The sequence below is a fragment of the Massilia sp. BSC265 genome (assembly GCF_000740675.1).
GTDB lineage: Bacteria > Pseudomonadota > Gammaproteobacteria > Burkholderiales > Burkholderiaceae_D > Telluria.
In genome coordinates this window covers 1-57005 of record NZ_JPXI01000008.1, presented here as the reverse complement: position 1 = coordinate 57005, position 57005 = coordinate 1, and the positions used below count along the sequence as shown (strand labels likewise).

49 protein-coding genes, 3 tRNA genes and 1 pseudogene (1 of these 53 running past the window's edge) are annotated in these 57005 nt (G+C 64.0%); 27 read left to right on the top strand and 26 right to left on the bottom strand.

The window, feature by feature from the left end:
• The 4 genes from galK to MA09_RS00760 all read right to left on the bottom strand — a co-directional run.
• Positions 1-812, bottom strand: the 5' portion of a protein-coding gene (gene galK, locus MA09_RS00775) for a galactokinase (protein WP_036244411.1). Its footprint begins 277 nt before the window's first position; only the first 812 of its 1089 coding nucleotides appear in the window; the start codon lies at positions 810-812; the stop codon falls past the left edge of the window.
• Positions 809-1969, bottom strand: coding sequence for a Xaa-Pro peptidase family protein (locus tag MA09_RS00770; RefSeq protein ID WP_229440508.1), 1161 nt, complete (start codon positions 1967-1969; stop codon positions 809-811). Before MA09_RS00770 ends, galK begins: the two co-directional genes overlap by 4 nt.
• Positions 1966-3066 (bottom strand): galactose-1-phosphate uridylyltransferase, encoded by a 1101-nt coding sequence (gene galT, locus MA09_RS00765; RefSeq protein ID WP_036244410.1) that lies wholly within the window; start codon positions 3064-3066, stop codon positions 1966-1968. Before galT ends, MA09_RS00770 begins: the two co-directional genes overlap by 4 nt.
• A gap of 403 nt (positions 3067-3469) precedes the next feature.
• A complete protein-coding gene (locus MA09_RS00760; protein ID WP_036244430.1) occupies positions 3470-5014 on the bottom strand; it encodes a dipeptidase in 1545 nt (514 codons plus the stop codon).
• A gap of 122 nt (positions 5015-5136) precedes the next feature.
• Here MA09_RS00760 and MA09_RS00755 point away from each other — a divergent pair, with 122 nt between their 5' ends.
• Positions 5137-6018, top strand: a complete 882-nt coding sequence (locus MA09_RS00755) for a pirin family protein (protein WP_036244408.1) — start codon at positions 5137-5139, stop codon at positions 6016-6018.
• Here MA09_RS00755 and MA09_RS00750 read toward each other — a convergent pair.
• Positions 6004-6402, bottom strand: coding sequence for a hypothetical protein (locus tag MA09_RS00750; protein ID WP_036244407.1), 399 nt, complete (start codon positions 6400-6402; stop codon positions 6004-6006). The genes MA09_RS00755 and MA09_RS00750 overlap by 15 nt on opposite strands.
• 395 nt (positions 6403-6797) lie before the next feature.
• On the opposite strand from MA09_RS00750, the gene MA09_RS00745 reads away from it, so the two are divergent.
• Positions 6798-7826, top strand: a complete 1029-nt coding sequence (locus tag MA09_RS00745; RefSeq protein WP_036244406.1) for an asparaginase — start codon at positions 6798-6800, stop codon at positions 7824-7826.
• Between the two features lie 73 nt (positions 7827-7899).
• Positions 7900-8949: an SDR family oxidoreductase gene (locus MA09_RS00740; RefSeq protein ID WP_051933060.1), complete on the top strand. Its 1050-nt coding sequence runs from the start codon at positions 7900-7902 to the stop codon at positions 8947-8949.
• Positions 8950-8955: 6 nt separating this feature from the next.
• On the opposite strand, the gene MA09_RS00735 is transcribed toward MA09_RS00740, so the two are convergent.
• Positions 8956-9813 carry a hypothetical protein gene (locus MA09_RS00735; RefSeq protein ID WP_036244405.1) on the bottom strand — a complete coding sequence of 286 codons (858 nt, stop codon included), beginning with the start codon at positions 9811-9813 and terminating at the stop codon, positions 8956-8958.
• Between the two features lie 148 nt (positions 9814-9961).
• On the opposite strand from MA09_RS00735, the gene MA09_RS00730 reads away from it, so the two are divergent.
• Entirely contained in the window at positions 9962-10756 is a 795-nt protein-coding gene (locus MA09_RS00730) for a hypothetical protein (protein ID WP_036244404.1), read from the top strand.
• 119 nt (positions 10757-10875) lie between these two features.
• On the opposite strand, the gene MA09_RS00725 is transcribed toward MA09_RS00730, so the two are convergent.
• Both MA09_RS00725 and MA09_RS00720 read right to left on the bottom strand, forming a co-directional pair.
• Entirely contained in the window at positions 10876-11565 is a 690-nt protein-coding gene (locus MA09_RS00725; RefSeq protein WP_036244403.1) for a fumarylacetoacetate hydrolase family protein, read from the bottom strand.
• 67 nt (positions 11566-11632) lie between these two features.
• Positions 11633-14350 (bottom strand): GAF domain-containing protein, encoded by a 2718-nt coding sequence (locus MA09_RS00720; RefSeq protein WP_036244402.1) that lies wholly within the window; start codon positions 14348-14350, stop codon positions 11633-11635.
• A gap of 294 nt (positions 14351-14644) precedes the next feature.
• Between MA09_RS00720 and MA09_RS00715 the strand changes: the two genes are divergently transcribed.
• Positions 14645-16027 (top strand): serine hydrolase, encoded by a 1383-nt coding sequence (locus MA09_RS00715; protein WP_036244400.1) that lies wholly within the window; start codon positions 14645-14647, stop codon positions 16025-16027.
• On the opposite strand, the gene MA09_RS00710 is transcribed toward MA09_RS00715, so the two are convergent.
• Positions 16028-17095, bottom strand: a complete 1068-nt coding sequence (locus MA09_RS00710; RefSeq protein ID WP_036244399.1) for an aldose epimerase family protein — start codon at positions 17093-17095, stop codon at positions 16028-16030.
• A 341-nt stretch (positions 17096-17436) separates the two neighbouring features.
• Between MA09_RS00710 and MA09_RS00705 the strand changes: the two genes are divergently transcribed.
• Positions 17437-18459: a porin gene (locus tag MA09_RS00705; protein ID WP_036244398.1), complete on the top strand. Its 1023-nt coding sequence runs from the start codon at positions 17437-17439 to the stop codon at positions 18457-18459.
• 77 nt (positions 18460-18536) lie between these two features.
• Here the strand turns inward: MA09_RS00705 and MA09_RS00700 are convergent, their stop codons facing one another.
• Both MA09_RS00700 and MA09_RS00695 read right to left on the bottom strand, forming a co-directional pair.
• Positions 18537-20147 (bottom strand): methyl-accepting chemotaxis protein, encoded by a 1611-nt coding sequence (locus MA09_RS00700; RefSeq protein WP_036244396.1) that lies wholly within the window; start codon positions 20145-20147, stop codon positions 18537-18539.
• 49 nt (positions 20148-20196) lie between these two features.
• Positions 20197-20676 (bottom strand): chemotaxis protein CheW, encoded by a 480-nt coding sequence (locus MA09_RS00695; protein ID WP_036244394.1) that lies wholly within the window; start codon positions 20674-20676, stop codon positions 20197-20199.
• A 310-nt stretch (positions 20677-20986) separates the two neighbouring features.
• Between MA09_RS00695 and MA09_RS00690 the strand changes: the two genes are divergently transcribed.
• From MA09_RS00690 to MA09_RS00680, 3 genes are all read left to right on the top strand, one after another.
• The gene (locus tag MA09_RS00690) at positions 20987-21520 is read left to right on the top strand and encodes a GNAT family N-acetyltransferase (RefSeq protein WP_036244393.1); all 534 of its coding nucleotides are present in this window, start codon (positions 20987-20989) and stop codon (positions 21518-21520) included.
• Positions 21514-21759 carry a hypothetical protein gene (locus MA09_RS00685; RefSeq protein WP_036244392.1) on the top strand — a complete coding sequence of 82 codons (246 nt, stop codon included), beginning with the start codon at positions 21514-21516 and terminating at the stop codon, positions 21757-21759. The genes MA09_RS00690 and MA09_RS00685 overlap by 7 nt, the downstream gene beginning before the upstream one ends.
• Positions 21760-21894: 135 nt before the next feature.
• Positions 21895-24480, top strand: a complete 2586-nt coding sequence (locus tag MA09_RS00680) for an ATP-binding protein (protein WP_229440507.1) — start codon at positions 21895-21897, stop codon at positions 24478-24480.
• A 1-nt stretch (position 24481) separates the two neighbouring features.
• Here MA09_RS00680 and MA09_RS00675 read toward each other — a convergent pair whose 3' ends face one another.
• Positions 24482-26134 carry a M28 family peptidase gene (locus tag MA09_RS00675; RefSeq protein WP_036244390.1) on the bottom strand — a complete coding sequence of 551 codons (1653 nt, stop codon included), beginning with the start codon at positions 26132-26134 and terminating at the stop codon, positions 24482-24484.
• 131 nt (positions 26135-26265) lie between these two features.
• On the opposite strand from MA09_RS00675, the gene MA09_RS00670 reads away from it, so the two are divergent.
• Positions 26266-26679 carry a putative quinol monooxygenase gene (locus tag MA09_RS00670; RefSeq protein ID WP_081897343.1) on the top strand — a complete coding sequence of 138 codons (414 nt, stop codon included), beginning with the start codon at positions 26266-26268 and terminating at the stop codon, positions 26677-26679.
• Positions 26680-26697: 18 nt separating this feature from the next.
• Here MA09_RS00670 and MA09_RS00665 read toward each other — a convergent pair whose 3' ends face one another.
• The 4 genes from MA09_RS00665 to MA09_RS00650 all read right to left on the bottom strand — a co-directional run bounded on the left by MA09_RS00665 (position 26698) and on the right by MA09_RS00650 (position 31693).
• Positions 26698-27855: a sensor histidine kinase KdpD gene (locus tag MA09_RS00665; RefSeq protein ID WP_036244389.1), complete on the bottom strand. Its 1158-nt coding sequence runs from the start codon at positions 27853-27855 to the stop codon at positions 26698-26700.
• 144 nt (positions 27856-27999) lie between these two features.
• Positions 28000-29001 carry an ADP-glyceromanno-heptose 6-epimerase gene (rfaD, locus tag MA09_RS00660; RefSeq protein ID WP_036244388.1) on the bottom strand — a complete coding sequence of 334 codons (1002 nt, stop codon included), beginning with the start codon at positions 28999-29001 and terminating at the stop codon, positions 28000-28002.
• Positions 29002-29026: 25 nt separating this feature from the next.
• Positions 29027-30046 carry a lipopolysaccharide heptosyltransferase II gene (gene waaF, locus MA09_RS00655; protein WP_036244386.1) on the bottom strand — a complete coding sequence of 340 codons (1020 nt, stop codon included), beginning with the start codon at positions 30044-30046 and terminating at the stop codon, positions 29027-29029.
• A gap of 33 nt (positions 30047-30079) precedes the next feature.
• Positions 30080-31693 (bottom strand): ABC-F family ATP-binding cassette domain-containing protein, encoded by a 1614-nt coding sequence (locus MA09_RS00650; protein WP_036244385.1) that lies wholly within the window; start codon positions 31691-31693, stop codon positions 30080-30082.
• Between the two features lie 138 nt (positions 31694-31831).
• On the opposite strand from MA09_RS00650, the gene MA09_RS00645 reads away from it, so the two are divergent.
• Both MA09_RS00645 and MA09_RS00640 read left to right on the top strand, forming a co-directional pair.
• Positions 31832-32263 carry a DUF2946 domain-containing protein gene (locus tag MA09_RS00645; protein WP_307182651.1) on the top strand — a complete coding sequence of 144 codons (432 nt, stop codon included), beginning with the start codon at positions 31832-31834 and terminating at the stop codon, positions 32261-32263.
• A 91-nt stretch (positions 32264-32354) separates the two neighbouring features.
• Complete coding sequence (locus MA09_RS00640; RefSeq protein WP_036244384.1) at positions 32355-34625, top strand: TonB-dependent receptor; 2271 nt, start codon at positions 32355-32357, stop codon at positions 34623-34625.
• A gap of 243 nt (positions 34626-34868) precedes the next feature.
• On the opposite strand, the gene MA09_RS00635 is transcribed toward MA09_RS00640, so the two are convergent.
• Both MA09_RS00635 and MA09_RS24400 read right to left on the bottom strand, forming a co-directional pair.
• Positions 34869-35687 (bottom strand): hypothetical protein, encoded by an 819-nt coding sequence (locus MA09_RS00635; protein WP_036244382.1) that lies wholly within the window; start codon positions 35685-35687, stop codon positions 34869-34871.
• A 972-nt stretch (positions 35688-36659) separates the two neighbouring features.
• A tRNA-OTHER gene (locus MA09_RS24400) sits at positions 36660-36784 on the bottom strand.
• A gap of 103 nt (positions 36785-36887) precedes the next feature.
• Between MA09_RS24400 and MA09_RS23920 the strand changes: the two genes are divergently transcribed.
• The 6 genes from MA09_RS23920 to MA09_RS00610 all read left to right on the top strand — a co-directional run bounded on the left by MA09_RS23920 (position 36888) and on the right by MA09_RS00610 (position 41699).
• The gene (locus MA09_RS23920) at positions 36888-38003 is read left to right on the top strand and encodes a GTP pyrophosphokinase family protein (protein WP_081897342.1); all 1116 of its coding nucleotides are present in this window, start codon (positions 36888-36890) and stop codon (positions 38001-38003) included.
• Positions 38004-38155: 152 nt separating this feature from the next.
• On the top strand, positions 38156-38548 hold the full coding sequence (locus MA09_RS24395; protein WP_152594509.1) for a hypothetical protein: 393 nt from the start codon (positions 38156-38158) through the stop codon (positions 38546-38548).
• Positions 38549-38594: 46 nt separating this feature from the next.
• A complete protein-coding gene (locus MA09_RS23915; RefSeq protein ID WP_081897341.1) occupies positions 38595-39662 on the top strand; it encodes a replication initiation factor domain-containing protein in 1068 nt (355 codons plus the stop codon).
• Entirely contained in the window at positions 39659-39901 is a 243-nt protein-coding gene (locus MA09_RS23910; protein WP_081897340.1) for a DUF4224 domain-containing protein, read from the top strand. Before MA09_RS23915 ends, MA09_RS23910 begins: the two co-directional genes overlap by 4 nt.
• Entirely contained in the window at positions 39810-40937 is a 1128-nt protein-coding gene (locus MA09_RS00615) for a tyrosine-type recombinase/integrase (protein ID WP_229440505.1), read from the top strand. The genes MA09_RS23910 and MA09_RS00615 overlap by 92 nt, the downstream gene beginning before the upstream one ends.
• 165 nt (positions 40938-41102) lie before the next feature.
• Positions 41103-41699, top strand: coding sequence for a hypothetical protein (locus MA09_RS00610; RefSeq protein ID WP_161783181.1), 597 nt, complete (start codon positions 41103-41105; stop codon positions 41697-41699).
• A 37-nt stretch (positions 41700-41736) separates the two neighbouring features.
• Here the strand turns inward: MA09_RS00610 and MA09_RS23510 are convergent, their stop codons facing one another.
• The 3 genes from MA09_RS23510 to MA09_RS00595 all read right to left on the bottom strand — a co-directional run bounded on the left by MA09_RS23510 (position 41737) and on the right by MA09_RS00595 (position 43123).
• The gene (locus tag MA09_RS23510; protein WP_051933056.1) at positions 41737-42516 is read right to left on the bottom strand and encodes an HNH endonuclease; all 780 of its coding nucleotides are present in this window, start codon (positions 42514-42516) and stop codon (positions 41737-41739) included.
• Positions 42517-42628: 112 nt separating this feature from the next.
• Positions 42629-42719: transfer RNA gene (locus MA09_RS00600), tRNA-Ser, on the bottom strand.
• A 77-nt stretch (positions 42720-42796) separates the two neighbouring features.
• Positions 42797-43123 carry a helix-turn-helix domain-containing protein gene (locus MA09_RS00595; protein WP_152594507.1) on the bottom strand — a complete coding sequence of 109 codons (327 nt, stop codon included), beginning with the start codon at positions 43121-43123 and terminating at the stop codon, positions 42797-42799.
• 86 nt (positions 43124-43209) lie between these two features.
• On the opposite strand from MA09_RS00595, the gene MA09_RS00590 reads away from it, so the two are divergent.
• Positions 43210-43575 (top strand): VOC family protein, encoded by a 366-nt coding sequence (locus MA09_RS00590; protein WP_036244377.1) that lies wholly within the window; start codon positions 43210-43212, stop codon positions 43573-43575.
• 24 nt (positions 43576-43599) lie between these two features.
• Complete coding sequence (locus tag MA09_RS00585; RefSeq protein WP_036244375.1) at positions 43600-43890, top strand: KTSC domain-containing protein; 291 nt, start codon at positions 43600-43602, stop codon at positions 43888-43890.
• A gap of 80 nt (positions 43891-43970) precedes the next feature.
• Here the strand turns inward: MA09_RS00585 and acs are convergent, their stop codons facing one another.
• Positions 43971-45968, bottom strand: a complete 1998-nt coding sequence (gene acs / locus MA09_RS00580) for an acetate--CoA ligase (protein ID WP_036244372.1) — start codon at positions 45966-45968, stop codon at positions 43971-43973.
• Positions 45969-46172: 204 nt separating this feature from the next.
• Between acs and MA09_RS00575 the strand changes: the two genes are divergently transcribed.
• The 5 genes from MA09_RS00575 to MA09_RS00555 all read left to right on the top strand — a co-directional run bounded on the left by MA09_RS00575 (position 46173) and on the right by MA09_RS00555 (position 51183).
• Positions 46173-46775 (top strand): TIGR00645 family protein, encoded by a 603-nt coding sequence (locus MA09_RS00575; protein ID WP_036244371.1) that lies wholly within the window; start codon positions 46173-46175, stop codon positions 46773-46775.
• A gap of 34 nt (positions 46776-46809) precedes the next feature.
• Entirely contained in the window at positions 46810-48345 is a 1536-nt protein-coding gene (locus MA09_RS00570) for a fumarate hydratase (RefSeq protein ID WP_036244370.1), read from the top strand.
• A gap of 95 nt (positions 48346-48440) precedes the next feature.
• Positions 48441-49307 carry a glutamate racemase gene (gene murI / locus MA09_RS00565; RefSeq protein ID WP_036244368.1) on the top strand — a complete coding sequence of 289 codons (867 nt, stop codon included), beginning with the start codon at positions 48441-48443 and terminating at the stop codon, positions 49305-49307.
• A gap of 74 nt (positions 49308-49381) precedes the next feature.
• Positions 49382-49457 (top strand) — tRNA-His (locus tag MA09_RS00560).
• A gap of 130 nt (positions 49458-49587) precedes the next feature.
• Positions 49588-51183: a sensor domain-containing diguanylate cyclase gene (locus MA09_RS00555; RefSeq protein WP_051933054.1), complete on the top strand. Its 1596-nt coding sequence runs from the start codon at positions 49588-49590 to the stop codon at positions 51181-51183.
• A 45-nt stretch (positions 51184-51228) separates the two neighbouring features.
• Here the strand turns inward: MA09_RS00555 and MA09_RS00550 are convergent, their stop codons facing one another.
• From MA09_RS00550 to dusA, 4 genes are all read right to left on the bottom strand, one after another.
• Positions 51229-51630: a YXWGXW repeat-containing protein gene (locus MA09_RS00550; RefSeq protein WP_036244367.1), complete on the bottom strand. Its 402-nt coding sequence runs from the start codon at positions 51628-51630 to the stop codon at positions 51229-51231.
• A gap of 171 nt (positions 51631-51801) precedes the next feature.
• Entirely contained in the window at positions 51802-52146 is a 345-nt protein-coding gene (locus MA09_RS00545) for an energy transducer TonB (protein ID WP_036244366.1), read from the bottom strand.
• Positions 52147-52223: 77 nt separating this feature from the next.
• Positions 52224-54035: a methyl-accepting chemotaxis protein gene (locus MA09_RS00540; protein WP_229440504.1), complete on the bottom strand. Its 1812-nt coding sequence runs from the start codon at positions 54033-54035 to the stop codon at positions 52224-52226.
• A gap of 344 nt (positions 54036-54379) precedes the next feature.
• Positions 54380-55336 (bottom strand): tRNA dihydrouridine(20/20a) synthase DusA, encoded by a 957-nt coding sequence (gene dusA / locus MA09_RS00535; protein WP_081897338.1) that lies wholly within the window; start codon positions 55334-55336, stop codon positions 54380-54382.
• A gap of 276 nt (positions 55337-55612) precedes the next feature.
• Here dusA and MA09_RS00530 point away from each other — a divergent pair, with 276 nt between their 5' ends.
• A complete protein-coding gene (locus tag MA09_RS00530) occupies positions 55613-56587 on the top strand; it encodes a flagellin (RefSeq protein ID WP_036244361.1) in 975 nt (324 codons plus the stop codon).
• 235 nt (positions 56588-56822) lie between these two features.
• Positions 56823-57005, top strand: a pseudogene (locus tag MA09_RS00525) (Lateral flagellin); the annotation flags it as partial.

The following is a 57005-nucleotide window of genomic DNA, read 5'->3' as shown; positions in this document are numbered from 1 at the left end:
CGCTCGGCGCTCACGCCGTCCGCCGCTTCGAGCACGCGCAGGTTTTCCTGCACCACATGGCGGGCGCGTTCGCGCATCGGCGACGGCAGGCTTTCGACCGATGCCGGGTCCAGCACGTCGCGCAGCGCCTGCACGCCCAGCTTGCGCGACGCCTCCTCGCACTCGGCGCGGCGCTCGTTGTACTTGCTGGCGGCGAGCTTGCGCGCCACCCCCGAGTCGACCACGATCAGGGAGGTGTCCGGCGGCATCTTGACCAGCCGGTGTTCCAGCGTGCGCGCGTCGATGAACAGCATGCTGGTCTCGTCGGCCAGGCTGGACGCCATCTGGTCCATGATCCCGCAGTTCACGTGCGCGTACTCGATCTCGGCGCGCTGGGCGATGCGGGCCAGCTTGACGTCGTCGAGCTCGAAGCCGAGCAGCGCACGCAGCGCGCGCAGGGTCGCCACCTCGAGCGCGGCGGATGAGGACAGGCCCGAGCCGACCGGCAGGTTGGTGGTGACGTAGACGCGCAGCGGCGGCACCTCCACGCCTTCGGCCTGCACCAGCCGGATGCAGCCCTCGATATAGCTGCCGTAGCCCTGCGGCGCACTGCCGTTGTGCGGGAAGGTGACCGTGTTGTCGAAAGTCGGCGAATAGAAGTGGAAGTGGTCGTCGCCGCTGCGGCTCATCGCCACCAGCGTGCGCTGCGGGGTCGCCACCGGCAGCATGAAGCCGTCGTTGTAGTCGGTATGCTCGCCGAGCAGGTTGACGCGCCCGGGCGCCGACGCGTTCACCTCCGGCGCGCCGCCGAAGAAGGTGTCGGTGTTCGTCATGATGATGCTTGCGCCTCCAGCCAAAGGGGCCGCTTGCGGCCATGTACGTCCGCCGCCGGCCAGCCGGGGTCGAACGTGAGGTTCTCGAGCCCGTCGGGGCCGAGCAGGAAAGTATCTTCGATTTTTACACCCGCGAAGCTCGGGTTGAATGCGAATGCCATGCCCTCTTCCAGCTGGGTGGCGGTGCTTGGCCCGGCAACGATCTCGCGCGCCTGGTAGCCGGTGATGCCGCCCTGGTGGTGCTCGCGGATCGCGCCCTCGCGGTCGGCATGCCGGTAAGCCGCATCAAACGCGTGGTACACCGCCGACAGCGACTTGCCCGGCTGGACCGCCGCCAGGCCGGTGGCCTCGACTTCCAGCAGTGCACGCTGTTCGTCCAGGGGGACGGAGTTCAGGCCCGCGAAACTCACGAAACGGGTCAGGTTGGCATACAGGCCATGGCGGCGCGCGCAGAACACCAGCATGGCGCGCGCACCCAAGGGCTCGCCGGTCGGCGTCGGGTGACGCCAGGCCGGCAGGCGCCGCTCGCCGGCGGCCAGCACCAGGGCCGGATGAATGCCGCGCCGCCACAGCGCTTCCGCGCCGGCGCCGGCAAGCTGGTATTCGGTCCAGTCGGGCCGTGCGCGGCGCAGGGTTTCGCTCATCGCCTCGGCGGTCTCGCGCCCGAGCAGGCGGTAGCGTTCGCGCTCGTCCGGGCCAAGCACCATGCGGCGCTGGCGCAGCGCGTTCGGCAGCGGCTGCTCTCCCATGCCATTGCCCGCAGTGGCTCCCGCAGTTGCCCCGTTCCCGGGGCGGTCGGAAAAGATCCTGCGCCCGGCCGCGGCATTCTGCACGTAGCGTTCGCGCAGCTCCGGTTCGGTCCAGGGTTCGACATGGAAAGTGAAGCCGTCGGGCAGTTCCTCGGCGCGCAGGCGCTCGGCCTCGATGGCATCGGTCAGGATGCAGGCTTCCTCCGGCGTGACCAGCACCTCGGCGACGCCGCTGTCGGTGGTCTGCAGCACGGCGCTCGAACCGCCCGCCGTCACCCAGGCGAACCAGTCGACGCCGCGCAGGCGGATTGCGCCAGCGCTTGCGGCGGCCAGATGGGCGCGCAAGAACGCCAGCTTGTCCGCGACCTCCTGGGTGCGCTGCATGGCGGTGCTCATGCTCGCGCTCATGCGTGGGCCTCCTCGGCCAGGCTCACCTCCACCTGCTGCAGTTCGTAGGCGGTGGTCTCGGGCAGCACGTCCATCGCGAACATGCCGGCCGCCAGTTCGGTGCCGGCCAGGTACTTCAGGCGGTCGCGGGTCCGGTATGGCGGGTAGAACTGCGCGTGCAGCTGGGTCTCCGGATGCGCGGCGCCATCAAGGGGGGCCTGGTACCACGCCATCAGGTAGGGGAAGGGACGGTTCCACAGCGTGTCGAACTTGAGCAGCACCGTCTTGAGCGCGCGCGCCAGGCTTTCGCGCTGCGGCGGCGTGAGCGCGGCGAAATCCTGGCAGGGCGCGGTCGGCATCACCCATACCTCGTAGGGATAGCGGGCGCAGGCCGGCACGAAGGCGGTCGCGTAGTCGTCGTGGTACAGCACGCGCTTGCCGTCCGCGGCTTCGTCACGCGCCATGTCGCACAGCAGGCTGGTGCCGTGCTGCAGGAAGTACTCGCGCTCCTGCGCCAGCATGCGCGCCGGCACCTCGGGCACGAAGGGATAGGCATAGATCTGGCCGTGCGGATGGTGCAGCGTCACGCCGACTTCGGCGCCGCGGTTCTCGAAAGGCAGCACGTAATGGATGTGCTGCAGGCGCTTGAGGCGCGTCGTGCGGTCGCCCCACACCGACAGCAGCAGCTCGATGCGCGATAGCGGCAGCGAGGCCAGCGAAGACTGCGGCTCCTGCGTGAACACCACCACCTCGCAATGGCCATTGGCAGGTGCGGTCGGCACCGTCACGCTGGGCGGCTCGTGCGACTCCAGCGCCAGCGATGGAAAGCGGTTGTCGAACACGGCGATCTCGTAGTCGCCGGCCGGCATCTCGGTCGGGTGTTGCGGATCGATCGTTGGCGCCAGCGGGTTGTACTGCGGAGGCGGCTGGTAGGTACGGTTCTGGCGGAAGGCGGCGTAGGTCACCCATTCGCCGCGCAGCGGGTGCCAGCGCAGGTGGGGATTGGCATGCTGGGGATCAAGAAAGGGGCTGGGCGCAACGATACCGTCCGGGATCGGATGGTTGCTGTACAAGGTGAGATTGCGTCCGTCCGGCTTCTTGAGATCTTTGCTGTGCATGGCATCCAAAAAATGTCGGGCATTCGTAAAGCAAGGAGCGCGAGCCGACACCGGGATTGCCGGTGTCCTCGCGGTCTGACGATGATCCTATCATGCTGCTTTCGCCACATTTTCCCTCTAGCACAGCGGCATTTTCCGGTTATCAACGCCTTGGCCGCGCAGCGAAAAAGCCGTCCGTGCAGCCTGCCCTGTCGTTCCGAGGGAAAGGCGGATTTGCCCAACAGGCTGCCCCCTCTTTTGTAAGTACACTCCTACAGAACGATTGGAAATATTTACACATTTTGGCAAGCAAGAGACCTACCAGCTCAACGTGCACACGACGGCGTACGCAACGCCGGAAACGATCCACTTGGACGAAAAAAAGCCCCGGACGTGCCGGGGCCGGAACGGCTGGCGCGTGGTCCTACCTGGCCAGTTCGACCAGCACCGCCGTGTACATCTGCAGGTTCAGCAGCAGCTGTTTCTCGGTGATGAACTCATGCTCGGAGTGGCCGGTATAAACCTTGCCCGGCATGGCGGGACCGAAGCTCACCGCCCCCGGGAACAGGCGCGAATTGGTGCCGCCGCCGATCGCGACCGGCTGCGGGTCCTTCATGCCGGTAAAGTACGAGAACACGCTCATCAAGGTCGGTAGATGCGGTGCGTTCTTCTGCACCCACGGCTCGCCGATGCGGACCCTGACGTTCGCCAGCGGCAGCCGGCGCGCCTGCCACTGCGCCAGCGCGGCATTGACCTCGCTGGTCAGCTGCTCGCTGCTCTTGCCCTGCGGACGGCGCAGGTTGATCTGCACTTCGATGCCGCCATTGTCCCCCTCGTTCTGCTTGATCACGGTCGGCGAGAAGCTCATCGGACCCATGAAGCTGTCGCGGTAGGCGATGCTGCCGAACTTCTCGCCATAGATGCCGGTGCCGACCATCTCGTTCAGGTAGTTCACCACGGCGCCGGCCGTGGTATCGGCCCAAGGACGCACGGCCAGCGCATCGGCCAGCATGCTCACCGCATTGACGCCGTCTTCCGGCTTGGACGAGTGGGCGGACACGCCCTTGGCCTTGATGACCAGGTTGCGGCTCGAACCCACTTGGTGCCAGCTGAAGCTGTACTGCATGCCTTCGTGCTTGGCGCCGCGCGCACGGATGGCCTTCTCGATCTCCGGCGTGGCGTTCGCGATCGTGGCGCTGGCATCCTCGGGAATCTGGGTAATGAAGAAACCGCCGCCGAATTCCGCCACGTAGGCCTCGCCTTGCGGCGGCGCAACCGCGCCCGCGTTCGGTATCGTCACGGCGACCAGGCCGGAGCCCTTCTCCGCCGTCACCGCCGGGTATTCGGCGTCGAGCGTGATGTTGACCTGCGGCGGCTGGTGGGTCTTGAGGAACTCCACCAGGGGCTGCCAGTCGGACTCTTCGCCCATGTACACGTAGAGTTCGATGCGCTTGGACAGCGGCAGGCCCTTGTCACGGATCGCCTTCATCGCGTACAGCGCGGTGGCGATCGGCCCCTTGTCGTCCTCGGCGCCGCGCGCCAGCAGCTTGCCCGGTTCGCTGGTGCGGTCCAGCACGAAGGGAGATTTCTTCCACTTGCTCGGGTCGACCGGCTGCACGTCGCCATGGGTGATGACGCCGACGCGCTCGCTGCCTTGTCCCAGGCCGATGATCACGGTCCAGCCATGGTCGGCGTAGTCCAGGCCCAGGCGCTGGGCTTCGGCCTTCAGCGCTTCCTTGAAGGCAATGTGCACCGGGTTCCTGTCGGATGGGACGTTCTTGTCCGCCACCGTGTTGTAGCTCACCAGCTTGGCCAAGGTGTCGACGACGTCCTTGCGGTAGGTGCTGGCCGCATACTTGGCGGTCTTGACGGCGACTTCGCTCGGGGCCTTGCTGGTCGCTGGGGCCGCGCCGGCGGGCACCGTGAGGGAAGCCAGCAGCAGGCTGGCAAGCAGTGTTTTTCGAATCATGAAGGCCGTCTCCAGGTGCAAAGCGTGATTGCAAAAGCGCAAGAAGTCTAGCACAGGCGTGTGCGCCCGAGAGGGTCGTTCAGGTATCGTAGGCCGCGAACAGTACCGACAGGAGACTTACCATGACCGCGAGAGCCGTCCACCGCCTGCATCCCGCGACGCGCGACGATATCGGCGACCTCATCACGCAGCGTCCGCTGCCCGGTCGCCTCGTCGACCAGATCGATCCCTTCCTCTTCCTCAACCATCACGGCCCGCAGACCTACCCGCCAAACAACCGCGGCCTGCCTTTCGGTCCGCACCCGCACCGCGGTTTCGAGACCGTCACCTTCATCCTCGAAGGCATGCTGGCGCACCGCGACAATGCCGGCCACGAAAGCGTGATCCACGCCGGCGGCGTCCAGTGGATGACGGCCGGACGCGGCATCGTGCATGCGGAGGTCTCGCCGCGCGAATTCCTCGAACGCGGCGGGCCCATCGAGATCCTGCAGCTGTGGGTCAACCTGCCCTCGCGCCTGAAGATGAGCGAACCCGCCTACACGGGCCTGCAGCGCGCGGACATCCCTGCCCTGCCGGTCGACGAGGGCAAGGTGACGCTCAACCTGATTGCGGGGGAATGGGAAGGCAGGAACGGGCCGGTGCGCTCACTGACCGGCGTATTCATGAGCACGCTGGAGATGCGTGCCGGAGGGCGCATCCGCTTCGGCGGACTGGAGGGGCGCAACGTGTTCCTCTACGTCGCGCGCGGGGTGGTCCAGGTCGGCAACCATGCCGACCTGGTCAGTCCGATGCACCTGGTGGAGCTGGACGAGACCGGCGACACGGTCGAGATCCATGCCAGCCAGGCCGCATCCAGCCAGGATTGTGTCGTGGTGTTCGGCCATGCCGAGCCGATCCGCGAACCGGTGGTTTCGCACGGCCCCTTCGTGATGACCACGCGCGAGGAGATCGCACAGGCCATCAGCGACTACCAGGCCGGTCGCTTCGGCTCAGCGCTGGGCTAGCGCGATGGAGCGGCCGTCCAGGCTGCTGACGCGTACGGTGTCCACCACGCGGCGGCCGTCCGGTCGGTCGAAGGACAGGCGCAGGTCCTTGCCCATGGCAACGAAGCGGTTCTTGCCGACGTGGACGATCTCGGTTGCGCCGTCGCCGAGGTTGGCATACAGCTTGCGCGCCTGGCCGTCCAGCTTGCCGGTGACGGTGAGGATACGGCCATCATCGAGACGGTATTCGCCCTGCACCTTGTCGAACATGAAGGGAGCCATCTGCGTCTGCTTCGGCTGGGCACCGATCACGTCGACACGCTCGGAGGCGGTGCCGTGCGGTGCCGCGTTGGCGGTCAGGGTGAAGAAGGTGGCGGCGGCGGCCAGCAGCAGTTTGGTGCGCATGATGTACTTCCTTTCAGGTCGAAAATGAATGGGTTCGGACCTGTGCGGCTGACGATTACCCCAGGCGCCGCGCGGTCCACGTTGTTCAGTTTCGCCAGCGTTTGTCTGTGTTTGTCTGGCGATGAGGGAAGTGTAGCGACACGCCATACAGGCTCAAGCCGTAAGTGCTGGAATGCCGAAAACGCGCGATGAAATGCAGAAAACGGATACCAGACGGGACATGCATACCTACGCAAGCTTCCGACGTCTGCACGTCGTGCAGATGTCTCGAAAAGCCTGGATTGACGGGCGAAACGGACAGATTCGATGCATATGCGGGGCCGTGCGTCTGCATGTTTCGCAATGCCTTAAAGTAGGGCTCCGATCGCTTTCAACCACCATTCACAACGACAACCATGCAAGCCATCCCCCTCGTCGCCACCACGCGCGGCTACCCCGATTCCGGCCACGTCGTCGAGAATATCCACGCCGGCTCGATCGCAGTCGTGGACGTGCAGGGACGCCTGCTCTACGCGAGCGGCGATCCGCACTACCCCACCTTCACGCGCTCGGCGCTCAAGCCTTTCCAGGCCCTGCCCTTGATCCTGTCGGACGGTCCCGCGCGCTTCGGATTGAGGCGCGACGAGCTGGCGCTGCTGTGCGCCAGCCACTCGGGCGAGGACAAGCACCTGCAGGGCGTGGAATCCATCCTCGGCAAGATCGGCCTCGACCCCGGCCACCTGGAATGCGGCTGCGCCACGCCGCTGTTCTACGAGTTCACCGGCCAGCAGGCGCCCCAGGACCGCAGCTGGACGCCGCTGCACCACAACTGCTCCGGCAAGCACAGCGGCTTCCTGGCCTGGTGCCGCCTGCACGGCGCGCCCACCCGCGGCTATGTCGAGCGCAGCCATCCGCTGCAGGGGGCGATCCGCAGTACGCTGGCCGAGGTCGCGGGAGTGCCGGCCGACCGCATGCCCGTCGGACTCGACGGCTGCTCGGCGCCGAACTATGCAATGCCGCTGTCGCGCCTGGCGCACCTGTATGCACGCCTCGCGCAAGGCCCCGCCGACCCGCAGCTGGGCGGCGCCATGGGCATGCTGTTCGATGCGATGACGGCGCGGCCCGATCTGGTCTCGGGCACGGCGCGCACCGATCTGGCCTGGATGACGGCCGGCGGCGGCGACTGGGTGGCGAAGATCGGCGCCGACGCGGTGCAGGCGATCGGCATCCGCTCGGCGGGCCTGGGCATCGCGATCAAGATCGCGGACGGCAACAGCCGGGCCCTGCATCCGGCGGTATACGCTGTGCTCGACCAGCTCGGCCTGCTGGACGAGGAACGGCGCGCCCAGCTCGAACCCTACCGCCAGCCGGCCATCCGCAATGCGCGCGGCACGGTGGCCGGCGACATCCGCCCCCTGTTTACGCTGACGCCGCAAGCTGCCTGATTCTCGCCCGAAACGTACGGCGAACCGGCAGGCTCCCATCGTAGGATGTTCCGGAACCGATTCCGGAGGCGACATGAACATGCTGGGATTCACCACGCGCGGCCTGACGCTGCGCGCCTGCCTTGCCTGCCTGCTCCTGCTGCTTGCCGCGCTGCTGGGCGGCTGCGCCACCGCGCTCTCGCCCGCGGAAGGCGCAGCGGTAGCCGGAAAAACCTATGTGGTCACCGGCGCCTCCAGCGGCTTCGGGCGCGGCGTGGCCGAGCGTCTCGGCGGCCTGCGCGCCAACGTGGTGCTGGCCGCGCGCCGCGCCGAACTGCTGAACGAGGTGGCGGCGCGCGTGAACGCGCTAGGCGGCACGGCGCTGGTGGTGCCGACCGACGTCGCGCGCGTCGAGGACATGCAGCGCCTGGCCGCGGCGACGGTAGCCCGCTTCGGGCGCATCGACGTCTGGATCAACAACGCCGCCGTGGGCGGCATCGGCCGCTTCGACACCATTCCGCTGGAAGACCATGCGCGTATCGTCGACGTCAACGTCAAGGGCGTCATGTACGGCAGCCACATCGCCCTGCGCCAGTTCAAGGCGCAAGGCGGCGGCACCCTGGTCAACATCGGCTCGGTGGAAAGCGAGGTGCCGCTGGCCTACCACGCCTCGTATGCCTCGACCAAGGCTGCCACACTCAGCCTGGGCCGGGCCCTGAACGAGGAGTTGCGGCTGGCAGGCCTGCAGGACCGCATCCGGGTCACGACCGTCATGCCCTGGGCCGCCGATACGCCTTTCTTCGCGAATGCCGCCAACTACTCGGGCCACCGCCCGCGCATGCTGGCCATGGACGACCCGGCCAAGGTGGTGGAAGTCATCGTGCGTGCCTCGCTCTACCCGCGCGAGGAAGTGCCGGCCGGCTGGAAGGCGCGCGGCGCCGTGTGGTCGCACAGGATCGCGCCCGACCTGACCGAGCGGATCTCGGCCAACATCGCCCATGCCGAGCAGTTCGAGAAAGCACCACCCATGCCACCGACCAGCGGTAGTGTCCACCAGCCGAATCCGGCTGCCAGCGGCATCGATGGAGGCGTGCGCGCCCTCATGCGGCAGGAAGACGAAGCACGCAAGGCGGGCAAGCCCTGACGCCGCTTACGCCGCCAAGCGCCTCAGCATGGCGGCAATGGCGTCGACCACGGTAGCATCGTCCCAGTAGCTGTTGTGCGCGAACGGGTTCCAGCTGCGCAGCAGCAGGCTGGCGACGCCGCCGCTGGCGTTGACGGCGCGGTCTTCCACCAGCTCGCGGTAGCCGCCAGGCAGCGGCTGCAGCGGCCAGCCCAGCACGTCGTCCGGGTCGTAGAAGTTGATCCACTTGAAGAGCGAGGTCGGGCGTTCGATCGGGATGATGTGCATGATCTTGTGCGCCGCGATGAACACCGGGATGTTGCAGCCGGTCGTGACCAGGGCCGCGCAGGTGCCCGCGCCGAGGAAGGTCTTCTCGCTCGCGGTGAGCGCGCGCCCCACGGTGGCGGCAGCCCAGGCATCGATGTTGCGCCAGATGCCGGCACTGACTGGCTGGCCCTTGGCAGCCTTTTGCGCGTCATAGATGTAGCTCGACAGGACCTGGCAGCCGAGCGACTGCGCCACGAACACCACCGGCATGCCGGGTCGCACCGCGTGCGCCGACAGGAGCGTGCGCGCGATCTCGCCCTGCGCCAGCTCGTAGACCGAACCGGGGATCTCCTTGCGGTTCTCCAGCCCGGCCGCGTCGCCGAAGCCGAACAGCACGAACTTGCGCAGGTCGGGGTAGCGCACCGTGCTGTGCTGGCGGGTGCGCTCCCATACGTAGTTCTGGTTGTCCTGCAGGATCTTCTGGTAGTACACGGAGCGCATCACCACCTGCCCCGCCAGGCTACCTAACTGCCCGCGCAGCCGGTCCATCAACCCATCGGCATAGGTGGGCGGGGTCTCCCCCATCCCGTGCACCGTGATCAGCGCCACTTCGGTCATGGCATCCTCCCCTTCCCGGGCCGCGTGTTTACCGATTGTGCGGTCCTCTCATGATGGGGATAGCGTATCAGTTTTCCTTGCCGTACATGCGTTCGCGCCACCGTTCCGGCGTGCGCTACCATGAGGCTTTCCAGCGACCGCCGATCCGATGACAGACCTGCTCTTTCCCCGCTACCGCGAAGCGATCCGCAGCCTCGACCTGGCGCAGGTGGCCACGCCCATGCAGATACCCGAGGCCTTCCTGCTCGGCCGCGAAGGACGCTACAGCGCCCATTACATTCCCTTCGAATCGGTGCACCCGCAGGCGCGCATCGTCGTCGCCGGCATCACGCCCGGTTTCGTGCAGTGGAAGAACGCGATGCGTGAGGCGCAGCACCAGCTGGCGGCAGGCAGCAGCGACGCCGTGGTGCTGCGTTCGGCGCGGCTGGCAGGCGCCTTCAGCGGTGCGATCCGGCCCAATTTCGTGGCCCTGCTCGATGCGATCGGCGTGCAGCGCTGGCTCGGCATCGCCAGCTGCGCCACCCTGTTCGGCGAGGATGCCGGGCTGGTGCAGGTGAGCGCGATCCTGCGCCACCCGATTTTCGTGGACGGCAAGAACTACAGCGGCTCGCCCTCGCCGCTGAAGAAGAGCTTCCTGCGCGGGCAGGTACTGCGCTGGTTCGCACAGGAGGCGCGGCAGCTGCCGGACGCGCTGTACATCCCGATGGGCGCCAGCGTCAGCGAGACGCTGGACTGGCTGGTCAGCGAAGACGTGATTCCTGCGGGACGGGTGCTGCACGGGCTGCCGCATCCATCCGGGGCGAATGCGGAGCGGGTGGCTTACTTCCTCCGCCGCAAGGAGCGCGCCACGCTGTCGAGCAAGACCAATGGGGCGCAGATCGATGCGGCGCGCGCGGCGCTGCTGGCGCAAATGGAAGCGTTGATCACTGCCCGCTTTTCGTAGGGGTGATCTGGTCCAGTGGACCAGATCACGCTTCGCCGTCCGCGCGTCCAAGCAGCTGAAGGCCCGCCGCACATCTGTTCGAATGTGATTCGAACGCGCGGTCGGCATAGCCGACCACCCTACGCGATAGATAACGCAAACTCCGTGACCCCATCTACGCCGCCGCGCACCTGGTCGCCCGGCTTCAATGCCGCGACACCGGCCGGCGTGCCGGTAAAGATCAGGTCTCCGGGCGCCAGCGTGACGAGGCGCGACAGGAGGCTGATCACGTCCGCGATCGGCCAGATCATCTCGTTCAGGTTTCCTTCCTGGCGCAGCGCACCGTTCACCTCCAGCCAGATGCGTGCATCCTGCGGATGGCCGAGCTTTGCTGCGGGGATGAGCGGACTGCAGGGCGCCGACGCATCGAAACCCTTTGCCATGTCCCAGGGCCGGCCGGCGTCCTTGGCGACCGCCTGCAGGTCACGCCGCGTCAAGTCCAGGCCCACGCCGTAGCCCCACACCAGGGACATGGCATTGGCCGGGTCGACGTCGGCGCCACCCGCGCCCAGCGCCACCACCAGCTCGACCTCGTGGTGCAGGTCCTGGGTGGCGGGCGGGTACGGTACGGTGCCGCTGGCCGGCACGACGGCATCGGCCGGCTTGGTGAAGAAGAAGGGCGGTTCGCGGCCCGGGTCGCTCCCCATCTCGCGCGCATGGGCACCGTAGTTACGGCCGACGCAGAACACGCGCCGGATCGGGAAGCGCTCGAGGGCCCCGGCCACGGCCAGCGAAGGCTGTGCGGGAGCGGTAATGACGTAGCTGGACATGCTGATCCTTTCATGGACTAAGAACCTGTCCATGATAAAGCCTCGCAGTTCCAAGCGCAGGGCTTGGTCAGGCCGTGGTCGCCGGAGACTCCGCCCGTGCAGCGGCGGCGCCGACCGATTCGAGGATGCGCACCAGCACCGTCATGTCCACGGGCTTGACCAGGTGGTGGGCGAAGCCGGCCTCGATGGCGCGCTCGCGGTCACGGGCCTGGCCGTAGCCCGTGATCGCCACCAGCACCGTCTCGCGTGTTTCCGGCATTGCGCGCAGCTGCTCGGCCAGGTGATAGCCGTCGATGTCAGGCAGGCCGATGTCGACCAGCATGGCGTCGGGCCGCTCGGCGCGCGCGCGGCGCAGGGCCGAGCGGGCATCGTACTCGACCGCGGTGCGGTAGCCCTGCACGCCCAGGAGTTGCGACAGGCTGTCGGCCGCATCGGCGTTGTCGTCCACCAGGACCAGGCGCAGCTGCCGCTCCAGCCGCACGCCCTCTTCCTGCACCGGACCCGGGGCAGTGCCCGCATCCGGCGCCGCATCCACGCAGGGCAGCGTGAGCGTAAAGCGGCTGCCCAGGCCGACGCCGTCGCTGTGCGCGCTGACTTCGCCCCCGTGCAGTTCGACCAGGCGCTTGACCAGGGTCAGGCCCAGCCCGAGCCCGCCCTGCGAACGCGCCAGCGTGCGCGCACCCTGCGTAAACAGGTCGAACACGTTCGGCAGCAGCTCGGGCGGCATGCCGGAGCCGTTGTCGCTGACGCTCAGGCACATGTGCCCTTCCCTGCCTTCCAGCGCCAGCGCGATGTGGCCGCCCTTCTGGGTGTACTTGGCCGCGTTGTTGAGGATGTTGGTCACGCTCTGCACCAGGCGGGTCTGGTCGCCGCGCACGTAGACCGGCGCGGCGGGCAGCGCCAGCTGCACGGCGTGGCCTTTTTCGTCGATCAGCGGGCGCGCCTGGTCGAGCGCACCCGAAACGATGTCGCGGAAGTCGACCACGCCCAGCTTGAGCTTGACGAGACCGCGGGTGACGCGCGAGACGTCCAGCAGGTCGTCGATCAGGCGGCTCATGTGGCGCACCTGGCGGCTGATGATGGTGCTGGTCTGGCGGATGCGCGGCTCGTCCTTGAACTGCATCGACAGCAGGCTGGCCGAACTGCTGATCGGCGCCAGCGGATTGCGCAGCTCGTGCGCCAGCATCGCCAGGAATTCATCCTTGGTGTGGCTCAGGCGCTCGGCCTGCACGCGCGCCGCGCGCTCGCTCTGCAGCAGCGCATCCCGTTCCTGCGCCGACTTCTGCGCCACCTCGTACAGGCGCGCATTGTCCATTGCAATGGCCGCCTGGGCCGCCACGCCGGCGACGATGCGCTCGGTGCGCTCGGTGAACACGCCCGGTTCCGGGTGGCCGAAGAACAGCCCGCCCAGCACCTGGCCGGCGCGCGAGATCACCGGCACCGCCAGGTAGCTGCGCACGTCCAGGTGGCCGGGCGGCATGCCGCTGGCCGGGCCCAATGCCGCGTAACGCGGATCGCGCGTGATGTCGTCGCTGCGGATGATGCCTTCGCCACCGAAGGTGGGGCGGAAGATCTCGGTGGCGCGCGGCTTGCCGAGGCGCTCCATGTCCTCGCGCAGGGCGCCGGATAGCGTGTACAGCTGCAGCCGCTCGCCATGCTCGTCCTGGCTGTTGTAGAAGAAAGCGCCGAAGCGCGCGCCGGCCAGCTCGGTGGCGGCGTCGGTGATCGCCTGCAGCAGCGTGCCCAGGTCGAGCGTCGAGGCCAGCGCCTGGCCGGTGCGGTTGACCATCTCGAGCACGCGCTTTTCGTCGCGCAGCGATTCCTCGACGCGGGCGCGCCGCACCACCTCGCAGGTCTGGCGTGCGACGTCCTCGGCCAGCGCGACTTCCTGGTCGCTCCAGTGGCGCGGGCGCTGCTCGTGCAGGTAGAAGATGGCCGCCACGCGTCCGGCCTCGATCAGCGGCACGATCACCATGGCGCGCGCGCCGATGCTGGCGTAGCCGTCCGCATAGGGCGCCGCGCGCCCGTCGAGGGTGATGTCGTCGAGCCGCAGGGTGCGCCCGGTGCGCAGCTGCGCGATGATGGCCGGTCCAAAACTGCCGAGCTCCCGCGATTCGCCCGCCAGGCTGGCGATGCTGCCGTCGGTCCAGTCGCGGTCCACGCTCACCAGACGCCCCGTCGCATCGATCTCGCCATAGCCGACCCGGCCCACGCCCAGGTACTCGCCGGTCAGGCGGCTGGCCGCTTCCATCACGTGCACCGCATCGACCAGGCCGCGCAGCGTGGCGCTCAGCTTCAGGTGGAAGGCATGGCGCTGTTCGGCGAGCACGCGCGAGGTGCTGTCGGACAGCACGAAATACACGCCGATGATCTCGCCCCCGTGGCGTACCGGCGTGATCGAGGACGAGAAATAGCGGCGTTCCAGCCTGCCGTTGCGGTAGAACTCCAGCAGGGCGTTCTCGAACTGCGCCGGCTGGCCCGACAAGGCTTGCATGACATAGGGCTGCAGGCATGACCACAGTTCCGGGCGCACCAGCGGCAAGGGCTGGCCCATGGCGCCCGGATGCCTGTCACCCAGCAGCGTGGCGTAGGCGTCGTTGTAGAACAGCCGCAGTTGCGGGCCCCAGGCAATGGCCATTGGAAACTGTGAAGCGACGATCAGCTCGGCGATGGCTTGCATGCCTTCGGGCCACGGATCGGATTTGATCGCCGGTTTCTCGGGGAGGATGCTGGGCAGCGTCGCGCCGCCCTCCGGCAAGAGGGAGAGACTGCTTTCGTTACTCATCAGGATAGCCCCAGCTCGATTCCGCACGGCGACCGGTCGCAGGGAGCCGTGGTTTGTTGTATCGTCGCCAACTTTTTGTAATCGGGCGATTATAACGAGCTATCTGGATGAGCCGCGCGCGATAGGTTGGGCCAGGCGAAACGCGACTGGTACGCGCTCGGCAGCCGTTGGAACTACCGGTATGCATGCCGGATGAAATGCGCATCGTGGCAGATATTCCACGATGATTGGCATGAATGCCAAGGTTCCGCCCCTTACAATGCCGCCGTTTCCACTCATGCAGGAGAGCACAAGATGCGCATGTCGTTTCCCTTCGCCGCCATCACCACCATTGCAGGGCTGTTCGCCGGCACTGCCCGCGCCGATGCCATCGACGATGCCATCGAACGCATGATGCAGAGCCGCCAGGTCCCGGGCCTGGCTGTCGTGGTGGTCAAGGACGGCAAGATCGTCCGTGAAAAAGGCTATGGCGTGGCCAACGTGGAGCTCGGGGTACCGGTGACACCCGATACCGTGTTCCAGGTGGCCTCGACGGGCAAGACCTTCACGGCCGCCCTGGTCCTGCTATTGGAGAAGGACGGCAAGCTGAAACTCGACGACCCGGTCTCGCGCTACCTGGACAACACGCCACCCGCATGGGCGGGCATCACGATCCGCCACCTGCTCACGCATACCTCCGGACTCGGCGACCCGTACACGAAGATCGACCTGCGCAAGGACTATACGGACGAAGAACTGATCGCGCTGGAGGCATCGATGCCCTTGCTGTTCTCCCCCGGCGAGCGCTTCGCCTACAGCAATGCCGGCTACCACCTCCTTGGCTTCATCGCCAAGCGGGTCGGCGGCAAGTTCTTCGGCGACCAGCTCGAGGAGCGTATCTTCGCGCCACTCGGCATGAAGACGGCCGGGGTGATCAGCGAATCCGACATCGTGCCGGGACGCGCGGCAGGCTACGAGCGGATCGACGGCAGGCTGCAGAACCAGCGCTGGGTAGCGCCCAGCCTGAACCGGACTGCGGACGGCACCATCCAGCTGAGCGCGCGCGACCTGGCGCGCTGGAGCATGGCACTCGACGGCGACACCATCCTCGACGCCCGCGCCAGGGAGGCCAGCTGGACGCCGGCGCGCTTGAACGACGGCAGCAGCGGCCCCTATGGCCTGGGATGGTACGTGGGCACCCGCAACGGCCACCGCGTGGTCCAGCATGGCGGCGCCTGGCAAGGCTTCAAGGCTTCCCTCGAACGCTATCCCGACGACCGCCTGACCGTGGTCGTACTGGCCAATTCGGCTGCCGCGCGCCAGGGCAAGATCGCAGAGCTGATTGCCGCGCACTACGTGCCCGCGCTGGCCGTGCCGCGTGCGCCGGCCATCGCCGACCTCGATCCTGCCGGCACGGCGCGTGCGCGCAAGGCGATGGGCGAACTGCTTGCAGGCCAAATTCCCGAAGGCCTGTCGGCCAGCGAACGCGGCCGCTACAACCAGCGCTGGGTCACGCAGATCGCCGCCGAGTTCCGCGATTTCGGCCCGCTGCGCACGGTCGAAGTGCTGGCACGCAGCAGCGAAGGGAACGGCAAACAGGCGCGCTACCGCTTCCTGTTCGAGAACGAGACGGTGCTGGTGGCGCTGCACCAGGACCCCAAGGGCCTGATCGAGCGGCTGGGCATTTCGCTGGAGTGATCAGCCCTGGCGATCGGTCGACGCATCGACGGAAAACCGGAAGCGCGACTCGGTCCGGTATACCTCGCCCGGGCGCAGGATCACGTTCGGGAAATGCGGCTGGTTGGGCGAATCCGGAAAGTGCTGGGGCTCCAGGCAGAAGCCGCTGCGGTGGGCATACACCTGCCCCTTGCCGGCGAGCGAGCCGTCCAGGAAGTTCCCGCTGTAGAACTGCACGCCCGGCTCTTCGGTAAACAGCTCCAGCACCCGGCCCGACCGCGGTTCGAGCACGTGGGCCGCCCGCGTCATCGCTTTGCCGTGCGGCTTGTTGAGCGCAAAGCAGTGATCATAGCCCTGGCCGTTGCGCAGCTGGGTGTCGTCCTCCTCCATGCGGGAGCCGATCGACCGCGGCGTGCGGAAGTCGAAAGGCGTCCCCTCCACCGGCGCCAGCGCCCCGGTCGGGATCGATTCCCCGTCGATGGCAACGAAGGTATCGGCATCGATGGTGAGGACGTGGCCGAGGATGTCGCCGCTGCCCGAGAGGTTGAAGTAGCTGTGCTGGGTCAGGTTGACTGGCGTGGCCACGTCGGTCACGGCATGGAAACGTACGACGAGCTCATTGTCGTCGGTGAGTGTATAGACCACGGTGACGTCCAGCGTGCCCGGGTAGCCCTGCTCCCCGTCCTGGCTGGTGTAGGCCAGGCGCAGGCTGTCGCCTTCGACCGTGGCGTTCCACTTGACCTTGTCGAAGCCCGGTGCGCCGCCGTGCAGGTGGTTGTTGCCGTTGTTGGTGGGCAGCGCGACCTCCCTGCCGTCGAGCGTGAAGCGCCCCTTGGCGATGCGGTTGCCGTAGCGCCCGATCAGGGCGCCAAAATACGGGCTGTCGGCCTGGTAGGGTTCGAGCGTGTCGAAACCCAGCACGACGTCGGCCAGCCGCCCCTCGCGGTCCGGCGCGTGCAGCTCGGTGATGATGCCGCCGAAGTCGATGATCCTGGCCACCATGCCCCTGGCGTTGGTGAGCGTGAACTGGGTGATGGTCTCGCCGTCCGGCAGGGTGCCGAAAGGCGCTTGCGTGATACCGGTGCGCACGTTGTCCTTGTCCTTGTCTGGTGGGTCGATGCGCCGATCCTAACATGGTGTGCAGGCAGCCCTGCGCAACGTAGCCCGCCGGTCCGGCATGGCGGTTTCGTTACCTAAATACAACAGTAGTCTAAGTAGAACCACTTAGTTTGTGCTGGATCGTGCAGCTTTTTGGGTACGCGCACATGCTTTCCAAAAACCGAATAAGCAAAGAGCCAACGAATCGTGGCATCATTTCGAGTGCACTGGTAATGTAAGCTTTTTGCAACTGTACGTTTCTGTCAATATTTTTCTAAATCGACAACAAGAACGGCGTTCGGAAACACCATTCATCCACACTGGAGAAATCAATGAAAAAGAAGAGTCTGGCCATCGCCCTGATGTCCCTCCTGCCGCTCGCAGCCGCCCACGCGCAAACCAGCGTCCAGATCTACGGCATCGCCGATGCCTCGATCGGCATCGAAGACACCGATGCACCGGGTGAAGACAGCCGCACCGTGATCAGCTCGGGCACCCAGTCGACCAGCCGCATCGGCTTCCGCGGCACCGAAGACCTGGGCAACGGCCTGAAAGCCCTCTTCAACATCGAAGCCGGCTACGCCATCGATACCGGCGCCCAGGATACGGCCGGCCTGTTCCAGCGCCGCGCCGTCATCGGCCTGCAGGGTGCCTTCGGTACCATCACCGTCGGCCGCGAATACGGCCCGATCGCTGCGGTGGCCCAGTCGGCCGACCCGCTCGGCCACGGCTTCTACGGTTCGACCCTGACCGGTTTCGGCACCAACCGCCTGACCCGCCGCCTGTCGAACTCGGTCAACTACAAGAGCAACGACCTGAGCGGCATCACCGTCCTCGCCGCCTACAGCGCCGGCGAACGCCAGACCGACAACCCCTCGGGCAACCTGCTCGGCGCCGCGGTCGAGTACAAGAACGGTCCGCTGTACCTGGGCGCCGGCTACCAGCAGACCGAGCGCCTGGCCACCGGCGACGACAAGGAATTCGCGTTCGGCGCGGGCTACACCTTCGGCGCATTCGACGTGCGTGCTGCCTACATGGAAGCCGACCTGACCGGCCCGAACAACGAATTCAAGTACATCACCCTGGGCGGCGTGTACACCGCCGGCCCGAACAAGTTCTACCTCTCGGGCCACCAGCAGAAGCTGGAAAACGGCGCCAAGGGCAACGGCTTCTCGGTGGCCTACAGCTACACCCTGTCCAAGCGCACCAACCTGTACAGCTCGTACGGCCGCGTACGCAACAATGGCCTGGCCGCGTTCGGCCTGAGCTCCGCAGGCGGCAGCTTCGCGCCGCCGGCCACCGCGCTGGGCGCCGATCCATCGGTGTTCAACGTTGGTGTGCGTCACTCGTTCTAATCGAGACCACGCAAGTAAAAACGGCAAGCCATCCGGCTTGCCGTTTTTTTTTCCGGCTGCGCCGGTGGCACTACAGTTTAGGCAGCCAGCGCCTTCAGCGCGCGCTGCGGTGTGCGCACAGGTTCCGGCGCCACCTGCTCGCCGGCGCCGATGCGGAAGACCGCCATTGCCTCGGTCAGCCTGGCCGCCTGCTCCTTCATGGCTTCGGCTGCGGCGGCCGCCTCTTCCACCAGCGCGGCGTTCTGCTGGGTCACTTGGTCCATCTCCACCACGGCCTGGTTGATCTGCTCGATGCCCGCGGTCTGTTCCTGGCTGGCCGAGGTGATCTCGCCCATGATGTCGGTCACGCGGCGCACGCTGTCGACGATCTCCTGCATCGTGGCGCCGGCCTCGGCGACCAGTTTGCTGCCGCTCGCGACCTTGTCGGTCGAGTCGTTGATCAAGGTCTTGATTTCCTTGGCCGCCGCCGCCGAACGCTGCGCCAGGTTGCGCACTTCGGTCGCCACCACCGCGAAGCCGCGGCCCTGCTCGCCCGCACGCGCCGCTTCCACGGCGGCGTTCAGCGCCAGGATGTTGGTCTGGAAGGCGATGCCGTCGATGACGCCGATGATGTCGCTGATCTTGCCGGCCGAGGCATCGATCTCCGACATGGTGCCGACTACCTGGCCGATCACGGCGCCGCCGCGCTGCGCCACCTGCGAGGCCGCATCCGCCAGCACGTTGGCCTGGCGTGCGTTATCGGCGTTCTGCTTGACGGTCGAGGTCAGTTCTTCCATCGAAGATGCGGTTTCTTCCAGCGAGGACGCCTGCTGTTCGGTGCGTGCGGACAGGTCCTGGCTGCCGGCCGCCACTTCCGAGGCGGCCACGGTGATGGTGTCGGTGCCGGTGCGCACGGTGCCGACGGTGCGCGCCAGGTTCTCGTTCATGGTCTTCAGTGCCTGCAGCAGCTGGCCGGCTTCGTCGCGCGACGTGACGTCGATGCGGCTGGTCAGGTCGCCGGCGGCGACGGTGTTCGCCACTTCCAGCGCGCGCTGCACCGGACCGGTGATCGAGCGGGTGATCCACCATGCCACGCCGGCGGCAAAGGCGGCAGCAAGCACCCCCAAGCCCCACATCAGGCGGACCGTGCTGTCGTAGGTGCGCTGCGCCTCCGCCGCCTTTTCCATGGCGATCGCCTTCTGCAATGCGGTCTGTTCGTGGATGTCCTTTTTCAGGGCTGCCAGCAACGGACGCAGTTCTTCGACCAGGAACTGGCGCGCCTCCTCGTCCAGTCCATCGTTGACGAGCTTGAGCAGCCTCTCCTGGCCCTGAACATACAGGGCGGTCTGCTGCTTCATCCGCTCCAGCAGTTCCCGCGTTTTTGGAAGCTTGAGGCTTGCGTCCAGCTCCGCCAGGATCTGGTCGACCTCCTTGCGCGAGGCCATGATCGTCTCGAGCTGCTTGGCACGATCGGCGCGCTCTTCGTTGAGCATGGCGTTGCGCAGGGCGATCGCGATGCTGTCGATCCCACTGAGCATGCGCACCGCCAATTCAATCTTGGGCATGCGGTTGTTAACGATTTCGTCGGTGCTTGCATTAATGCGGCTCAGCATTGCAGTGCTCATTGCAATCATGCACACGAGCAGGGCGCAGATCGTGCCGAAGCCGAGACTGAGGCGGGTGCCGATTTTCAAGTTGGCGAGCTTCATGGGTGGTTCTCCTTATGGCCGGGCGTCCTGCCCGGCGGGTGTTGTCCGCTTATGCGGCTTTCTGGGTATTGGTGATCAGGCCGAGCTGCTCGGAGCTCATCAGCTTGTCGATGTCGAGCACAATCAGCATGCGCTCGCCGACGGTGCCCAGGCCGGTGATGTAATCGCCGTCGGCGTTGGTGCCCATGTCGGGCGCCGGGCGCATCTGCTCATCGAGCAGGGTGACCACGTCCGAGACGCTGTCCACCACCATGCCGATGATGTGGTTCTTGATGTTCAGGACGATGACGACGGTGAACTGGTCGTAGGTCGGCTCGCCGAAATTGAACAGAATGCGCATGTCGACGATCGGGACGATCGAGCCGCGTAGGTTCATGATGCCCTTGATGCAGGCTGGTGCACTCGGCAGCACCGTGGGCTCTTCGTAGCCGCGGATTTCCTGCACTTTCAGGATGCTGATCGCGTACTCTTCCTTCGCCAGGCGGAAGGAAAGTACTTCCTTGTCTTGGGTAGTCTTGTTCGTGTCCATCTTTGTGACTTTCTGTTTTACGGGGCAAATTTTTATTGCCTGCACGCAAAATACAATACGTCCAATCCAGTGCAGAACTCGATGGCGAAACGACAAAACAAGGGAGTTTTTTTGCCAAAATGGTGCACGGTATGGCGCCCGTGCAACGTTTTTGTCCCACATCGTCGTTGAGCTCTTATCGTAGAGAAAACATATCGCACGACCGTTCGTCCCTTTCCATGGGCTGGCACGCATCCTGCATTAACCAGGGGTATGCGTGCCATGGGCGATTCCATGCACGACGCCATGAACATTCCCCAGGGAGGCAGGCATGATCATCCGCAGACTCGACGCGCGCGCCATCAGGGAGATGCGCCCCCAGCTTGCCACCCTGCTGCTGGACGCGGTGGCCGACGGCCATTCGCTCGGCTTCCTGGCGGGCCTCGACGACGTGCAGCTGGACGAGTACTGGAGCAGCGTGGAGCACGATGTGGCGCGCGGCACCCGTGTGCTGCTCGCGGCCGAGCGCGACGGCATCCTCTGCGGTAGCGTGCAGCTCGACCTGTGCCAGAAGCCGAACGGCAGCAACCGCGCCGAATTGCAGAAGATGCTGGTGCACTGCACGATGCGGCGGCGCGGCATCGGCACCGCCCTGCTGCAGGCGGCCGAGATCGAGGCGCTGTCGCTGCGCCGCGGCCTGCTCTTCCTGGATACCGAAGCCGGCGCCAAGGCCGAGCAGCTGTACGACAAGGCCGGCTACACGCGCGTGGGCGAACTGCCCGAGTACTGCTCCACGCCGAACGGACACTGGCGCGCCACGGCAATCTGGTACAAGACCCTGTTCTCGCGGATGCGCCCATGCTGACCCTGAATACCCGCATCGACGACGCGTGCCAGGTGCACGGCACCCTGGTACTGCCCTGCGAGCGGCGCGAGCGCTGCCACAATGCGCTGGTGCTGGCGCTGGGCGCCGCAGTGGACGAAGAACTGGCCTCGTTCGAACCCGAAGCCGACCCATGCACGGGCGCACGCGCAGGCGCCAGCCAGAGGCCGGCGCCGCTGCTGCAGGAGAGCCGCCGTTCGGCGAACGTGGACGGCGCATGAACGCGGCCGCCCTGCCCCACCTGCCGGAGACCGTGCGCCCGGCGCTCCCGCCCTGAACGCGCTGGGTGCCAACGGGACGGTGCACAGGCGAAATGTCACGTAGAATCAGGCAATACCAAGTGTCCTGAATATAACGTGACCGGCATCACCTCTTCGATTGTCCGCAGGCCCCTGCGTGCCTACCTGTTCTGGCTGGTGCTGGCCACCCTGCTGCCCGGTGTCGTCGGCGCATCCATCCTGTTCGTGCACCAGTACCAGAAGGCGCGCGCCCAGATCGAGAAGAACACGCTGCAGACGGTGCGCGCGCTGGTGCACAGCACCGACAACAAGCTGCGCGAGGCCCGGTCGATCGCCCAGACCCTGTCCACCATCGATGCCCTCCAGGCCGAGGACTTCGCCCGCACCCATTACCAGGCGCGCGAAGCGCTGGCGCTGGCGGGTGGACGCATGAACGCCGTGCTGCGCGACCGCAGCGGGCAGCAGCTGATCAACACCGCGGTCGACTACGGCACGCCGCTGCCGCGCCATCCCACCCCTTCCCTCGAGCAGGTCTTCGCCACCAGCCGCCCCGCGGTCTCGGACGTGTTCCAGGGCGAACTGCGCAAGAGCGCCCTGGCCAGCGTCGACGTGCCGGTGCGGGTACGCGGCCGGGTGCGCTACGTCCTGAGCATCGGCCTGGGCCCGGAGGAATTCGACGGCCTGCTGGGTCCGACCTCGGTACCGGAAGGTGCGGTCGCCTCGCTGTTCGACCGCAAGGGCATCATCTTCAACCGCAACATCAACCGCGACAAATCGATCGGCCACCCGGTCAATCCGCTGCTGCGCGACGCGGCTGCCCGCCAGACCGAAGGCACCATCGATTCACGCTCGCGCGAAGGGGTGCCTTTGCTGAGCACCTACTCCCTTTCCGCACTCAGCGGCTGGGGCGTCGCGATCGGTATCCCGCGCGAGACCTTGCGACAGGAACTGCTGGGGCAACTCGCGATGATGGCCGGCGTCGCCACGGTCCTGTTCGCGATCGGCCTGTGCCTGGCCTGGCTGATCGGCGGCCGCCTGGCGCGCTCGGTACAGGCACTCACCGGCCAGGCCTTGGCGCTCGGCAAGGGGGAGACGCCGCCTCCGCTCGACGACGTGCACGTGCGCGAGGCCTCGGAGGTGGCGGGCGCCATGGCCGACGCCGCCGCGCTCCTGGCGGAGCGCTCGCGCCAGCTCGCCGCCAAGGAATCTGCGCTGCGCGAAACCCATATGCTGGCGCGCTTCGGCACCTGGCACTGGAACCTGGACAGCGAGGACATCGAGGTGTCCGATTCGGTGCCGCACATCTTCGGGCGGACGCTGCCACCCTTTCCGCAGCAGCGCGGCACCGTGCTGAGCGAGGAGTCCTGGCAGCAGGTGCAGCGGCTGACCAGCGAACTGGTGCATAACAGGAAGCCGGGCGGCAGCGGCAAGCTGCAGCTGCACGCCTTCCACGCCGACGGCCACCGCATCTGGCTCGACTACCGCTGCGAGAGCGTGCACGGGGCGGATGGACGGGTGGTGGCGCTGCGCGGCACCATGCAGGACATCACCGAGCGCGTGCGCGCCGAGGAAGCCCTGCGCCAGGCCGACCAGCGCAAGAACGAATTCCTGGCGATGCTGGCGCACGAGCTGCGCAACCCGCTGGCGCCGATCTCCTCGGGCGCCCAGCTTCTGGGCCAGCAGGGCCTCGACCCGGCGCGCGTCAAGCAGATCAGCGCCATCATCGCGCGCCAGGCGCGCCACATGGCCGGCCTGGTGGACGACCTGCTGGACGTCTCGCGCGTCACGCGCGGCCTGGTGGTCCTGAGCAAGGAGCGCATCGACATCAACGCCGTCGTTCTGGACGCCACCGAACAAGTGCAGGCGCTGGTGCACGGCAAGGACCACCACCTCGACGTGCAGCTGCTGCCCCGGCCCTGCTTCGTGCTGGGCGACCGCAAGCGGCTGGTGCAGGTGGTGGGCAACCTGCTGCACAACGCCGCCAAGTTCACCGACCGCGGCGGCCGCGTCATGGTGCGGGTGACCTGCGCCGGGGCGGATGTGCTGGTGGAAGTGCGCGACAACGGCATCGGCATGCTCCCGGCGGAGCAGGAACGCGCTTTCGACATGTTCGTGCAGGGCGAGAGGACGCCCGACCGTTCGCTCGGGGGCCTGGGCATCGGCCTGGCGCTGGTGCGCAGCCTGGTCGAACTGCACGGTGGCGACGTACACGTGACCAGCGCCGGCCAGGGCATGGGGAGCAGCTTCACGGTGCGCCTGCCGCGCTGCGTGGAACGCGGCGGCAACGAAACGATGGGAACCGGCGGCACTGCCCTGCCGGGATCGCGCTCGCGGGTGCTGGTGGTGGACGACAACGTCGACGCGGCCCAGATGCTGGCCATGTACGTGGGCGCGCAGGGCCACGAGGTGCGGGTGGAGCACGATTCGCTCGAAGCGCTGGCGCAGGCGGCATCCTTTGCGCCCGAGCTCTGCCTGCTCGACATCGGGCTGCCCGAGATGGACGGCTACGAACTGGCGCGCCGCCTGCGCCGCCATCCGGCCACCGCCGGCGCGGTCCTGGTGGCGGTGACCGGCTACGGCCAGGACCAGGACCGGCGCAACAGCGCGGCGGCCGGCTTCGACCACCACCTGGTGAAACCGGTGGACATGGCGGCGCTGGAGAAGATCCTCGCCGGCGCCGTCACCGAGTCGTCTCGCGTGTAGCTCAGCGTTTGAGGCGGCTGCCGAACGGGTCCCCCTTCTTCCAGGACGGCATGACCGGGGCGTTGGCTACCGCATAACCCAGGTTGAGCGTGAACTGGGCCTGCTGCACCATGCCCGACAGGTCCCAGTCCGGGCGGTACTCGTCGGTCACCTGGTGGTAGTCCTTCTTGAAGCCCACCATCTTCTCGCTCGAGGCCGCATGGTCGTGCGCGAACTCGAAATGGCCGTCACCCGAGAACACGGCCGAGCCCACGTTAAAGGCCGGCACGCCCGCCTTGGCGAAGTTGAAGTGGTCGGCGCGGAAGTAGGAGCCCGACAGGTCGGGGATGGTCGGGGCCAGCTTGAGCCCCATCTGCTTCGCCACCCGTGCCGCTGTGTCGTACAGGGTGCTGCGCTCGGCGCCCGGCACGCCGATATCCTTCGTCTTGCCGACGAAGTTCAGGCTGTCGAGGTTGAGGTCGGCGGCGGTCCGGGCCAGCGGCACGGCCGGGTTCTTCACGTAGGCGGCGCTGCCCAGCAGGCCCTGCTCCTCGGCGGCCGGCCACAGGAACACCTGGGTGCGGCGCGCCGGCTTTTTCACCGCTTCCGCAGCCATCGCCAGCAGCGCGGCGGTGCCGGAGGCGTTGTCGATGGCGCCGTTGTAGATCCGGTCCTTCCGGTCCGGCGCCCCGGTCCCGGTTTGCGGGGCCTCGTCGATGCCCATGTGGTCCCAGTGCGAGGAATACACCACCGCCTGTTCCTTCAGCTTCGGGTCGGTGCCCGGCACGATGCCGGCGACGTTGTACTGCTCGACGGTGCGGATGGCCGACTTGAGCTCGACGCGGGCCGCGATCTTCAGGTCCACCGGGCGGAAGTCGCGGCGCTCGGCCTGGGCGCGCAGCGCATCGAGGTCGAAACCACCGGCCGCGAACAACTCGCGCGCGGTGTCTTCGTGCAGCCAGCCTTCGACCGGGTTGCCCGGGCCGGCCAGGCGGAAGCGCTCGTGCGAAAAGCCGTTGGCCGGCACGCTCCACGGGTAGGAGGAGGAAGGCGTCGTGTGGATCAGCAGCGCGCCGGCCGCGCCCTTGCGCACCGCTTCCTCGAATTTGTACAGCCAGCGGCCGTACCAGGTGTAGGCCTTGCCGGCGAAACGGTTCGGTTCCTCCGCGGTGGGCTGCGGATCGTTGACCATCATGACCAGGATCTTGCCCTTGACGTCGACGTCCTTGTAGTCGTCCCACTTTTCCTCGGGCGCCGAGACGCCGTAGCCGACGAAGACCAGCGGCGCATCGAAGGCCAGCGCCGCGCGCCCGCTGGCGGTGCCAAACACGATGCCCTTGCCGATTTCCGGAGCAATGCGCTTGGCGCCTGCCTGGAAGCTGACCGCGCTGCCGGGCAGCAGCCTGGTCCCTTCGATCTCGACCTTCTGGCGGTAGCCGCCTCCCGCCTCGTTGGGAAAGGCCGGCCTCAAACCGATGATCGCGGCCTGGGTCTCGAGGTAGCGCACCGTGAGATCGCCGCCGCGCTGGCCGGTGCCGCGGCCCTCGAACAGGTCGTCGGCGAGGAAGGCCAGGTGGCCGCGCAAGACCGGTTCGGAGACGGCGGGGGCCTGCTGGGCAAAGGCGCTGGTGGACAGGGAAAGTACGGCGGCAAGGGCAAGACGGGAAAGTCGCATCGAAGAATCCATGTAGAAGTGCCGGCGTGGCAATCCGTGATCTTAACCCGGCATACACAGGCTGCACACTCCGCATTGCCGCGCCATCCCGCGTGCGCCTATACTTGCCGTCTATCGCACAGGGACACGCCATGACCATCACCCGCCGCACCGCCGCTACCACACTGGTTGCGCTGGCCGCCCTGCCCCTCGCCACCCCGGCCCAGAGCAGGCCAGACAGGAAGGAAGCCGCCCCCATGTACGGATTGATCGGAAAAATGCGCGCCCAGCCGGGCCAGCGCGACGCCCTCGTCGCCATCCTGCTGGAGGGCACGGCGGCCATGCCGGGCTGCCTCAGCTACGGCATCGCCAAGGACAAGCAGGATGCGGACGCGCTGTGGATCACCGAGACCTGGATCGACCAGGCCAGCCACAAGGCCTCGCTGTCGCTACCGTCCGTGCAGGCGGCGATCGCCAAGGGCCGTCCCTTGATTGCCGGCTTCGGCGAGCGCTTCGAGACCGAGCCCGTGGGCGGTCACGGCATGATGTCGAAAAAGTCCGCGTAGGGCGAGCCTGCGTACTCCTCAGGCGGCGGTGGGTGCGCCTGCAAAGGGCCGCGCATCGGCCGGGAGGTCGATGACGAAGGTGGTGCCGTCCTCGATGGAGCTGGACATCATCACGCTGCCGCCATGGGCTTCGGCCACACGCCGCACGTAGGGCAGGCCCACGCCCCAGCCTTCGCCCTTGCCCTCGGCCAGGCCCTGGTTGCCGGCACGGCGATACAGCTGGAAGACGCTTTCACTGTCTTCCGGCGCGATGGGCGGGCCCTGGTTATGCACCATCACCTGCACCCGCTCGACCGTGGTCGACACCGTCAGCCGGATGGGCGCCTCGCCGTCGCCGTACTTGATCGCATTGTTGACCAGGTTCTCGACCGCGCGCCGGATCGCTTCGCCGCACCACCAGCCTTCGACGGGTTCGGCGTCGACGGCCAGCTCGACCGAATGGAAGGCCTCGGCCGACCGCGCCACCTCGCGCACCAGCTCCGCCATGTCGACGCGATCGATCTGCAAGGTGATCTTTCCGGTCTTGCAAAAGGCGATGCGGTCGAGCAGCTCGCGCGTCATGCCGTCGATGCGCTGGGTGCTGGCCACGATCTTTTCGGCGAAGCGCCTGGCGTTGGGATCCTGCGAGGTATGGTTGATCATCTCGGCCGCCATCTGGGCCGTCGACAGCGGCGTGCGCAGGTCGTGCGCCATCGCCGCGACAAACTGCTCGCGCAGGGCCGCCTGCACCACCGTGAAGGAATTCGCGCTCTCGCGGATGGTGGCGTCGATATGGGCGAACAGCATCGCGCGCTGCCCGTCGTCGAGCGGCACGCCGTGGCGCTCCAGCTCGCGGAACATCACGTCGCGGAAGATCTGCATCTCGTGGATGACGGCGGTGGCGTCGTAGCTCGTCATGCGCGCACGCTCGCCGCCATGCTCGCTGGCAAGCGCGCCGAGGTCGGTGAGCAGGCGCGCCGAATGGCCCGGGGTGAGCAGCGCGGCCAGGGTGTCGTAGTAGGCCGGCAGCGTGTTCTCGGCGATCGGCAGCGCTAGTTCCTTCGCCTGCGGCACCGCGGCGCGCACTTCGATCATCCAGGCCTCTACGATCTGCCCGCGCAGCGCCACCATCGCGCGCGTGACGGGCGACAGCTCGGGATCGTCCGGGGACAGGTGTCCGGTCAGGTTTGCGCTCATCGGGGAAGCCGTCGTGTTGTCAAAGTAGAACGTGATCCCAGTCTACACGACGGCCATGCGGGACGGCGCGTGAATGCCGCCCGCTGGATCCATCAGCTCATCTTATAAATGATGGATGAGCCATTAGATGAGCTTCTGAATTGCTCAGCGCCCTACTTTCAAATAGTCCATGTATTTGGCAACGCCCGTGGCGACGTCGGTAAAGGGCTCGGTGTAGCCAGCGGCGCGCAGTGCCCCGATATCGGCCTGGGTGAAGCTCTGGTACTTGCCCTTCAGCTTGTCCGGGAAGGGCAGGTATTCGAGCAGGCCCTGTTCCACGATCTGCGCGAGCGTGAACGGCGTGCCGCCCTGGTTGGCGAGTGCGTTGACCGTGGCTACCGCCAGGTCGTTGAAGGGCTGGGCGCGGCCGGTGCCGAGGTTGAAGATGCCCCGCTTGTCCGGATTGTCCAGGAAGAACAGGTTGACCTTCACCACGTCTTCCACGTAGATGAAGTCGCGCATCTGGGTGCCGGCCTCGTAGCCTTCGTTGGCGCCGAACAGCTTGACCTTGCCTTCTTTCTGGAACTGGTGGAACTGGTGGAAGGGGACCGAGGCCATCGTGCCCTTGTGCCCTTCCAGCGGACCGTACACGTTGAAGTAGCGCAGGCCCACGACCTGGTTGCCTTTGTGCATGCCGTGTTGCTGCCAGTAGCGGCGCATGTACTGGTCGAACAGGAACTTCGAATAGCCGTAGACGTTGAGCGGGCGCTCGTGCTGGCGCTTTTCCTTGAACACGCTGCCGCCGCCGTACACCGCAGCCGACGAGGCGTAGATGAAGGGAATACGCTCGCGCTGGCAGTATTCGAACAGCGCGATGGTGTACTCGTAGTTATTCTTCATCATGTAGCGGCCGTCGGTCTCCATGGTGTTGGAGCAGGCGCCCTGGTGCAGCACGCTTGAAAACTTGCCGTCGAATTCGCCGGCCTTCAGGCGAACCAGGAAGTCCTCCTTGTCCGCATAGTCGGCTACTTCGGCGTCGACGATGTTCAGGAACTTCTCCGGACGCGCCATGTTATCGACTGCGAACACGCTGAAGGGCTTGCGCTGCGACAGTGCGTGGACCAGGTTGGCTCCGATGAAGCCTGCTGCGCCAGTAACCAGTATCATTTTCTACCTCGTTTCACTATTTCATTCAGGCTGCGAGCATGGGCTGCAGCGGTTGCCACACGTCGTTTGGCAGAATCTGTTTCATGCAGTTCTGGTGGCCCAGCGGGCACTCGCGCTGCTGGCAGGGCGAGCACGCGATGTGCAGCCACAGGATCCTGGCCAGCTCGGACAGCGGCGGCGTATGGCGCGGGTCGGTCGGGCCGTAGATCGCCACCACCGGACGGCGCAGCGCGGCGCCGATGTGCATCAGGCCGGAGTCGTTGGTCACCACCGCGGCCGCGCGCGAAATCAGCGCGATGGCCTCGCTCAGCGAGGTGGAGCCGGCCAGGTTGTGCGCTTCCGGCACGATGGCGGTGATCTCGTCGCAGACGGCGCGGTCCTTCGGCGAACCGAGCAGCAGGATCTGCGCATCCGGAACATTGGCGCGGATAGTTCGGGCCAGCTCGGCGAAGTATGGCGCCGGCCAACGCTTGGCCGGGCCGAACTCGGCACCGGGGGCGAAGGCCACGTAGGCGCCCGGCGGCAGCCCCAGGCGGGCGATGGCGGCGTCGGCCTGTGCGGGCTCGACCGACATCTGCGGCTCCGGCAGTTTTTCCGGGCGCGGCAGGTGGCGCACCGGCTCGTCGGCCAGCGCGGCATAGAACTGCGCCATCGGGCGCGGCGCGGCCTTGTCGTCGTGGTGCATCACATTGACCAGGCCATAGCGCATCTCGCCCTTGTAGCCGACGCGCTTCCTGATGCCGGCCAGCCAAGGAATCAAGGCGAATTTGAGGGTGTTCGGCAGCACGTAGGAGTCAAGATAGCCGCGCGCCTCCAGCATCTTGGCGAAGGCCTTGCGCTCCTTCCACTGCAGCGCGCCATGCTTGAAGGGCGACTCGATGACCTCGTCCACTTCGCGCATCGCGTGCCAGACCGGCGCCACCCAGGTCGGCGCCAGCACGTCGATCGGCCGCTCGGGGTGCTTTTCGCGCAGGCGGCGCAGCAGCGGCTGCGCCATGACGGCGTCGCCGATCCAGTTGGGGGAAATGACTAGCGTGCGCAACATGGGTCTTTCGTCTTCCTGCAATGTGATCCGCGATTATAGCAATCGCAGCCGCCAGCCGGCGGGCGCCGCCTCCAGCCGGTGGGTCAGCCCGAGGCGCTCGAGGAAGACCTCGTCGTGCGAGACCACCACCAGGGCGCCGGCATATTGCCGCAGCATCGCTTCGAGTGCTTCGAGCGAAGCCAGGTCGAGGTGGTTGCCCGGCTCGTCGAGCAGGAGCAGCCGGGCCGGCGGGTCGGCGTACAGGGCGCAGGCCAGCGCCGCCTTCAGGCGTTCGCCGCCGCTCAGCTGGCCCGCGGGCTGGGCCACCTTGTCGGCGTCGAGGCCGATCTGCGCCAGCCAGGTACGCAGCCGGTCCTGACCCGTGCTCCGGTTCACTTCCAGCAGTTGCTCGATGGTGCTGCGGTGCGGATCGAGGGTGCCCAGGCGCTGGTCGAGCCAGGCGCAGGCGGGGTCGCGCGTGACGCGTCCCTCCAGTGGCGCCAGCTCGCCGGCGATCACCTTCAGCAGGGTCGACTTGCCGCAGCCGTTCGGTCCGCTGATGCCGATGCGCTGCTGGCCGGTGACGACCAGGCTGAGCGTGCGCAGGGCCGGGGCGGCAAACGGGAGTTCGGCATCAATCAGCTCGGCGACACGGCGCTGCGCGGCGGCGCTGACCTGCGTGGCATGCAATCGTAGCGCACTGTCCTGGCGCAGGCCCTGCGCCGCCTCCCGCACGCGTTCCCGGTGCTGCAGGCGCGCTTCCTCATGCTGCTGGTGCAGGCGGCCGGTGCTGTTCTCGCTGCGCTCCTTCTGCCTTCCGAGCAGGATCTTGGCCTGGTTGGCGGCCTTGCCTTCGCGCGCGCCTTGCGCCTGGCGGCGCTGCTGGCGCTCGCGCTGCTCGCGCATGGCGCGTTCCTCGCGCTGCAATGCCTGGCGCGCGTGGTCCAGGTCACGCAGGGCGCTCTCCTGTTCGGCGGCGCGTGCCTCGACATAAAAATCGTGGTTGCCGCCGTAGCTGCGCAGGCCCTGCGCCGACAGCTCGACGATGCGCTCCATCTGTCCCAGCAGCGACCGGTCGTGGCTGACGACGATCAGTCCGCGCCGCCAGGCGCGCAGCTGCGCCGCCAAGGCCTGGCGGCTCGGCCCGTCGAGGTGGTTGGTGGGCTCGTCGAGGATCAGGAAGTCCGCTTCGGACAGCAGCGCGCCCAGCAGCGCCACCCGCATCGCTTCGCCGCCGCTCAGGCGGTGGGCGGGCGTGGCGGCGTCGAGGTGGCCCAGGCCGGCCTGGTCGAGGGCGTGCCGCAGGCGCGCGGGCAGGTCCCAGCGCTCGCCGACCAGCTCGAAGTCGGTCTCGGCGATGCTGCCGGCGTCGATCCGGGCGAGAGCATCGAGCACGTCCTGAACGCCGGCAAGCGTGGCCACCGTGCCGTTCGTGGCCTGGTCGGCCTGCTGCGAAAGGTAGTGCACCCTGCCTTCACGGAGGCAGCGGCCGGACGACGGCGCCAGGCACCCGGCCAACAGCTGCGCCAGCACGCTCTTGCCGATGCCATTGTGGCCGACCAGGCCGGTGTGGCGCGTGTCGAACCGTTCGGTGAGGCCGGACAGCAGGGTCCTGCCGTCGGGAAGAATGAAAGATGCGCTGTCGAGCGCCAGGTAAGGGTGCGTCATGAAACCTCCATGGATGCCGGAACTCCCCCGCTGTTGCGGGAAGGTGGGAAGAACTGGCCGTCAAGCAGACGGCGGCATCAATGGCGCATTGGACGACACCTCCAAAGTGAATATGCTGGAATGATATCAAACTTCGACATGGGGCAGTCCGGCGCCTCCCTTGTGGACGCTGGCTATAATAGTGACATGCACAGGTCATCGACAACCCAGGTCTTGCGCGCATGGATCGCCCTCGTGGCCTTCCTGTTCAGCCTGTTCGCGCCTGCGCTGTCGCATGCCTTCGCACCGCCGCAGCTTTCTGTGCACACGAGCGAAATCTGTACCGCGGCCGGCATGGTCATGATGCCAATGGCCGACGGCCCGGACGAGGTGCCCGGCGCGATGCCCGACATGATGCATTGCGACCTGTGCTGCTCGCACCACGCGCCGGTGGTGCCGCCTTCTCCAGCCGACCTGCCCCTCGCCATCGTTGCGATGGAATCCTACCCGCGGCTTTTCTACCAGTCCCCTTCCCCGCAGTTCGCGTGGACACCGGCGCAGTCACGGGCGCCGCCAGCCAGCTTCTCCTGACCGCTCTCCCTAGTGCCGGTATCGCCTACCGGAAGATCCGCTATCGCGTGTGAACCGTCACGCCCGTGCCCTCACACGCCAAGGAAACGCAATGAAGAAGTTAGCACTCACCCTGCTGGCGGCGGCCTCGCACGCTGCATTTGCACAGGGACAGGACGGCCCCGTCAAGCAACTTGGCACCGTCACCGTCACTGGCCTGCGTCCGACCTCGCTGCCGACGCAGATCCCGACCACCATCGAAGGCATTACGAAGACCGAGATCGAGCGCACCATCAACGCCCTGGATGCGGAAGACGCCCTGAAATACCTGCCCAGCCTGCTGGTGCGCAAGCGCTACATCGGCGACTACAACCACGCCGTGCTGTCGACACGTGCCTCCGGCACCGGCAATAGCGCGCGCTCGATGGTGTATGCGGACGGTATCCTGCTGTCCAACTACCTCGGCAACGGCGCCAACTTCGCGCCGCGCTGGGGCATGGTCACGCCCGAGGAAATCGAGCGCGTCGACGTGCTGTACGGGCCCTTCTCGGCCGCCTACGGCGGCAATTCGGTGGGCGCCGTGGTCGACTACGTGACGCGCATGCCGGCGAAGTTCGAAGCGCACGCGAAGTTCGGCGTCACCCACCAGCCCTTCGACCTGTACGGCACGCATGACCGCTACCAGGGCCGGCAAGCCAGCGCCTCGCTGGGCAACCGCGCAGGCCGCTGGTCCTGGTTCATCGACGTGAACCGGAGCGACAACGCAGGGCAGCCGCTGACCTTCCCGACGCGCTACCTGAGCGCCGGTACGGCCCTGGGCGGCACGGCCGTCACCGGCGCCGTCACCGGACAGGATCGCAGCAACCGCGCCTGGTACCTGCTTGGCGCCGGCACGCAATACCATACCGTGCAAGACCACCTCAAGGCGAAGATCGCCTACGACATCACGCCCACGCTGCGGGCCAGCTATACGCTCGGCCTGTGGCAGAACGACTCCGAAGGCCGCCCCACATCCTACCTGCGCGACGGCGCGGGCCGTCCGGTGTACAGCGGCCGCATCGACATCGAGGGCCGCGGCTACACGCTCGGCGCCACCGACTTCAATGCCTCGAACGAGGAGCTGCGCCACCTCATGCACGGCCTGTCGGTCAAGCGCCACAGCAAGGGCGTGTTCGACTGGGAGCTGGCCGCGAGCCTGTACGACTACGACGAGGACACGCTGCGTGCGCCGACCACCGCCCTGCCCGCCGCGCTGAACGGCGGCGCCGGGCGCATCGTGGACATGGCGGGTACCGGCTGGAACACCTTCGCGGCCAAGGGCATCTGGCGGCCATATGGCGTGGCCGGCGCGCACAGCGTGGAATTCGGGTACCAGCGCGAAGCCTACAAGCTGGCCAGCATCGAGCACGCCACCAGCGACTGGCTGGGCGGCGCACCGGACGCCCGCCGGCAGGCCTTCTCGGGCCGCGCCACGACGCAAGCGCTTTGGGCGCAGGACACCTGGAAGTTTGCACCTAGCTGGAAGGCCGTGCTGGGCGCGCGGGTGGAGCACTGGCGGGCGCGGGATGGGCGGACGTCGAATGCCCTTGCCACCGTCGCGCATGGCGAGCGTTCTGGCACCTATGTGTCGCCGAAGGCGGCGCTGGCCTGGCAGGTGGCGCCGAGCTGGGTGCTGAAGGCATCGGCCGGGCGCGCGGTGCGCATGCCGACGGTGTCGGAGCTGTACCAGGGAGGCATCAGCGGCAGCGGTACGCTCATCAACAACGATCCGAACCTGCAGCCGGAGCGGTCGTGGACGGGGGAACTGAGTGCCGAGCGCCAGCTCGAGAAGGGGCTGCTGCGGCTGACGGCTTTCGCGGAACGGACCTCGGATGCGCTGTACTCGCAGACCAATGTGCTGGTGACGCCGAATGTGACCAATGTGCAGAACGTGGGGCGGATCGAGACCAAGGGGCTGGAGCTGGCCTACGATGCGGACGATGTGATGGTGGATGGGCTGGACCTGCAGTCGAGCGTGACCTGGACCGATTCGGAGATCACGCGCAACGACAAGTTTCCGGCCAGTGTGGGCAAGTGGCAGCCGCGGATTCCGCGCTGGCGCGCGACCGGGGTGGCGACTTACCGGGCGAGCGATCGGCTGGCGTTTGCGCTGGCGGGGCGCTATTCGGGGCGGCAGTTTTCGACGCTCGACAATTCGGATCCGAATGGGTTTGCTTACCAGGGTGCGAGCAGGTACTTCACGGTGGATGCGCGGGTGACCTGGAAACCGGTCAAGCACTGGACCCTAGCGGCTGGGGTGGATAATCTGAACAACTACCGGTACTGGAATTTCCATCCGTATTCGCAGCGCACTTTTGGGCTGGAAGTTCGATACGAGCTTTAACGGGTACGCAGGTGGACAATCCATTTTCCCCACCTGCCTCCTTTTGACCGGCTCCATTCAAATCTTGTTCTGAAATGCCTGCAAGCATTGCCGACGTTTCGAAAAAGATTCCGCACCAACCAAACCAAAACGAATAATTTTATTGTTGCGAAATGGTTAGACGATCGATTTCGTCTCGACTAGATTCACTAACAAAAATCTCATTATGCAAAGTCCATGAGCACAAACGCTAGAGGCACCTCATCAGCTCTGCCTATTAAATGTTTTATCTGCCAACGCCATGTAATTTCGCAATTTCTCGCTATTTTCTTCATTGGTAACTTCCATGACTTTAGCTAGATGCCGCGCGATTGAATTGTGCATCGATTCAGAACAGGCAGTTGGAATAATTTCGCCATCCCTAACTTTAAAGTCAATAAGTCCAGCGCCACGAGCGCCATAAAAAATTCCCAACATAAACAAGTAGTTCCCAGCATAATTCTCCTCCACCCACGATTCCGATATCTCTTTATCGTTCCTGAAAGCCCGCCAGAACGCATATAGCATGCCCATACCAAAGAAGGGGATTTTTCCGATGAAATCTTTAAGAATCTCTTCTTCTGACTTCATGTCAACTACATTCGCATTATCTCTCTCCACTGATGAGACTTCGCTCGTTAGATCAAAAGAGGAGTTGCTTGATTTAACCTCCTCACCAGGCAAAACATTACTTAGATCTCGAGCAGACAAAGTGTCCAGCTTATCATTCAAGTTTTGCAAACCTTTAGGGATTTCTGACACGTGACCGAGGAGCGCATTCGCTGCCGCCTGTATCTGGGAGGATGCAGTAGTTATCGCTTGATTCGTCGTAATAAGAGTCGTAAGCTGCCCCTCTTGCTTACCACCCGCGATATAAGTGTAGATAATAGCCAAGATTGCCAACACCAAGGATGTGATAGTCAGGGCAAAAGAGATCTTATCAACTAGATGCTCAACATCAAACAATGCGAACGCCACAAGAGCAACAATAATCACAACCAAATAGGATATACCATATACATAGTGCAGTTCGCGCTTTTCCATTTATTTTCCAATTCAGCTTAGCCGCTACATAACTTCGATACAGATTTACGACCGGAACGTTTACCTTAAAATTCCGCAGAAGATTTTGATTTTTAAAGCAAAAAACCTCTGCCAAAGAGTTTCAAATATATAACTACTCTTTGGACTAGGCAATAGCAGCTGTCTAGAAATCTAGGTGGAGAAGGGGGATCGCCAACGTCCGTGGGCTGACCTTGCGCGAGTACGCAAGGCTTCGAATCCCCCAGCAGAGCCCTGCTTCTCTTCGCCACGAAACAAATAAAAATGGCGACCCGAGGGTGGCTGACTTCCATTCTGTCCCTCGCGGCGCATGCAGGGATTCGCCCACGTTCCGCGGGCCGCCCTTTCGCAAGTATGCGCAAGGCTTCGAATCCCCACGCAAGGCGCGCAGACGCCTTGCTTCTCTCCGCCATGAAACACACAAAAATGGCCACCCAAGGGTGGCCGACTTCGACTCCGTTCACGGCAGCGCAAGCAGGGATTCGCCCACGTTCCGCGGGCCGCCCTTGCGCGAGTACGCGCAAGGCTTCGAATCCCCCACGCAAGGCGCGCAGGCGCCTTGCTTCTCTCCGCCATGAAACACACAAAAATGGCCACCCGAGGGTGGCCGACTTCGACTCCGTTCACGGCAGCGCAAGCAGGGATTCGCCCACGTTCCGCGGGCCGCCCTTGCGCGAGTACGCGCAAGGCTTCGAATCCCCCACGCAAGGCGCGCAGGCGCCTTGCTTCTCTCCGCCATGAAACACACAAAAATGGCCACCCGAGGGTGGCCGACTTCGACTCCGTTCACGGCAGCGCAAGCAGGGATTCGCCCACGTTCCGCGGGCCGCCCTTGCGCGAGTACGCGCAAGGCTTCGAATCCCCCACGCAAGGCGCGCAGGCGCCTTGCTTCTCTCCGCCATGAAACAAATAAAAAATGGCCACCCGAGGGTGGCCATTTTCCATTTGTGTTCCTGGCGGAGAGAGGGGGATTCGAACCCCCGATAGGCTATGAACCAAGTTGCGAAATCAAAAAAGATTCAACATTTTCAGTAACTTAGGTCATTACCTTGTTCGCTATTTGAATCTTCAACTACTCCAGATTGAGAGAGTGGCTGCAGGACCAGCACTGCGCCAATAGCGCAACAGTAGACGCAACCAGTGACAAGTGGTAACCTTTCTTTAAATCAATAAGGATGCCACATGCCTACTAAGCCTACCGTTGAAGATTTGCAACTGCAGTATCAGGATTATTCTAGTAAGGCCGAACGGCTTCGTACGGCATTAGTTGAGCAAGTCAACCGGTTAGTTGACGCTAACGGCTTAACGCTCGGGGTCCCAATTGAGAGCCGACTCAAAACGTGGTCATCACTGGAAGAAAAACTGAGCCGTAAGTCCTTAGAACTTAACCAGATTACAGACCTTAATGACTTGGTTGGTGTTCGCATCATTCTTCTTTTCAAGAAAGATCTGATCCAAGTAGGTAAGTTATTAGAGGAAACATTTACCGTCTCCAGTAAAGAGGATACGGGCTCACGACTTGACGATGGGCAGTTTGGATACCAGTCGCAACATTACATTCTGAGCATCCCGGAAGCGTGGTCTAAGATCCCTACATTTGCAGATCTGCAAGGGCTGAAGGTAGAAGTACAAATACGTACACTTGCTCAGCATATTTGGGCAGCAGCGTCGCACAAGCTGCAATACAAACAGGAAGAAAGTGTTCCTCCGCCTTTGCGACGCGCGATTTATCGCGCTTCTGCACTTCTAGAAACTGTCGATCTTGAATTTGAACGTGTACTTGAAGAGCGTCAGACATACATTAACGCAAGTACAAATAAGGTCATACCTGACGAGCATCTCAACGTAGATCTTCTTTCGACAACTTTGGAAAAGTGGTTCCCTGCGCAGAACCGCACGGGTCATGAACAATATGGTGAGCTTTTGGTCGACTTGATGCATTTCGGCATCACGACTATGGAAAAGCTGCAGAAATTGTTAGAAAAGCAGACTCCTACAGTGCTTAAAGCAGATCAAGAAAAAGCTGCTAATCGGCTTAAAGATCAGTCGATCTCTGACAGGATGCGTGAACGGCTCGAAAAAGGAATGTTCTGGTCACATACCGGCCTCGCTCGACGCGCCCTCATACTTGAATTTGGCGCGCCAGCTTGGGACTTATATCAAAAAGAGAGAGACGATCCGCAACCAAGCAAAAGTACCGCAGTTCGTAAGCCTCGAACCGCTGTGAAGCCATTACCTCCTCAAGAACCAAAAAGTAAACCTGCACCACGTCGTCGAGTAGCAAAGAAACCGCAATAAGTCGCGCAAATCCTTCGTTATCCACGGCGCCGCTCGCCGCCCCATGACCAGGGCAAGAGCGGGCGGCGCGGTGGGTAACGTGGCCACCCGCGCTTGACAAGGGTTGTTGAAAACCCCTTCCCAGTCTATCCTGTCAACTTCAAGGAGTGAAGATGGCACGACGAGACAAATACCCTACCCCACCTGCTGAAAACGTACATCCGCCTGAGCGCGCTCAAGAGCTCGTACGCGTCGCTAACGATGCATTAAACCGTTTTACCGGAACAGCCGACGAGTTAGAGAAAGCACTCGGCATGCTGATGTTAGGCGACTACCTCGGCTGGCGGGTCCTGGTGATTATTCACAACAAACGGACGATCCGAAAGTATGAAGAGATCCTTGCAATCTCTGTTCGTGAGTTCTTCCCTGAAGAAGGTCCGATTGCGATGCGGTCGCTGGGCTACAGTATCGCTACAGAGCTTGGCAACTTCTGGAAGGTCGTCAGTGGCGACATCCCTGTAGAGGACCGACGCGAACTCGCGAACACGAATGGCACAAAGGGGTAGCCAATACCCTTGACAAGGGGTATCCACTACCCATAGCATAGGGGACATGAATACCCCTATGCACTTATTTCCTCTTTCGGGACAATCTGCACCTGGCTCGGCAGCGGCCGCCGCTGCGGCCGCAAACGAGCCTGGTGCGCCCCTCCCCCCGTCTGGTAATACGGGGGGAAAGTTTCCATCGAACGAGCCCGAGGCAGTCCACCCTTACGCAGCACTCACCGACTACTTGAACTGCACGTTTGCGTTTGGTGACTTCGTAGATGCGCTACCAAAGTTCATCCGTCAGCTAATAGACGTCTTAGGTGAGAAGTTTGGCCCGGTTGTCGAACGTACTGGAAAGGGGCATATCGGGTATCAAAAGTCGTTTGTCCTTGGCTGCACTTCGGCCTTGTTCGCCTATGGTGGTCAACGTGGTACCGCTCTCATCAGCCTTCCAGGCGAGGCGTGCTCAGTCATCAAAGACTGGCAAGCTGTTCTGAATCTCTTCTCATCGTTCCCGTCTTCTCGCATCACCCGCTGGGACGGTGCAGTTGACGATTTCACTGGCTTTCACTCGGTGGACTACGCGGTTGCTTGCTACTGGCGTGGCGACTTCAACGCCGGTGGGAAAGCTCCTTCTTGCAATCAGAATGGCAACTGGATTCAGCCTGACGGTTCAGGCCGCACTTTATACGTTGGAAAGCGTAAGAACGGCAAAATGCTCCGCGTGTATGAAAAGGGTATGCAGCTTGGGCAGCGCTGGCATCCTTGGGTCCGCTGGGAGGTCGAGCTTCACAATGTAGATCGAGTCATCCCGTGGGAGGTCTTGCTCGAGCCCGCGCGCTACGTTGTTGGCAGCTACCCGAAAGCGCTTTACTGGGTGCAGGAAGAAATGTGCAAGATCAGGACAATTCAGAAGCAGACGCAACTCAGCTATGAGCACTTGGTCGAGTACGCAAGCAGAGCATATGGCCCGCTGCTCAACGTGATGCGTGACGTGGAAGGCAATTCAGATGCGGTTCTAGAGCGGCTGTACCGAATCGGTACGCCTCGTCGCCTGCAACATCCGCTTGTCGACTCGCACGGCGAATTCATCCAACCAAGTAGCAAAGATAAAGACGAGGTTAAGGCATGAGGTCAGCTCATCCCATGTTTCTTTCTAAAGAAGAGCTACATGCGCTCACGAACCGAGTTCAGTACGCTGCGCAAGTTCGAACCCTACGGGCCATGGGGATACAGCACTGCGTACGGCCTGATGGCTCTATAGCAGTGATGCGTAGCCATGTTGAAGCGCTATTTGGAATTCAAGCCCGTACTACTGCACGTACATCTGTCGAGCCAAATTGGGGAGCCTTGCATGCCGCGTCCACGTAGGCCACAAAACAAAGGCCTTCCAGCCCGGTGGCGCTTCGATCACGGCGCGTACTACTATCAGGTTCCCATCGGTGCAGAAGGAGCTTGGGACGGCAAACGGTCTTTCCGTCTTGGGAAGACTCTGCCTGAAGCATACCGGACCTGGGCTGACCGAATCGGCAGCGTAGACCACGCCGGCACAATTGGCGCACTCCTGGACCGATACGCACTAGAAGTGATCCCAACGAAAGGCGTGTCGACGCAGGCACATAACCGAGTGGCGATCAAACCTCTTCGTGCCGTCTTTGGCGACGTTCGCTTACACGATTTGAAGCCCCGACATGTTTACCTGTACGTTGAGAAGCGGTTGGCCAAGACTGCTGCGCGGCGGGAGATTGAAATTCTGTCGCACGCCTTCACGAAGGCCGTTGAGTGGGGTTATCTCGACAGGCATCCCTTTAAAGGTGAAATTCGTCTCGCGGGAGAGAAGCCGCGCGAGAGGTATGTTGAGGACTGGGAGGTCGTGGAATGCTTGGCGCTCTCGGCACGCAGGAACGTCGGGAGTGTGAAGGCTGTTCAGGCCTACATTCGAATCAAGCTGCTGACCGGTATGCGGCGCGGGGACCTGCTCCGGCTGACTGTGTTCGATCTCAAGGAAGACGGGATCCATGTCTGCCCACGTAAGACACAAGGGACAACAGGGAAGCGTCTGATCATTCGCTGGTCTGATGAACTCCTTGGTGCAGTTCAGTTAGCGAAGGATGTTCGCCCGAGCAGTACCTCTGCCTACCTCTTCTGTACACGGACCGGCGACTGCTATTTCGATGAAGAGACGGGGCGGGCTGGCGGTTGGGACTCGATGTGGCGAGGGTTTATGACGCGACTGCTTACAGAAACAAAGGTCGTTGTTCGCTTCACCGAACATGACTTGCGCGCCAAGTGCGCGAGCGATGCGAAGACATTGGAGCACGCGAGGGCATTGCTGGCCCATGCCGACGGACGTCTGACTGACCGCGTATATCGCCGGAAACCCGAGACCGTGGATCCGTTGCGTTAGTTGTAGCCGAACCACCTGCTCAGTTATCATTCCTATTGGCCGGATCGAGGCCTGGCAGCCCACCTAGCGCACCCGGACGGGACGATCACCTTTACATTTCTTGAGATCCTCTTTATTGCGGGATTCAGTAGTGGGCGCTGGACTTACCGCATGAAGGAGTTTCTCATGCATACAGAGCACGTATTTTCGTCGGTCGCCTTCGGGAAGTGGAAGCAACAAGCACGTGACTTAAAGCGATCGGGTGACTTATCACATCACCAAGCGCTAGATCTCATTGCAAAAGCAAATCGCTTCAGGGATTGGCATCATGTCGTCACTGAGGCTAAGCTCAATCGCATCAGTGAAACAGCTTTTCGCTCTGGCCTTGTGGTTGCATACGACATTAAAGATGCGACAGAGAGCTGGGTTCCCGATGAGTCATTTGTTGACGATTCACGTGTTTACCTCTTCTGTCAAAACGACATCCTTGCATGGTATCGACGCGAAGATGAAGAGGTCGAGGATGAGGAAAAGCGTGCTATCCCAAGCGATCCGGTTGAATACATGGAAGATTTCGAGGAGTGGTGTATGAACATCCACTTCTTCCGATACGTTGGCCCGAGTTTGCCCTCTGCACCGCGACAGGTCTTGCCACTGCTGGACGAGAGATGCTTCTTTGCTCCGATGTTCTTCTGGCATGGCGGGAAGTTCATCGATCCTTGGCGGGACCTAGCGGTGAACAATGTCCTGGACATGAGTGGAGAAAGCGAGCCCGACCATTAACAAAAGTCGACCGTTCGTAGATACGCTTCTCGGCGTTCTAACTAACCTCGGCGAGTTTGGTGTGCGCGAGATCCCATTGTTGTGCCAGCGCTGCGCCTGACGGCCATTGAGCCAAATCCAGCGGAAGCATTAGAGGAGCTCCGGTTAGGACTCGGTATGTCGGGTCTTTGATTTCGGGGCTCACCCAAACTGTTCGGGTCTTCGGATCTACTGCAATCAGCCCCAAGTCCCACAGAGTGTGAATGTCAGCGCGCAGCAGCAGCCCATTCGTCACGGAGTTCGTTTCCGGTCCCAGGTATGGCGTAATGTGTGCGGCCTCGAGGAGGGGTGTAACGGCACAGCCAGTAATCGCACAGTGCCCACCATAGGCGGCAATCAGGGTCTTCCTGAACTTCTGCTGCCCTCGTCGCTGTACGATTTCTCGCAACACTCGTGCGCGTGCGTCCTCCTGATTTTTCGGATCAAACGGCTCACTTAACGCGGACTCGATTTTTGTTACCTGCTTTCGATGCGGTCCATACTCAGCCTGCTTCTCTTTACGAAGCGAGCCAATAGCCTCCAGGTATTTTTGATAGTTGCTGAGCGCAGCAGCGTACATCCCGTTACCGGTCTCATTCCGATCAAGGAACTCAGGGGTCTTCCTTAACTGCTCAGAAAGGGCAACGAACTCCGACAGATCAGGGATCTCTGCAATCGGCTTGGTCGTGAGTCCGTGAGTGCGGGCCCAGGTGGTCAAACGTCCTTTGATCGCACCTCGGTAGCTATTAGCAGATTTCTCGGAGAGCCCTGCCGATTTCATCCATTCCACAAAATCCATATCGCTTGCTCAAAATATATTGAACAAGCAAGATAGCATCGATTTGAATAGCGCACATCAAATCTATAGCGCAAATGCAAAGGGCCGCTCGAAAGCGGCCCTTATAAATGCTTGGCGGAGAGAGGGGGATTCGAACCCCCGATAGGCTATGAACCTATACACGCTTTCCAGGCGTGCGACTTAAACCACTCATCCATCTCTCCTGATGGGGTTTCGTGTGTCCACGAAGCCGCCTATTATAACAAGGTTTCTCTACTGTACAAGACTGTTCCGTCATCTGTCATGCCGCAGCCTCAACCGGCCAGCGCCGGCGCCACGGTCGCAGCACTTGCCGCACCGGGTTCAGCTGCGTGCCGACCTCGTCCTCTCCCACCAGCCCGCGCCGCTTGAGGTGCCGCAGCGCCACCTGCACCGCCGACTTCGACAAGCCCGTCTTGACCGCTATCGCCTGCAGGCTCGCCGGCACCTGGTCCCGCCCGAGCGCCTCTGCACTGTGAAGCAGATAAAGATACACGACAAAGGCCGCCGGCCGTCGGTCATGTCCAACCAGATCCGGCATCAGGACCTCGAACACGTAGGCATCCAGCGAAGACTGTCGGGTAGTCATGAATACTATAGTAATCAAACGCGCACTCAGCCGCGAGTCTGCCACGATAATGCTCGCCACGACAACCACAACTAGAACGAAGCACCATGATCACCCGACTGAAATTCGTCAGCATCCCCGTCTCGGACCAGGACCGCGCCCTCGCCTTCTACACCGAGAAACTCGGCTTCGAGATGTCGACCGACCAGCCGATGGGCCCGGGCAAGCGCTGGATCGAGCTGCGCATCGCCTCGTCCGGCACGCGCGTCGTGCTGTTCACGATGGACGGCCAGGAAGACCGCATCGGCAGCTTCTTCAACGGCGCCTTTGCCTGCGACAATGTGGAAGCGACCTATCGCCAGCTGCGCGGGCGCGGCGTCGACTTCGTCGAGCCGCCCACCGTGCAGCCGTGGGGCTCGTTCGCGAAGTTCCAGGACCCGGACGGCAATACCTTCGTGCTATCGTCTTCCTGATAGAGGCGCGGACAGGAGAGCATCATGGAAATGAAGAAAATCAACGCCGGCAAGCTGCGCGCGATCGGCTATGACGCACGCGAACGCAGGCTGCACGTGGAATTCGACGACGGCAGCGCCATCGACTACGACGCCGTCGGTCTTGACGTCTGGCGCAAGCTGTCGAGTTCCAGTTCTGCCTGGAGCTATTACCGCGACAACATCGAGGAAGAGTTCACCGGCCGCCGCGGCCGCGCCGCCGTGGTTCCCGACAAGCAAGCCCGCGATCGCGAAGCCCTGATGAGAGCCTTCGGCGGCGAGCCGGACGGCACATAAAACAACGCCGCCCTGTCGCAACAGGGCGGCGCTGCTCGAGACCTTCAGGCGCCCGCCGGCTCAGACGGGCGACTCAGCCATCAGGCCGTTTCCTTCAGCTGCTCCAGGATCGCCGGGTTTTCCAAGGTCGACACGTCCTGGGTGATGTTCTCGCCCTTGGCCAGCACGCGCAGCAGGCGGCGCATGATCTTGCCGGAGCGGGTCTTCGGCAGGTTGTCGCCGAAGCGGATTTCCTTCGGCTTGGCGATCGGGCCGATCTCCTTCGCCACCCAGTTGCGCAGCTCGGCTGCCAGCTTCTTGGCATCCTCGCCGCTCGGACGGGCCTGCTTCAGCACCACGAAGGCGCAGATCGATTCGCCAGTGGTTTCGTCCGGCTTGCCCACGACCGCCGCTTCCGCGACCAGCGGGTGCCCCACCAGGGCCGATTCGATTTCCATCGTGCCCATGCGGTGGCCCGAGACGTTCAGCACGTCGTCGATGCGACCCGTGATGGTGAAGTAACCGGTGTCCTTGTTGCGCACCGCGCCGTCGCCGGCCAGGTAGTAGCGGCCGCCCAGTTCTTCTGGGAAGTAGCTAGTGCGGAAGCGGTCCGGGTTATTCCAGATGGTGCGGATCATCGACGGCCACGGACGTTTCACGACCAGGATGCCGCCCTGCCCGTTCGGCACGTCGGCGCCGGCCTCGTCCACGATGGCGGTCATGATGCCCGGCAGCGGCAGCGTGCACGAGCCCGGCACCAGCGGGGTGGCGCCCGGCAGCGGAGTGATCATGTGGCCGCCGGTCTCGGTTTGCCAGAAGGTGTCGACGATCGGGCAGCGTTCCTGGCCGACGTTCTTGTAGTACCACATCCAGGCTTCCGGATTGATCGGCTCGCCGACCGAACCCAGCAGGCGCAGGCTCGACAGGTCGAAGTTCTTCGGGTGCACCTTTTCGTCCACGTCCGAGGCCTTGATGAGCGAGCGGATCGCGGTTGGCGCGGTGTAGAAGATCGAGACCTTGTGCTTGGCGATGGTTTCCCAGAAGCGGCCGGCGTGCGGATAGGTAGGCACGCCCTCGAACACGATCTGGGTGGCGCCCACAGCGAGCGGGCCGTAGGCGATGTAGCTGTGGCCGGTGACCCAGCCGATGTCGGCCGTGCACCAGTAGACGTCGTCCGGCTTGATGTCGAAGGTCCACTTCATCGTCAGCGCGGCCCACAGCAGGAAGCCGCCGGTCGAGTGCTGGACGCCCTTCGGGGTGCCGGTCGAGCCGGAGGTGTAGAGGATGAACAGCGGGTGCTCCGCATCCACCCATTCCGGCTCGCACTCGCTTGATTGGTTGTCGACCAGCTCGTGCAGCCAGAGGTCGCGGCCTTGCTGGAAATTGATGTTGCCGCCGGTACGCTTGTAGACGATGACGTCGCGGATGCTGTCGCAGCCGCCCATCGCCAGCGCCTCGTCGACAATGGACTTCAGCGGCAGCGACTTGCCGCCGCGCTGCTGCTCGTCGGCAGTGATGACGGCCACGGCGCCGGCGTCGATGATGCGTTCCTGCAGCGATTTCGCCGAGAAGCCGCCGAAGACCACTGAGTGGGTGGCGCCGATGCGGGCGCAAGCCTGCATGGCGGTGACGCCTTCGATCGACATCGACATGTAGATGATGACGCGGTCGCCCTTCTTGATGCCGCGGCTCTTCAGGCCGTTGGCGAACTTGCAGACGCGCTCATGCAGCTCGCGGTAGCTGACGCGGGTGCTGGCGCCGTCGTCCGCCTCGAAGATGATGGCGGTTTTATCGGCGTTGCCGTTGGTCAGATTGCGGTCGAGGCAGTTGTACGACGCGTTCAGCTGGCCGTCGGCAAACCACTTGTAGAACGGCGCATTCGATTCGTCGAGGGTGCTGGTAAATGGTTTCTGCCAGTCGATGTTCTCACGCGCGAGGCGCGCCCAGAAACCTTCGTAGTCGCTGGCGGCCTCGGCGCACAGCTTTTCGTAGGCTTCCATGCCGGAGATCGCGGCCTTGCCCGCGAACTCGGCCGGAGGTGGGAACACGCGGCTTTCCTGCAGGGTAAATTCTTCTTGCTGGGTCTCGTTCTCGGCCATGCTAGTCTCCATCGTAGTAAGTTTTACCGGACACCTTAGGCGCGCTGGCTTACTGAGCCCTTACATGAACCACCACATCGCGCCCGCTGCTGGAGTGCCATTCTACCAACGACATCGCAAACCCGCGAAGGAACCCGCAAAGGCGTGCTGGCGGGTGTAGAATGCTCGGCTGTATTTGTCCAGCATCAAGGAACCTACATCCCGATGGCGCAGTTAATTCCTCCAAACGAAGCAAAAAAGCTCAGTCCGCTTAACAACCTGATCTTCGCCAGCCGCTGGCTGCAGCTGCCGCTGTACCTCGGCCTGATCCTGGCGCAGTGCGTGTACGTGTTCCACTTCTGGGTCGAACTCAAGGACCTGATCGGCGCGGCGATGGGCAATGCCGCTTCGCTTGCCCATATCCTGGACGTCGTCACCGTACCGGGCGCCACGCGTCCGACCAAGCTGACCGAAACCACGATCATGCTGGTGGTGCTCGGCCTGATCGACGTGGTCATGATCTCGAATCTATTGATCATGGTGATCGTCGGCGGCTACGAAACCTTCGTGTCGCGCATGCACCTCGAAGGCCACCCGGACCAGCCCGAATGGCTGTCCCACGTGAACGCCTCGGTACTCAAAACCAAGCTGGCGATGGCGATCATCGGCATCTCGTCGATCCACCTGCTGAAGACCTTCATCAACGCGGCGAACTACAGCACCGACACGATGATGTACCAGACCATCATCCACATTGCTTTCCTGCTGTCGGCCATGGCCATTGCCTATACCGACCGCATCGTCATGACCACGCATACCAAGCACTGAGCGAAACATTCATCCCTCCTGATCGAGAACTTCCATGGCAACCGTTATCACCCAGAGCGACCTCATCGAATCGGTCGCGGCAGCCCTCCAGTACATCAGCTACTACCACCCGGCCGACTATATCCAGCACCTGGCGCGCGCGTATGAGACCGAGCAAAGCCCGGCCGCGAAGGATGCGATCGCGCAGATCCTGACCAACTCGCGCATGTGCGCCGAAGGCAAGCGCCCGATCTGCCAGGACACCGGCATCGTCAACGTGTTCCTGAAGATCGGCATGAACGTGCGCTTCGAAGGCTTCACCGGTTCCGTGACCGACGCCGTCAACGAAGGCGTGCGCCGCGCCTACGGCTTCGCAGACAACAAGCTGCGCGCATCGATCGTGGCCGACCCGCACTTCGAGCGCAAGAACACCAAGGACAACACCCCGGCCGTGGTCCACATGGAACTGGTCGAGGGCGACACTGTTGACGTGAAGCTCGCTGCCAAGGGCGGCGGCTCGGAGAACAAGACCAAGTTCGTCATGCTGAACCCCTCCGACTCGCTGGTCGACTGGGTCCTCAAGACCGTGCCGCTGATGGGCGCCGGCTGGTGCCCGCCGGGCATGCTGGGCATCGGCATCGGCGGCACCGCCGAGAAGGCGATGCTGATGGCGAAAGAGTCGCTGATGGAAGACATCGACATGTACGAGCTCAAGCAGCGCGGCCCGCAAAACAAGCTGGAAGAGCTGCGTATCGAACTGTGCGACAAGATCAACGCGCTGGGCATCGGCGCCCAGGGCCTGGGCGGCCTGACCACCGTGCTGGACGTGAAGATCAACATGTACCCGACCCATGCGGCTTCCAAGCCGGTGGCGATGATCCCGAACTGCGCCGCCACCCGCCACGCCCACTTCGTGCTGGACGGCTCGGGCCCGGCCTACATCGAACCGCCGGCGCTCTCCACCTGGCCGGACGTGCAGTGGACCCCGGACACCGAAAAATCGAAGCGCGTCGACCTGAACACCCTCACCAAGGAGGAAGTGGCGTCGTGGAAGCCGGGCCAGACCCTGCTGCTGAACGGCAAGATGCTGACCGGCCGCGACGCCGCGCACAAGCGCATCCAGGACATGCTGGCCAAGGGCGAGCCGCTGCCGGTGGACTTCACCAACCGCGTCATCTACTACGTCGGCCCGGTCGATCCGGTGCGCGATGAAGTCGTCGGCCCGGCAGGCCCGACCACCGCGACCCGCATGGACAAGTTCACCGAGATGATGCTGGACAAGACCGGCCTGATCTCGATGATCGGCAAGGCCGAGCGCGGGCCGCAAGCGATCGAAGCGATCCAGAAGCACAAGTCGGCCTACCTGATGGCGGTCGGCGGCTCGGCTTACCTGGTCTCGAAGGCGATCAAGTCGGCCAAGGTCGTCGGTTTCGAGGACCTGGGCATGGAAGCGATCTACGAGTTCGAAGTGACCGACATGCCGGTCACCGTGGCCGTGGATTCCACCGGCACCTCGGTGCACAACACCGGCCCGAAGGAATGGTCGGCCAAGATCGAGTCGCTGAAGGGCATCCCGGTCGCAACGGCCTGAACTCGCCGCATCTCCGTAGGGTGGGCGGCTCGTAATTGGGGCCACTGGCCCCAATTACCCCACCCACCCGCTCAACCGACGCTCGCGCCGCCAATATGGTCTCCCCTGCCAACAAACTCGACGCCCCGATCGGCATTTTCGACTCGGGCGTCGGCGGCCTCTCGGTGCTGCGCCACATCCAGGCACAGCTGCCGAACGAACACCTCCTGTATTTCGCAGACTCCGGTTTTGCCCCCTACGGCGACAAGCCGGTAGACGTCGTCATCGAGCGCGTCCTCGGCATCGGCGCCTTCCTGGTGGCGCGCGGCGTGAAAGCCCTGGTCGTGGCCTGCAACACCGCCACCGTCGCCGCCGTGCGCATCCTGCGCGAACGCTATCCCGACATGCCGATCGTCGGCGTCGAGCCCGGCCTCAAGCCTGGCGCGGCGAGCACCCGCAACGGCACGGTCGGCGTGCTGGCCACCGAGCGCACGCTCGCCGGCGAAAAATTCCTGCTGCTGCGCGACCAGATCGTCGCCGCGACCGGTACGCGCTTCCTGCTGCAGCCCTGCGTGGGCCTGGCCGACCAGATCGAGTTCGGCGAACCCGGCGCGCCGGCGCTGGATGCGATGCTGGAGCGCTACATCGCCCCGCTGCTGGCGCAAGGCGCCGACACCCTGGTGCTCGGCTGCACCCACTATCCGCTGGTCCAGGCCTCGATCGAGGGGGTGATCCGCCGGCATACGGACGCCCAAGTGACGCTGATCGACACCGGCGACGCGGTGGCGCGCCAGCTGACGCGCCTGCTCGAGGCGGCGGGCCTGCTGCATGATCGTGACGGCGAGGCATCTCTGACCGGTTTCACCAGCGCCAGCGGCACCGCCCTGTCCGCCGCCTTTGCCAGCCTGCTGGGCCAAAATCCTCCCGTGCACGAGCTTGCGATCGGTGCGACGCTCTCGAAGCCGACAGGGGCGCACATTTAGACTTGCCAGTTCGGGAAGCGCTTTGTATAATCTTGTTCTGTCTCGGAAACAGCGAGACATGCAGCAAGACAGTGGTGGCTGTAGCTCAGTTGGTAGAGTCCAGGATTGTGATTCCTGTTGTCGTGGGTTCGAGTCCCATCAGCCACCCCAAGAATTCAAGCGAAAGCCCAGTCTTCGGACTGGGCTTTTTGCTTTACGGGCGCTCGCCTCGACTTTTCCATGTGCCATGGGTATCCTCGAAGTTCTGCCCCCCCCCCCTGTCACGTCCGTGGCGTCCCTGATGACCCTACAGCACCCCGCTTCCACACCCATCACCAGCCTGACGGCCAAGAAGCGCCCGGCGGTCAGGTATGCGATCCGCGTGCTGCTGCTGTTCTGCGTGCTGCTGGTCGCGGCCCAGGCCTGGAGCGCCTGGAGCGCGCGCCAGAGCCGCCTGGCCGAGCATGCGGCCGCGACGTCGAACATGGCCAATGCCCTGGCGGCCCAGGCCGAGAGCACGGTGCGGATCGTCGACACGGTGCTGGCGAGCGTGGTCGAGCGGGTCGAGCATGACGGCATGTCGCCGGCGTCGTCGGACCGCCTGCGCACGCACATGCGCAACATGGTGCTGCAGGTGAAGGAGCTGCACGGCTTGTTCGTCTACGGCGCCGACGGCAGCTGGCTGGTGTCGTCGATCGAGCGTCCGATCGCCGGCAACAATGCCGACCGCGAGTACTTCCAGTACCACCTGAACCACCGCAGCCGCAACACCTACATCGGCAAGCCGATCCGCAGCCGGTCGAGCGGTGTCTGGATCCTGCCGGTGTCGCGCCGGCTCGACAATCCCGACGGCAGCTTTGCCGGTGTGGCGCTCGGCACCGTCCAGATCGCCTTCTTCGCCGAACTGTACGAGAGCTTCGACGTCGGCACGGAAGGCGTGGTGCTGCTGGCGCACGATGACGGCACCCTGATCTACCGGCGGCCCTTCAACGACAAGCTGATCGGCACCAGTGTCGCTGCCGGCCCGGTCTACCAGATGTACAAATCGAGCGGCCCGGTCGGCACTGCGATGCTGCGCTCGCGCGTCGACGGCGTCGTGCGCCTTTACAGCTACCGCCACCTGGGCGGCTTGCCCCTGATCGTCGCGACCGCGCAATCCAAGAAGGAGATCCTGGCCGAGTGGAACCAGTCGACCCTCTTCATGTCCGGCGCTACCGTGCTGGTGGTGCTGCTGCTGGCCGGCGTCGGCGCACGCCTGGTGCGCCAGATCATGATCCGCGACCAGCTCGAGGCCGAGCTGCGCATCGCGGAGGAGCACCTGCAGCAGCGCAACCAGGAGCTGACGGTGCTGGCCACCCGCGACGCCCTGACCGGCCTTGCCAACCGCCGCCATTTCGAGGAGACGCTGCGCCTCGAACTCAAGCGCGCCCGGCGCAACGGGGCGCCGCTGTCGCTGGTGCTGCTGGATGTGGATTTCTTCAAGCCGTACAACGACCGTTACGGCCACGTCGCCGGCGACGATTGCCTGCGCCAGGTGGCGGCGGCGCTGCGCGGCGGCCTGGCCCGGCCGACCGATCTGGCGGCCCGCTATGGCGGCGAGGAGTTCGCGATCGTCCTGCCCGCGACCGGCCAGGTCGGCGCCCGCTACCTCGCCGAGCGCCTGCGCCTGACCATCATGGAACTCGGCATCGCGCATGCCGACAATCCGCCCGGGATCGTGACCGTCAGTGCCGGCACCTGCACCTTCCACGCCGCAGCCGGCGACAACGACGATCCGGAAGCCCTGGTCCAACGGGCCGACGCCCTTCTCTACCGCGCCAAGGCCGAGGGTCGCAACCGCGTCTCGACCGATCTCGGCAATACCGGCATGGCGCCGCCGCCCGAGTTCTCCATATGAAAAAACCGCCTGCGGTGCAGGCGGTGTCGTGTTCAACCGATGCGATCAATAGCGGTACGGGTTGTGCGGGCGGGCGTCGTAGCGGTTCGGGACGCCGTCGCCGTCACGGTCGCGCCGCGCCATGCGGTGGCTGTCGCGGACCCAGCCGCCGCGGTCCATGTACCAGCCGTTACGGTCCTGGCGCCACATCGGCTGCTGGTAGACGTAGCCGGCACGCACCCGCTCGTAGTGGCCGTGTTCCCACACGTAGCGGCGGCCGTTCCAGTTCCAGTAGCCGGGCACCCATTCGTAGCCGCGGCGGGCGGCGGGGATCGACTCGTGGCGCGGCGGCGGCGGCGCCTTGTGCACCACGATCACTTCGGTGCGTCCCTGGGCCTGGGCCTGGACCGGCGCGAAGGCTGCGGCACTGATCAGGACAGCTGCGGTAGCGGCAAGAATCGCTTTCATGGTACTTCTCCTTTCGGTTGGTGTTGGAAGCACTATAGCCAGCCTCGACCGCACAGGAGAGAAATGAAAGAAGTTCTTACACTCGAAACATGCTGCTATGAAAATGTAACCAAGGGGGAAAACAAAACAGCCGGCGCGAGGCCGGCTGCTCTGGGTGGGACGACAGCCTGATTAGTCCAGCTTCCAGGCGTAGTCGACCTTGGTCCAGGTCTGGGCCGGTGCGCCATCCTTGGTGCCCGGCTTGAACTTGCACGACGACAGGCCTTTCAGGGCTGCCTTGTCCAGGTTCTTGAAGCCGCTCGACTTCTCCAGCTTCGACTCGGCCACGGTACCGTCCGCGTTGACCAGGAACGAAGCCGAGGTAGTGCCCTGCTCTTCGTTCATCAGCGATGCCTTCGGGTATTCGACCGCGCACTTCTTCGGGTCGAACGATGCCGGCACTTCGGCAGCGAAGCTGGCGCCGGCGGCGGTGGCGAGGGTCATTGCAGCGATCAGTTTCACGGTCAGGTTTTTCATGGTTTCCCCTATAAGGTTATTGTTCAAGGTTGCAGTCTCACCTGCTTGCCGGCCCGCAGACCGGCACTTCTTCTTTCTTAGAATTCTTCCCACTCGTCGCTGGCGACGGTGGCGGCCTTCTTTGCCTTGGCAGCCGGTGCGGCCGGTGCTTCATCCTGCGCGGCAGCCGGTGCCGGCTTCGACGCCGCCGTTGCCGATGCGGCAGGCTTCTTCACGGCGGGCTTCTTCAGGGCCGGAGCCGGACGCTTGGCGGCGGCCGGGCGCACCACGACCGCGGTGCTGGCGGCCGGGGCGGCGTGCGCCTCGGCCTGGTACTGCTCGCCCTCGCTCAGCTTGAAGATGCTGACGACGCGGGCCAGTTCGCTTGCCTGGTCCTGCAGGCTCTGCGCGGCGGCAGCAGCCTCTTCCACCAGGGCAGCGTTCTGCTGGGTCATGCTGTCCATCTCGATGATCGACAGGTTGACCTGTTCGATGCCGGCGCTCTGCTCGGCGCTGGCGTTGGCGATGTCGCTCATGATGTCGGTCACGCGCTTGACGCTCGCCACCACTTCATCCATCGTCACGCCGGCCTGGCCGACCAGCTTGCTGCCGCGCTCGACCTTCTCGACGGAGTCGCCGATCAGGGTCTTGATTTCCTTTGCCGCCGCCGCCGAACGCTGCGCCAGGTTACGCACTTCCGATGCCACCACCGCGAAGCCGCGGCCCTGTTCGCCGGCACGTGCCGCTTCGACCGCAGCGTTCAGCGCCAGGATGTTGGTCTGGAAGGCGATGCCGTCGATGACGCCGATGATGTCCGAGATCTTGCTGGCCGAGCTGTTGATCTCGCCCATGGTGCCGACCACTTGCGACACCACTTCGCCACCCTTGCGGGCCACTTCCGACGCGGTCGCGGCCAGGGCATTGGCCTCACGGGCGTTGTCGGCGTTCTGCTTGACGGTCGAGGTCAGTTCTTCCATCGCCGAGGCGGTCTTTTCCAGTGAGCTGGCCTGCAGTTCGGTACGCGAGGACAGGTCGATGTTGCCGGCTGCGATTTCACGCGAGGCGGTGCCGATGGTTTCGGTGCCGCGGCGCACCTGCTCGACGATGCCGACCAGGCTGTTGCGCATTTCCTTCATTTCCACCAGCAGGCTGCCGCGGTCCGAGTCTTCGGTCTCGATCGCCACGGCCAGGTCGCCGTGGGCGATGCTGGCGGCGATCTTGGCGGTGTAGGCCGGCTCGCCGCCCAGCTGCTTGCGCAGGCTGCGCGAGATCACCCAGGCTGCCGCCACGCCCATGGCGACGGCGGCGACCAGCATGATGATCATGAAGTTACGGGCGTTTTCGAATTCCGCCTGGGCATCGGTCTTGCTCTGGGCGTTCTGCTTCTCTTCCAGGGCGGCCAGCTGGTCCAGCGCTTCGGTCCACTTCTTCTGCACCGGGCGCACCTCGCGGATCATGACGCGGGTGGCGTCCATGGCGTTGTTGGCCAGGTAGAGTTCCGAGGCCCTGGCAATGGCGGGCATGGCTTCGCCTTCGAACTGCTTGATCTGGGCCAGCAGGGCTTTTTCCTTGTCGGTGGCGTGGGCTGCGAACAGCGCCGACAGTTTTTTCTGGGCTTCTTCGTACTTGCGGGTCTGCTCCTTGAACTTGACCATTTCCGGTTCCATGTCGGCCGGGTCGGTCATCAGCGTCAGGACGCGCAGCGAGGCGACGCGGTCGCTGACGTTGTTGCGCATCTCGATGACCAGGCTGGTCGAGACATTGCTCACGCTGACCACCTTGTCGAGACGGTCCTGGATCTGCGCCATGCGCAGGATGCCGACCACGGTCACGGCGATCAGCAGCACTAGCACCAGTGCGAAACCGAGCGCCAGGCGGGTACCGACCTTCAAGTTATTCAAAAAAGCCATTTTTACTGTTCATCCCTGTATTTATTGATCGAAATTCGCCCGGGTCCTTGCGCCGTGCGACGCGTGTCATAAGCAGTCACATGCTTACGGAATTCTGACAGGATAAATCAAAAATTCCACGCGGAAATGTGAAATTGACACAGGCATCCGAACTGTTTCAGCTCAACAACAGAGTTGATGTTCATTAACCTGTAGGGAGCGAATGAAATTATGCGTGCAGACTTGCCGCACGGCAAGCATTGGCTAGGCTGACTATACAAATTGTGCGGCAAATTGTGTCATTTTGCCGACAGGAAACAAAAAAGGCGTACCGAGTACGCCTTTGGAGAGAGGAGAAGCGCGGTTCAGGCCGCGACCGGCATCCGTGCCGCCGCCTGCAGCAGCAGGGCCGGATCGGCACCCGCCAGCATCTTCGGATCGGAGAGCAACTGGCGGAAGGCGCGCGCGCCAGGCAAGCCGCTCATGATGCCGAGCATATGCCGCGTGATGCTGTTCAGCTTTAGCCCGTGCTGGCCGTACAGGCGCAACTGCTCGCCAATATAAGGCACCATGGCTTCCAGTACCTGCACCCGGGTTTTCAGCGGGGCGTCGGCGTCGCCGTAGAACCGGCGGTCCCAGTTCGCCATCACCCAAGGGTTGTGGTAGGCCTCGCGCCCCAGCATGACCCCGTCCACGTGCTGCAGGTGCAGGGCAATCTCCTCGTCGGTCTTGATGCCGCCGTTGATGATGATTTCCAGTTCCGGGAATTCGCGCTTGAGCTGGTAGGCCACTTCGTAGCGCAGCGGCGGGATCTCGCGGTTCTCTTTCGGCGACAGGCCCTTCAGCACGGCATTGCGGGCATGAACGATGAAGGTCTTGCAACCGGCGTCGGCAATGGTACCGATGAAGTCGCGCACGAACCCGTATTCCTCGTTGTAGTCGATGCCGATCCGGTGCTTGACCGTGACGTCGATCGAGACCGCGTCGCGCATCGCCTTGACGCAATCGGCCACCAGTTGCGGCTCTCCCATCAGGCAGGCGCCGAAGGCGCCCTTCTGCACCCGCTCGGACGGGCAGCCGCAGTTCAGGTTGATCTCGTCGTAGCCCCACTGCTCGCCCAGCTTCGCGCTTTTCGCCAGGTCGGCCGGGTCGCTGCCGCCCAGCTGCAGGGCGACCGGGTGTTCCACCCCGTCATAGCGCAGGTGGCGCTCGACGTCGCCGTAGACCAGGGCGCCGGTGGTGACCATTTCTGTATACAGCCAGGTATGGCGGGTGATGTGGCGGTGGAAGACGCGGCAGTGGCGGTCGGTCCAGTCCATCATGGGGGCGACCGAGAGACGGCGGCTGCGGTAAGGGGAAGTGGCGGTGGTCACGGGGCTTCTATATATATACGGTTGCGAAACGAGGGCGACATGATAGCGCTAAACGGCTGGCACCGTTCGGGGAGCGCGCGCGAGATGAACTTTTCGCAAAAGCCAAAAAGAACTTTAAAAAAATTTCCGTGTGGCACTTAATCGACTGGCGGAAACGGTCGTCTTGTACTTGTGAGAGCGCGACGAGCGCGACCTCCCACCAGATTCTTAATTCAGGAGTTCACCATGCTGAGCCTTCACACCAACGCCGCGACCCTTTCTGCGCAAAATTCGCTGGGCCGTACCCAGTCCTCGCTGTCGACCTCGATGACCCGCCTGTCGACCGGCTACCGCATCAACTCGGCCATGGACGACGCCGCCGGCCTGCAGATCGCCACCCGCCTGAAAGCCCAGACCAGCGGCATGGCCGTGGCAATGCGCAATACCCAGAATTCGATCTCGATGCTGCAGACCGCCGAAGGCGCGCTGAACGAAGTCACCAACATCCTGACCCGCATGAAGGACCTGGCTACCCAGGCAGCCGACGGCTCTTCGTCGGACGATGACCGCACCGCAATGCAGGGCGAATACACGTCGCTGACGAACGAACTGACCAACATCGTCAAGAACACCAGCTTCGGCGGCACCGCGCTGCTCAACAACGCGTCGGGTAAGCTGGCCTCCACCGTGTCGTTCCAGATCGGTTCGGCCAGCACCGAACAGATGGACCTGAATGTAACTGCCGAACTGAACGCTATGCACAAGGCAATCCACAGCGCAACGGGAGCGTTTGACGGCGGCGCCATCGACGTCAACGCCGCAGGTACTGCTTCGACCTGGACCAGGGTGAACGTGAACGGCAAGGAACTTCTGGCGACCACGGCAGCAGAGTTCAACACTGCTCACGGTGGCACGGCTGGCGTCGATCGTACCGGCACCGAGAACGCTAACTTGAATATCGATCGCCTGAAAACCGCAATCGAAGGCGTCAGCACCGTCCGCTCGGCACTGGGCGCCGCTGCCAACCGCCTGGATCACGTCTACAACAACCTGGCCAACGTCAGCACCAACACCAAGAACGCCACCGGCCGCATCCTGGACGTTGACTTCGCCACCGAATCGTCGAACATGACCGCCAAGCAGATGCTGATGCAAGCCGGCACCGCGATGCTCAAGCAGACCAACAGCATGTCCTCGATGGTCATGTCGCTGCTGCAGTAATACTCGCTTCCCGGCTAGCCGCCGCGGCAGTATCGAAGGCCAGCCTCTAAGGGCTGGCCTTTTACATTTGGTAAATCATCATGACTCAAGGGACGACGCGGTATCAAGGTTCTCATCTCGAAGTTTAAAAAGATTTCCGTGTGGCACTTAATCGACTGGCGGAAACGGTCGTCTTGTACTTGTGAGAGCGCGACGAGCGCGACCTCCCACCAGATTCTTAATTCAGGAGTTCACCATGCTGAGCCTTCACACCAACGCCGCGACCCTTTCTGCGCAAAATTCGCTGGGCCGTACCCAGTCCTCGCTGTCGACCTCGATGACCCGCCTGTCGACCGGCTACCGCATCAACTCGGCCATGGACGACGCCGCCGGCCTGCAGATCGCCACCCGCCTGAAAGCCCAGACCAGCGGCATGGCC

Coding starts and splice junctions, on each gene's coding strand:
- MA09_RS00770 (WP_229440508.1), bottom strand. CDS start 1,969: ATGAGCGCGAGCATGAGCACCGCCATGCAGCGCACCCAGGAGGTCGCG.
- galT (WP_036244410.1), bottom strand. CDS start 3,066: ATGCACAGCAAAGATCTCAAGAAGCCGGACGGACGCAATCTCACCTTG.
- MA09_RS00760 (WP_036244430.1), bottom strand. CDS start 5,014: ATGATTCGAAAAACACTGCTTGCCAGCCTGCTGCTGGCTTCCCTCACG.
- MA09_RS00755 (WP_036244408.1), top strand. CDS start 5,137: ATGACCGCGAGAGCCGTCCACCGCCTGCATCCCGCGACGCGCGACGAT.
- MA09_RS00750 (WP_036244407.1), bottom strand. CDS start 6,402: ATGCGCACCAAACTGCTGCTGGCCGCCGCCGCCACCTTCTTCACCCTG.
- MA09_RS00745 (WP_036244406.1), top strand. CDS start 6,798: ATGCAAGCCATCCCCCTCGTCGCCACCACGCGCGGCTACCCCGATTCC.
- MA09_RS00740 (WP_051933060.1), top strand. CDS start 7,900: ATGAACATGCTGGGATTCACCACGCGCGGCCTGACGCTGCGCGCCTGC.
- MA09_RS00735 (WP_036244405.1), bottom strand. CDS start 9,813: ATGACCGAAGTGGCGCTGATCACGGTGCACGGGATGGGGGAGACCCCG.
- MA09_RS00730 (WP_036244404.1), top strand. CDS start 9,962: ATGACAGACCTGCTCTTTCCCCGCTACCGCGAAGCGATCCGCAGCCTC.
- MA09_RS00725 (WP_036244403.1), bottom strand. CDS start 11,565: ATGTCCAGCTACGTCATTACCGCTCCCGCACAGCCTTCGCTGGCCGTG.
- MA09_RS00720 (WP_036244402.1), bottom strand. CDS start 14,350: ATGAGTAACGAAAGCAGTCTCTCCCTCTTGCCGGAGGGCGGCGCGACG.
- MA09_RS00715 (WP_036244400.1), top strand. CDS start 14,645: ATGCGCATGTCGTTTCCCTTCGCCGCCATCACCACCATTGCAGGGCTG.
- MA09_RS00705 (WP_036244398.1), top strand. CDS start 17,437: ATGAAAAAGAAGAGTCTGGCCATCGCCCTGATGTCCCTCCTGCCGCTC.
- MA09_RS00700 (WP_036244396.1), bottom strand. CDS start 20,147: ATGAAGCTCGCCAACTTGAAAATCGGCACCCGCCTCAGTCTCGGCTTC.
- MA09_RS00695 (WP_036244394.1), bottom strand. CDS start 20,676: ATGGACACGAACAAGACTACCCAAGACAAGGAAGTACTTTCCTTCCGC.
- MA09_RS00690 (WP_036244393.1), top strand. CDS start 20,987: ATGATCATCCGCAGACTCGACGCGCGCGCCATCAGGGAGATGCGCCCC.
- MA09_RS00685 (WP_036244392.1), top strand. CDS start 21,514: ATGCTGACCCTGAATACCCGCATCGACGACGCGTGCCAGGTGCACGGC.
- MA09_RS00675 (WP_036244390.1), bottom strand. CDS start 26,134: ATGCGACTTTCCCGTCTTGCCCTTGCCGCCGTACTTTCCCTGTCCACC.
- MA09_RS00670 (WP_081897343.1), top strand. CDS start 26,266: ATGACCATCACCCGCCGCACCGCCGCTACCACACTGGTTGCGCTGGCC.
- MA09_RS00665 (WP_036244389.1), bottom strand. CDS start 27,855: ATGAGCGCAAACCTGACCGGACACCTGTCCCCGGACGATCCCGAGCTG.
- rfaD (WP_036244388.1), bottom strand. CDS start 29,001: ATGATACTGGTTACTGGCGCAGCAGGCTTCATCGGAGCCAACCTGGTC.
- waaF (WP_036244386.1), bottom strand. CDS start 30,046: ATGTTGCGCACGCTAGTCATTTCCCCCAACTGGATCGGCGACGCCGTC.
- MA09_RS00650 (WP_036244385.1), bottom strand. CDS start 31,693: ATGACGCACCCTTACCTGGCGCTCGACAGCGCATCTTTCATTCTTCCC.
- MA09_RS00645 (WP_307182651.1), top strand. CDS start 31,832: ATGGGGCAGTCCGGCGCCTCCCTTGTGGACGCTGGCTATAATAGTGAC.
- MA09_RS00640 (WP_036244384.1), top strand. CDS start 32,355: ATGAAGAAGTTAGCACTCACCCTGCTGGCGGCGGCCTCGCACGCTGCA.
- MA09_RS00635 (WP_036244382.1), bottom strand. CDS start 35,687: ATGGAAAAGCGCGAACTGCACTATGTATATGGTATATCCTATTTGGTT.
- MA09_RS23920 (WP_081897342.1), top strand. CDS start 36,888: ATGCCTACTAAGCCTACCGTTGAAGATTTGCAACTGCAGTATCAGGAT.
- MA09_RS24395 (WP_152594509.1), top strand. CDS start 38,156: ATGGCACGACGAGACAAATACCCTACCCCACCTGCTGAAAACGTACAT.
- MA09_RS23915 (WP_081897341.1), top strand. CDS start 38,595: ATGAATACCCCTATGCACTTATTTCCTCTTTCGGGACAATCTGCACCT.
- MA09_RS23910 (WP_081897340.1), top strand. CDS start 39,659: ATGAGGTCAGCTCATCCCATGTTTCTTTCTAAAGAAGAGCTACATGCG.
- MA09_RS00615 (WP_229440505.1), top strand. CDS start 39,810: ATGTTGAAGCGCTATTTGGAATTCAAGCCCGTACTACTGCACGTACAT.
- MA09_RS00610 (WP_161783181.1), top strand. CDS start 41,103: ATGCATACAGAGCACGTATTTTCGTCGGTCGCCTTCGGGAAGTGGAAG.
- MA09_RS23510 (WP_051933056.1), bottom strand. CDS start 42,516: ATGGATTTTGTGGAATGGATGAAATCGGCAGGGCTCTCCGAGAAATCT.
- MA09_RS00595 (WP_152594507.1), bottom strand. CDS start 43,123: ATGACTACCCGACAGTCTTCGCTGGATGCCTACGTGTTCGAGGTCCTG.
- MA09_RS00590 (WP_036244377.1), top strand. CDS start 43,210: ATGATCACCCGACTGAAATTCGTCAGCATCCCCGTCTCGGACCAGGAC.
- MA09_RS00585 (WP_036244375.1), top strand. CDS start 43,600: ATGGAAATGAAGAAAATCAACGCCGGCAAGCTGCGCGCGATCGGCTAT.
- acs (WP_036244372.1), bottom strand. CDS start 45,968: ATGGCCGAGAACGAGACCCAGCAAGAAGAATTTACCCTGCAGGAAAGC.
- MA09_RS00575 (WP_036244371.1), top strand. CDS start 46,173: ATGGCGCAGTTAATTCCTCCAAACGAAGCAAAAAAGCTCAGTCCGCTT.
- MA09_RS00570 (WP_036244370.1), top strand. CDS start 46,810: ATGGCAACCGTTATCACCCAGAGCGACCTCATCGAATCGGTCGCGGCA.
- murI (WP_036244368.1), top strand. CDS start 48,441: ATGGTCTCCCCTGCCAACAAACTCGACGCCCCGATCGGCATTTTCGAC.
- MA09_RS00555 (WP_051933054.1), top strand. CDS start 49,588: ATGACCCTACAGCACCCCGCTTCCACACCCATCACCAGCCTGACGGCC.
- MA09_RS00550 (WP_036244367.1), bottom strand. CDS start 51,630: ATGAAAGCGATTCTTGCCGCTACCGCAGCTGTCCTGATCAGTGCCGCA.
- MA09_RS00545 (WP_036244366.1), bottom strand. CDS start 52,146: ATGAAAAACCTGACCGTGAAACTGATCGCTGCAATGACCCTCGCCACC.
- MA09_RS00540 (WP_229440504.1), bottom strand. CDS start 54,035: ATGGCTTTTTTGAATAACTTGAAGGTCGGTACCCGCCTGGCGCTCGGT.
- dusA (WP_081897338.1), bottom strand. CDS start 55,336: ATGATGGACTGGACCGACCGCCACTGCCGCGTCTTCCACCGCCACATC.
- MA09_RS00530 (WP_036244361.1), top strand. CDS start 55,613: ATGCTGAGCCTTCACACCAACGCCGCGACCCTTTCTGCGCAAAATTCG.